At 73.6% G+C, this 57,146-nt stretch carries 41 protein-coding genes and 2 pseudogenes; 28 read left to right on the top strand and 15 right to left on the bottom strand.

Annotated elements, in window-relative coordinates:
• Positions 1-341: pseudogene (locus AC07BF_RS30270) on the bottom strand (hypothetical protein); the annotation flags it as partial.
• A 414-nt stretch (positions 342-755) separates the two neighbouring features.
• On the opposite strand from AC07BF_RS30270, the gene AC07BF_RS30265 reads away from it, so the two are divergent.
• From AC07BF_RS30265 to AC07BF_RS30255, 3 genes are all read left to right on the top strand, one after another.
• Positions 756-1,532 carry a hypothetical protein gene (locus AC07BF_RS30265; RefSeq protein ID WP_363586399.1) on the top strand — a complete coding sequence of 259 codons (777 nt, stop codon included), beginning with the start codon at positions 756-758 and terminating at the stop codon, positions 1,530-1,532.
• Between the two features lie 163 nt (positions 1,533-1,695).
• Positions 1,696-3,225 (top strand): MFS transporter, encoded by a 1,530-nt coding sequence (locus AC07BF_RS30260; RefSeq protein ID WP_478334182.1) that lies wholly within the window; start codon positions 1,696-1,698, stop codon positions 3,223-3,225.
• 356 nt (positions 3,226-3,581) lie between these two features.
• Positions 3,582-4,691, top strand: coding sequence for a Rieske 2Fe-2S domain-containing protein (locus tag AC07BF_RS30255; RefSeq protein ID WP_363586397.1), 1,110 nt, complete (start codon positions 3,582-3,584; stop codon positions 4,689-4,691).
• Positions 4,692-4,747: 56 nt separating this feature from the next.
• Here the strand turns inward: AC07BF_RS30255 and AC07BF_RS30250 are convergent, their stop codons facing one another.
• The 7 genes from AC07BF_RS30250 to AC07BF_RS30220 form a co-directional block, all read right to left on the bottom strand.
• Positions 4,748-6,301 carry an alpha/beta fold hydrolase gene (locus AC07BF_RS30250; protein WP_478334181.1) on the bottom strand — a complete coding sequence of 518 codons (1,554 nt, stop codon included), beginning with the start codon at positions 6,299-6,301 and terminating at the stop codon, positions 4,748-4,750.
• 165 nt (positions 6,302-6,466) lie between these two features.
• Positions 6,467-7,189, bottom strand: coding sequence for a ribonuclease H family protein (locus AC07BF_RS30245; protein ID WP_478318069.1), 723 nt, complete (start codon positions 7,187-7,189; stop codon positions 6,467-6,469).
• 42 nt (positions 7,190-7,231) lie between these two features.
• Positions 7,232-9,448, bottom strand: coding sequence for an MGH1-like glycoside hydrolase domain-containing protein (locus tag AC07BF_RS30240; protein ID WP_478334180.1), 2,217 nt, complete (start codon positions 9,446-9,448; stop codon positions 7,232-7,234).
• Positions 9,445-11,547 carry a beta-galactosidase gene (locus AC07BF_RS30235; protein WP_478334179.1) on the bottom strand — a complete coding sequence of 701 codons (2,103 nt, stop codon included), beginning with the start codon at positions 11,545-11,547 and terminating at the stop codon, positions 9,445-9,447. Before AC07BF_RS30235 ends, AC07BF_RS30240 begins: the two co-directional genes overlap by 4 nt.
• A gap of 8 nt (positions 11,548-11,555) precedes the next feature.
• Positions 11,556-12,446: a carbohydrate ABC transporter permease gene (locus AC07BF_RS30230; protein ID WP_478334178.1), complete on the bottom strand. Its 891-nt coding sequence runs from the start codon at positions 12,444-12,446 to the stop codon at positions 11,556-11,558.
• Positions 12,443-13,375, bottom strand: a complete 933-nt coding sequence (locus tag AC07BF_RS30225) for a carbohydrate ABC transporter permease (protein WP_350884942.1) — start codon at positions 13,373-13,375, stop codon at positions 12,443-12,445. The genes AC07BF_RS30230 and AC07BF_RS30225 overlap by 4 nt, the downstream gene beginning before the upstream one ends.
• Positions 13,376-13,386: 11 nt before the next feature.
• On the bottom strand, positions 13,387-14,793 hold the full coding sequence (locus AC07BF_RS30220) for an ABC transporter substrate-binding protein (RefSeq protein ID WP_478334177.1): 1,407 nt from the start codon (positions 14,791-14,793) through the stop codon (positions 13,387-13,389).
• Between the two features lie 96 nt (positions 14,794-14,889).
• Between AC07BF_RS30220 and gcvPA the strand changes: the two genes are divergently transcribed.
• The 5 genes from gcvPA (at position 14,890) to AC07BF_RS30195 (ending at position 20,606) form a co-directional block, all read left to right on the top strand.
• The gene (gcvPA, locus tag AC07BF_RS30215) at positions 14,890-16,248 is read left to right on the top strand and encodes an aminomethyl-transferring glycine dehydrogenase subunit GcvPA (RefSeq protein WP_478334176.1); all 1,359 of its coding nucleotides are present in this window, start codon (positions 14,890-14,892) and stop codon (positions 16,246-16,248) included.
• Positions 16,245-17,843 carry an aminomethyl-transferring glycine dehydrogenase subunit GcvPB gene (gene gcvPB / locus AC07BF_RS30210; RefSeq protein WP_363631997.1) on the top strand — a complete coding sequence of 533 codons (1,599 nt, stop codon included), beginning with the start codon at positions 16,245-16,247 and terminating at the stop codon, positions 17,841-17,843. Before gcvPA ends, gcvPB begins: the two co-directional genes overlap by 4 nt.
• A gap of 83 nt (positions 17,844-17,926) precedes the next feature.
• Complete coding sequence (locus AC07BF_RS30205) at positions 17,927-19,057, top strand: ATP-NAD kinase family protein (RefSeq protein ID WP_478334175.1); 1,131 nt, start codon at positions 17,927-17,929, stop codon at positions 19,055-19,057.
• 99 nt (positions 19,058-19,156) lie between these two features.
• On the top strand, positions 19,157-19,903 hold the full coding sequence (locus tag AC07BF_RS30200; RefSeq protein WP_363586387.1) for an SDR family NAD(P)-dependent oxidoreductase: 747 nt from the start codon (positions 19,157-19,159) through the stop codon (positions 19,901-19,903).
• A 49-nt stretch (positions 19,904-19,952) separates the two neighbouring features.
• Positions 19,953-20,606, top strand: coding sequence for a GntR family transcriptional regulator (locus AC07BF_RS30195; protein WP_363586386.1), 654 nt, complete (start codon positions 19,953-19,955; stop codon positions 20,604-20,606).
• 25 nt (positions 20,607-20,631) lie between these two features.
• On the opposite strand, the gene AC07BF_RS30190 is transcribed toward AC07BF_RS30195, so the two are convergent.
• Both AC07BF_RS30190 and AC07BF_RS30185 read right to left on the bottom strand, forming a co-directional pair.
• A complete protein-coding gene (locus tag AC07BF_RS30190; protein WP_363586385.1) occupies positions 20,632-21,369 on the bottom strand; it encodes an MgtC/SapB family protein in 738 nt (245 codons plus the stop codon).
• A gap of 113 nt (positions 21,370-21,482) precedes the next feature.
• Positions 21,483-22,142, bottom strand: coding sequence for a ScbR family autoregulator-binding transcription factor (locus AC07BF_RS30185; protein WP_363586384.1), 660 nt, complete (start codon positions 22,140-22,142; stop codon positions 21,483-21,485).
• A gap of 114 nt (positions 22,143-22,256) precedes the next feature.
• Here AC07BF_RS30185 and AC07BF_RS30180 point away from each other — a divergent pair, with 114 nt between their 5' ends.
• On the top strand, positions 22,257-23,198 hold the full coding sequence (locus AC07BF_RS30180) for a ScbA/BarX family gamma-butyrolactone biosynthesis protein (RefSeq protein WP_478318055.1): 942 nt from the start codon (positions 22,257-22,259) through the stop codon (positions 23,196-23,198).
• A 250-nt stretch (positions 23,199-23,448) separates the two neighbouring features.
• A complete protein-coding gene (locus tag AC07BF_RS30175; protein ID WP_363586382.1) occupies positions 23,449-24,141 on the top strand; it encodes an HAD family hydrolase in 693 nt (230 codons plus the stop codon).
• Positions 24,142-24,358: 217 nt separating this feature from the next.
• On the opposite strand, the pseudogene dhaL reads toward AC07BF_RS30175, so the two are convergent.
• Both dhaL and AC07BF_RS30165 read right to left on the bottom strand, forming a co-directional pair.
• Positions 24,359-25,015, bottom strand: a pseudogene (dhaL, locus tag AC07BF_RS30170) (dihydroxyacetone kinase subunit DhaL); the annotation flags it as partial.
• Positions 25,012-26,049, bottom strand: coding sequence for a dihydroxyacetone kinase subunit DhaK (locus AC07BF_RS30165; protein WP_063345848.1), 1,038 nt, complete (start codon positions 26,047-26,049; stop codon positions 25,012-25,014). The gene AC07BF_RS30165 and the pseudogene dhaL, both read right to left, overlap by 4 nt.
• Before the next feature lie 350 nt (positions 26,050-26,399).
• Between AC07BF_RS30165 and AC07BF_RS30160 the strand changes: the two genes are divergently transcribed.
• The 5 genes from AC07BF_RS30160 (at position 26,400) to AC07BF_RS30140 (ending at position 32,186) form a co-directional block, all read left to right on the top strand.
• Positions 26,400-26,492: an Ms4533A family Cys-rich leader peptide gene (locus AC07BF_RS30160; protein ID WP_317620150.1), complete on the top strand. Its 93-nt coding sequence runs from the start codon at positions 26,400-26,402 to the stop codon at positions 26,490-26,492.
• Between the two features lie 144 nt (positions 26,493-26,636).
• The gene (locus AC07BF_RS30155; RefSeq protein WP_363622946.1) at positions 26,637-28,355 is read left to right on the top strand and encodes an ABC transporter substrate-binding protein; all 1,719 of its coding nucleotides are present in this window, start codon (positions 26,637-26,639) and stop codon (positions 28,353-28,355) included.
• A 32-nt stretch (positions 28,356-28,387) separates the two neighbouring features.
• Positions 28,388-29,461 carry an ABC transporter permease gene (locus AC07BF_RS30150; RefSeq protein WP_478334174.1) on the top strand — a complete coding sequence of 358 codons (1,074 nt, stop codon included), beginning with the start codon at positions 28,388-28,390 and terminating at the stop codon, positions 29,459-29,461.
• Entirely contained in the window at positions 29,458-30,447 is a 990-nt protein-coding gene (locus AC07BF_RS30145; RefSeq protein WP_363586378.1) for an ABC transporter permease, read from the top strand. Before AC07BF_RS30150 ends, AC07BF_RS30145 begins: the two co-directional genes overlap by 4 nt.
• A gap of 11 nt (positions 30,448-30,458) precedes the next feature.
• Entirely contained in the window at positions 30,459-32,186 is a 1,728-nt protein-coding gene (locus AC07BF_RS30140) for an ABC transporter ATP-binding protein (protein WP_478334183.1), read from the top strand.
• 78 nt (positions 32,187-32,264) lie between these two features.
• Here the strand turns inward: AC07BF_RS30140 and AC07BF_RS30135 are convergent, their stop codons facing one another.
• A complete protein-coding gene (locus tag AC07BF_RS30135) occupies positions 32,265-32,792 on the bottom strand; it encodes an NUDIX hydrolase family protein (RefSeq protein ID WP_350884975.1) in 528 nt (175 codons plus the stop codon).
• Between the two features lie 286 nt (positions 32,793-33,078).
• On the opposite strand from AC07BF_RS30135, the gene AC07BF_RS30130 reads away from it, so the two are divergent.
• The 5 genes from AC07BF_RS30130 to AC07BF_RS30110 all read left to right on the top strand — a co-directional run bounded on the left by AC07BF_RS30130 (position 33,079) and on the right by AC07BF_RS30110 (position 39,223).
• Positions 33,079-33,897, top strand: a complete 819-nt coding sequence (locus tag AC07BF_RS30130) for an AfsR/SARP family transcriptional regulator (protein WP_363586377.1) — start codon at positions 33,079-33,081, stop codon at positions 33,895-33,897.
• Positions 33,898-33,988: 91 nt separating this feature from the next.
• Positions 33,989-34,777 (top strand): SDR family NAD(P)-dependent oxidoreductase, encoded by a 789-nt coding sequence (locus AC07BF_RS30125; RefSeq protein ID WP_363586376.1) that lies wholly within the window; start codon positions 33,989-33,991, stop codon positions 34,775-34,777.
• Between the two features lie 62 nt (positions 34,778-34,839).
• A complete protein-coding gene (locus AC07BF_RS30120) occupies positions 34,840-37,143 on the top strand; it encodes a condensation domain-containing protein (RefSeq protein WP_478334173.1) in 2,304 nt (767 codons plus the stop codon).
• A 97-nt stretch (positions 37,144-37,240) separates the two neighbouring features.
• Positions 37,241-38,467 carry a DUF7507 domain-containing protein gene (locus tag AC07BF_RS30115; RefSeq protein ID WP_400807920.1) on the top strand — a complete coding sequence of 409 codons (1,227 nt, stop codon included), beginning with the start codon at positions 37,241-37,243 and terminating at the stop codon, positions 38,465-38,467.
• 279 nt (positions 38,468-38,746) lie between these two features.
• Positions 38,747-39,223, top strand: coding sequence for an SRPBCC family protein (locus AC07BF_RS30110; protein ID WP_400988654.1), 477 nt, complete (start codon positions 38,747-38,749; stop codon positions 39,221-39,223).
• Positions 39,224-39,361: 138 nt separating this feature from the next.
• Here the strand turns inward: AC07BF_RS30110 and AC07BF_RS30105 are convergent, their stop codons facing one another.
• Positions 39,362-40,966: an FAD-dependent monooxygenase gene (locus AC07BF_RS30105; protein ID WP_400988652.1), complete on the bottom strand. Its 1,605-nt coding sequence runs from the start codon at positions 40,964-40,966 to the stop codon at positions 39,362-39,364.
• 76 nt (positions 40,967-41,042) lie between these two features.
• Between AC07BF_RS30105 and AC07BF_RS30100 the strand changes: the two genes are divergently transcribed.
• From AC07BF_RS30100 to AC07BF_RS30080, 5 genes are all read left to right on the top strand, one after another.
• A complete protein-coding gene (locus tag AC07BF_RS30100; protein WP_363586371.1) occupies positions 41,043-41,585 on the top strand; it encodes a CGNR zinc finger domain-containing protein in 543 nt (180 codons plus the stop codon).
• Between the two features lie 765 nt (positions 41,586-42,350).
• Entirely contained in the window at positions 42,351-42,956 is a 606-nt protein-coding gene (locus AC07BF_RS30095; RefSeq protein ID WP_478334172.1) for a CPBP family intramembrane glutamic endopeptidase, read from the top strand.
• Positions 42,957-42,977: 21 nt separating this feature from the next.
• A complete protein-coding gene (locus AC07BF_RS30090; protein ID WP_478334171.1) occupies positions 42,978-43,220 on the top strand; it encodes a hypothetical protein in 243 nt (80 codons plus the stop codon).
• Between the two features lie 324 nt (positions 43,221-43,544).
• Positions 43,545-50,996, top strand: coding sequence for a LamG-like jellyroll fold domain-containing protein (locus AC07BF_RS30085; protein ID WP_478334170.1), 7,452 nt, complete (start codon positions 43,545-43,547; stop codon positions 50,994-50,996).
• A 217-nt stretch (positions 50,997-51,213) separates the two neighbouring features.
• A complete protein-coding gene (locus AC07BF_RS30080) occupies positions 51,214-51,483 on the top strand; it encodes a hypothetical protein (RefSeq protein WP_363586368.1) in 270 nt (89 codons plus the stop codon).
• Here AC07BF_RS30080 and AC07BF_RS30075 read toward each other — a convergent pair.
• Positions 51,441-52,826: an MBL fold metallo-hydrolase gene (locus tag AC07BF_RS30075; protein WP_478334169.1), complete on the bottom strand. Its 1,386-nt coding sequence runs from the start codon at positions 52,824-52,826 to the stop codon at positions 51,441-51,443. The two genes, AC07BF_RS30080 and AC07BF_RS30075, sit on opposite strands and share 43 nt — an antisense overlap.
• A 291-nt stretch (positions 52,827-53,117) precedes the next feature.
• Between AC07BF_RS30075 and AC07BF_RS30070 the strand changes: the two genes are divergently transcribed.
• The 3 genes from AC07BF_RS30070 to AC07BF_RS30060 all read left to right on the top strand — a co-directional run bounded on the left by AC07BF_RS30070 (position 53,118) and on the right by AC07BF_RS30060 (position 56,990).
• On the top strand, positions 53,118-53,561 hold the full coding sequence (locus AC07BF_RS30070) for a rhodanese-like domain-containing protein (protein ID WP_478334168.1): 444 nt from the start codon (positions 53,118-53,120) through the stop codon (positions 53,559-53,561).
• Complete coding sequence (locus AC07BF_RS30065; RefSeq protein ID WP_363376397.1) at positions 53,558-54,307, top strand: sulfite exporter TauE/SafE family protein; 750 nt, start codon at positions 53,558-53,560, stop codon at positions 54,305-54,307. The genes AC07BF_RS30070 and AC07BF_RS30065 overlap by 4 nt, the downstream gene beginning before the upstream one ends.
• A 259-nt stretch (positions 54,308-54,566) precedes the next feature.
• Positions 54,567-56,990, top strand: a complete 2,424-nt coding sequence (locus AC07BF_RS30060) for an RICIN domain-containing protein (protein ID WP_478334167.1) — start codon at positions 54,567-54,569, stop codon at positions 56,988-56,990.
• Positions 56,991-57,146 lie beyond the last annotated feature (156 nt).

Below are 57,146 nucleotides of genomic sequence, written 5' to 3'. Positions count from 1 at the left end.
TACGCCGCACTCACCCCCTCCAGCGCCGCCTCCCACGTCCCCTCGTCATGCCAGTCGAACGCCACCGCCCCCGACCGCGACCCCACCCGCACCCCATAACCCAACCCCGCCAACCGATCCGCCACCCGCCGACCGGTCTTACCCGTCCCACCCACCACCAGCACCACACCAGCACCGACCGGAAGATCCACAACACCCTTACGAGCCATCACGAGCACCTCATTCGGAGAGACGGAGGAAACTGACGGAACCGACGTCCCGAAGGCGCCGGCGGCGATCGGGAGGTCCGACGCGATCCGCGGGCCCCTACCGCTCTGCGAGCCCGGCCGGTTCGTCGTCATGGCACCATTCAAATCCACCCCGAGTCGGCGAACCATAGCCACCGCACTCACATCCATGCGCGAGCGTCTACGCCGCCCACCAGCGGCTGTCCGGCCGGTCCGGTCCGCCACGGAGGTGCGGACCGGCTCCACCACCACCCCACCACAACACACCGCACCCCCGCCGGAAAGCCCTTTCCAGCACCTCTCGACCTCCTCTCCACCACCTCCGGAAATCGACTTCGAAAGAGCTCCGGAAAGCGGCGGGGAAGAAAATCACCGCTGGTGCGGAAATGCGGGTGGAATTCCGGCGGAACACCGGCGCGGCGACAGCGGCGGGCCCCAGGAGCGCGTCCGGACCGGGTCCGGGCGCCCGCGCCCCACCCCGGCAGCGGTAGTCTCGCGGCTGCTGTCGACCCGTGGGAGGGCATGTTCATGGCCAAGCTGATAGTCCTGCTCGCCGCAATCTCGGTGGTCTTCTCGATGATCGCGTTCAACGGCGGAAACGCCCCGATCGGCGTGCTGTTCGCCGTGGTGGCGGCGTCCCCGATCCTCTTCCTCGCCTACGCCGTGGCGACCAGGAAGCGCGCCGCCACCGGCGCCGCACGGCAGTTGACACCCGGCCGGCGCAAGGGACGGACGATCGCCGCACGGGTGGTCGCGCTGGCGATGGTCGGATTCCTCGGGTACGGCGTGTACTGGGTGATCTTCGAGCCGAAGGCGAGCGACAAGGCACTCAGCCGGATCTCCGACCTCGACGCCGGCTGCGCTTCCAACATCGCGCGCAAGTACTTCCCCAAGACCGCCGAGCACACCGGCGCCGGACCGCACCCGGTCGCGATGTTCACCGTCAGCGAGTCCGGCTCCTCGCACCCCGCCTCCCCCGCCGCCGGCTCGCCGGACTACTGGAGCGGGACCCGCCTGGACCCGTACCGCGTCCAGCTGATCGCCTGCCTGGGCTCACCCGACGAGGGCGAGTTCCTCACCGACTGCAAGTTCACCTCGGACACCCTCAAGCTCTACCGCGGCAGGTACGAGGTGACCGTGTACGAGGCCAGGACGGGGAGGAAGGTCGGCACCGAGCAGCTGCTGGGCAGCGCCAAACCCAGCTGCCCCAGCATGGTCTACCTGAAGAAGGACGTCTCCAAGCTGCACACCGAGCCAGAGTTCGCGGACTACCAGCAGGTACTGCGCAAGTACGTCGAGCAGTAGCCCGCCAGGAGCAGCGCCTCCCCGGGCGGCTCCTCCGCCCCCGGGGGATGATGACGGAGGGAGCGTCGAAGCTCACCGAGCGTAGCGAAGAGGACGCCCGCGTTCGATCCTGCGGAAAGCGGGCAGACGGGGCGTCTCGATACGGCGAGCGAAGGAGCCCCGCATGGCCGATCCGGCGAAGTCATCCGCGCGGAACCCGCACGACGGTGCGGCCCCCGGGGCCGGGTCCGGGTCCGGGTCCGCCGGAACCGGGGTCATCGAGACCAACGTGCCGGCCCGGCTGGACCGGCTGCCGTGGTCCCGCTGGCACTGGCGGATCGTGATCGGCCTGGGCACCGTCTGGATCCTGGACGGCCTCGAGGTGACGATCGTCGGCAACATGGCGGCCAGGCTCGCGCAGCCCGGCAGCGGCATCGCCATCTCGACGACCCAGGTGACGACGATCGCGGCCGCCGTGTACGTGGCGGGCGCCTGCTCCGGCGCGCTGTTCTTCGGCTGGCTGACCGACCGGCTCGGGCGCAAGAAGCTGTTCATGGTGACGCTCGCCGTCTACCTGGCGGCGACCGCCGTGACCTCGCTGTCCTGGACGGCCTGGTTCTTCTTCCTCTGCCGCTTCTTCACCGGGTTCGGCATCGGCGGCGAGTACGCGGCGATCAACTCGGCGATCGACGAGCTGATCCCGGCCCGGGTGCGCGGCCGGGTCGACCTGATCATCAACGGCAGCTTCTGGATCGGCGCCGCGCTCGGCGCCTTCGCCTCCGTCGCACTGCTGAACACCGCGCTGTTCGCCACCGACGTGGGCTGGCGGCTCGCCTTCGGGATCGGTGTCGTGCTGGGCCTGGTGATCCTGCTGGTCCGCCGGCACGTCCCGGAGAGCCCGCGCTGGCTGTTCACCCACGGGCGGGCCCCGGAGGCCGAGGAGGTGGTGGCCGAGGCCGAGCGGGTCGTGGAGCGGGAGACCGGCCGACCGCTTCCGGCCGTCACCGACCGACCGATCCTGATCCGCGAGCGTGCCCCGCTCGGGTTCGTCACGCTCGCCCGCACCGTGATCAGCCGCTACCCGCGCCGCACGGTGCTCGGCCTCGCGCTCTTCATCGGGCAGGCGTTCCTGTACAACGCCGTGACCTTCGGCTACGCGGTCATCCTGACCCTCTACTTCGACGTGCCGGAGGGCGACACCGGCTACTACTTCGCGGTCATCGCGGTCGGCAACTTCCTCGGCCCGCTGCTCCTGGGCCACCTCTTCGACTCGGTCGGGCGGGTGCCGATGATCGCCGGCACCTACATCGGCTCCGGCCTGCTGCTGTTCGGCACCGCCGCGCTGTTCCAGCAGGGCGCGCTGAGCGCGGCCGGCATGACGGCCTGCTGGACGGCCGTGCTGTTCCTGGCCTCGGCGGGGGCGAGTGCGGCCTACCTGACGGTCAGCGAGATCTTCCCGCTGGAGACCAGGGCGATGTGCATCGCCTTCTTCTACGCCGTCGGCACGGCGGTCGGCGGCATCAGCGGCCCGCTGCTCTTCAACGGCCTGGTGAGCAGCGGGAAGGTCTCCGACACCACGCTCGCGTTCTGCATCGGGGCGGCCCTGATGACGGCCGCGGGGCTGGTCGAGGCCGCGATCGGCGTACGGGCGGAACGGCGCAGCCTGGAGGACCTGGCGGCCCCGCTGAGCGCCATCGAAGCGGCGGATCGTTAGCTGGTGCCGCCGCCGATGACCAGGATCCGTGTCAACTCGCGCACCCCTCACCGCGTTTGCCGCCGTCCCGAAGTCCAGGGCGTGTCTTCGCACCCCGCCTGCGCGCCGACGCCGGGCAGGCTGCACAGCGCTGCGGTGGATCGGCCCGGCCGGGAATCGCTCAGCCGTCCGGCCGTCGAAGGTCGCATCGGAGATTTTCTGATGAATCATCAGACTTCTTTGGCATCAGCCATGTTGTTCGTGCGGGCCCCATCGGTCTGCGGTTAACATGCGGGGCGTTCCGTTCGGAGACGAATCGCCCGGGAGGGCCGGCTGAGCTGCCGAGATCGGAGCCTGGCAGGCCAGGAGGAGAGTTCATGCGCGAGTCCTTAAAGCACGTCCAGCCCATCGGTGAGGGCCCGACCGCGGGCGACGTCGCGCTGCCGCCGGGCCTGCCGTACCCGGACGGGTGGGCCTCGGTCGGCTTTTCCGACGAGCTCAAGCCCGGCACGGTGCTCACCCGGCGGCTGGCCGGGGAGGACGTCGTGCTGTACCGGCTGCGGAGCGGGCGGATCCGCGCGATCCGCCCGTACTGCCCGCACCTGGGAGCCCACCTCGGCCTCGCCGAGGTGGAGGGCGACGACCTGGTCTGCCCCTTCCACCGCTTCGCCTTCGACCCGGACGGCCGGTGCGTGCGGACCGGGTACGGCTCCGCGCCGCCGAAGGCCTCCCTGGCGCAGCTTCCGGTCCGCGAGGTGAACGACGCCGTCTTCGTCTGGCGCCACCACGACGGCCGGCAACCGGACTGGGAGATCCCGTCGTGGCACACGCTCGGGCACCAGCCGCCCCGGCACGCCGCCTGGGAGATGGCCGGCTACGCCCAGGACGTCATGGAGAACGCGGTGGACCTGGGCCACTTCGTCACCCTGCACGGCTGGCCGAGCGGCGAGTTGGCGGCCCCGATCGACTGGGACGGCACGCGCTTCCACGTCTCGATGCGGGTGCAGGAGGACTTCCCGCTGCTGGGCCGGCGCCAGGTCGAGATCGAGGTCGACGGTTACGGCCTCGCCTGCCTGCACACCGACGTGCACACCCCGGCCCTCGGCCTGAAGATGTGCTCACTGGTGATGGCCACCATGGTCGCGCCCGGCCGGATGCAGTTCCGGCAGGCGAGCCGGTTCTCCTTCGACGAGCCGTCCCGGCTGCCGCCCGCGGTCGGCAGGGCGGTCAGCCGGTCGCTGTCGAGCCTGCTGGCGGGCCCGATGTTCAAGCGGAGCTGCGAGTTCACGGCGGCCGACTTCCCGATCTGGTCCACCAAGAAGTACCTGTCACCGCCCCGGCTCGCCCCCGGCGACGGGCCGATCGGCGCCCTGCGGCACTGGGCCCGGCAGTTCTACCCGCCGGACCCCCAGGAACACCTGCCCGCGCCGACCGCCCTCACGGTCCGGACCGAGAACGGTGCCCGCAGCGGGCTCGCCAAGCCCTGAGCGGACGGACGGACGGACGGCCGGGGCCCGGGTCGGGGCCCCGGCCGGCCGTCTGCTCAGCTCGGGAGCCGGCCACCGAGCAGGAAGGCGGTGAACGGCGCGAGCACCCGGGGGTCGGTGAAGTCGACGCCGTGCGCGGTCGTGTCGAAGGTGACCATCGCCGCCCGGTGCCCGAAGGCGCGCTGGGTCTGCCGGGCGCCGTTGTAGGTGGTGTCGGGGTCGTACCGGTTCTGCAGCATCAGGATGTTGCGCGGGCCGTCCGGGTCGGCCCGGACCGGCGGTTCCTTCGAGCCGTAGTGCCAGAAGGCGCACGGCCAGACGTTGCCGCTCATGCCGTTGGTGAGCGGGTACCGGGCCCGGTCGGCGGCGGTGCGGGCGGCGTAGACGGCCGGGTCGCGGGGCCAGGCCGAGTCGCCGCAGATCACCGCGAACTGGGCCGCGAGGAAGTTGTCGGGGATGACCTGCGGCAGCGGGTTGCCACCCGATCCGCCGGTGCCCGCGCCCGTCGGCCCGGCGGCGACCGTCGCGCCCTCCGGCGTCGGGGCCTGGGCCTGGGCCGGAGTCGTCTCGCGTTCCTCGGCCAGTTGCAGGACCCGCGCGCCGAGGGGGTAGTAGCTCGGCTTGACCAGCGAGGCGTAGACGACGCTGCGCAGGCCGCCGCCGGTGAGCAGCCGGCCGCCCGACAGCGGCAGCGGGTCGCGGTCGACCTCGCCGGCCAGCCGGAGGTAGCTCGCCCGGACCGCCTCGGGGGTGGCGCCGAGGTGCAGGGTGGCGTCCTGGGCGGCGACGAAGCGGGCCAGGGCCGGGAAGGAGTCGGCGAAGCCTTCGCTGAACAGCCTGAACCCCTGCTCCAGCCCGCCCGGCGGCACCGTGCTGTCCAGCACCACGCGGTCGGTGTGCGAGGGGAAGAGGGTGGCGTAGACCTGGCCGAGGTAGGTGCCGTACGAGCTGCCCAGGTAGGAGATCCGGGGCAGGCCCAGGGCGGCCCGGATCCGGTCCAGGTCGCGGGCCGAGTTGGCGGTGGTCACGTCGGCCAGGTAGCCGCCGCTCGCGGCCGCGCAGCCGTCGGCCACCCGCCGGGCCTGGTCGAGGTTGGCGGTGATCGAGCCGTCGGGGCCGGGGAAGGGGTAGTTGAGCTGGGCGTCCCGCTCGGCGGCGGACAGGTCGCAGTGGACCGGGGCGCTGTTGCCCACCCCCCGCTCGTCGAAGCCGATCAGGTCGTACGAGCGCAGGACGTCCGGCGGCAGCAGCTTCGCCATCTCGCCCGGGTAGTCGAGTCCGGAGCCGCCCGGCCCGCCCGGCACCACGGCCAGGGTGCCGCGCCGGTGGGCGGGGTCGGCGGTGCGCAGCCGGGAGACGGTGAGGGTGATCGTGCCCTCGGCCGGGTCGTGGTAGTCCCGCGGCACCCGCAGGGTCGCGCACTGCTGGCGCGGGTCACGGGTGAACGGCACCCCGTTGGCGTTCGGGGTCGGCGCGGGGCAGGACCCCCAGGCGAGTTGCGCCGCCGGGGCCGCGACGGCGGTCGGCGCGAGTGGTGCGGCGAGCAGGAGGGCGGCGGTGAGCAGCGCGCCGCCGGCGCGGGCCGTGGTGCGGCCGGTAGGTCGGGTCATGCGTCCGACGCTAGGACTGGTGAGGTTCCGTCAGCCTCGGCGCGGGGGTGGAGAATTCACCCGGGATGCTTCTCCACCCGGCTCCACCCGGCTCCACCCCGGGGGTGAGTTCGACCAGGGCGGGCCGGACGGGCCGGTGTCGGCCCGTCCGGCGTCGGACAGGTCCTACGCGTGGGCGCCCGCGCACTCCGGGTGCCCCCAGCTGCTGCCCACCTTGGTGATGGTGTCGCCCTTGGCGTAGGGGCGGGTGCAGGGGCAGGTGCCGGGGAAGCGGGCGGCCAGGGTCCGCGAACCGCCCGAGGAGCGCTTCTTCGCCGTGGACGAGCCGGCCGACGAACCGGCCGACGAGCCCGCCGACGAGGAAGCCGGGCGGGCGGCCCGCGCCGGGGTGGTCCGGGCCGGGTCCGGCTCGGGTAGGTCGGCGGCGGTTCCGCCCGCGGCCTGCTGCCGGCGGGCGGCGTCGCTTGCGGCCTTGTCGGCGATGGCGTTCAGCGGGTCGCCGTTCACCTGGTGGGCAGGGACGTACATGAAGGTGACGTCCCGCCCGGTCAGGAGCTCGTCGATGTGCTGGATCAGCTCGCGGTTGGCGACCGGCTTGCCGGCGGCGGTCTTCCACCCGTTGCGCTTCCAGCCGACCAGCCACTTGGTCACCGCGTCGCGGGTGTACGTGCTGTCGAGCCGGACCTCCAGCGGGACGGCCGGATCCGTCGACGCCAGCAGCTGCTCCAGCGCCGTCAGCTCGCCCACGTTGTTGGTGCTGTGCCCGAGCGGACCGGCCTGCCAGCGCTGGGGCACCCCGGCGGCGTCCGCCACCACGTAGGCCCAGGCCGCCGGACCGGGGTTGCCCTTGGCTGCTCCATCACACGCTGCAATGACTCGTTCGACCATGCCCCGATCATGCCAGGACGTGGCAGGCCCGGGCCAAATCGGTCAGACGCGGAGCAGCAGCAGGAGCAGGGCCGCGGACCAGCTGAAGTTGGTCGAGTTCCGCCCCTCCCCCGTCAGCGGGTCGTAGTTCTCCCGCAGCGGACCGTCGCCGCCGAGCCCGGCTGCCGCGGCCAGCAGCCGGTCCGTCGCCCGGCGGGCGTCCTGGTTCCAGCCGTACCGGCGCAGGCCTTCGATGGCGAAGTAGGTCTGGTCGATCCAGGCCAGCCCGCGCCAGTACCCGGCCGGGTCGAAGGAGGGCGAGCTGCGGGCGACGGTCGGGAACGGCAGCGCGGTGCCGAACTCGGCCGGGTCGAGCAGGAGCCCGCGGACCGCGCGGGCCTGGGCGGGCGAGGCGGTGCCGGACCAGAGCGGGATCGCGCCCTCGATGCCGCGCCCGCGCGCGGTGAGGCGGGCGCCGGTGGCCAGGTCGGTGTCGTGGAACCAGCCCGTGGCCGGGTCGAACATGGTGTCGCGCACGGCCCGGTCGATCGCCTCGGCCCGTCCGCGCAGCCGCTGGGCGGCGGTGCGGTCGCCGAGTTCGGCGGCGATGGCGGCCAGGGCGCGGTGGTCGGCGGCCAGGTAGGCGTTCAGGTCGACGGAGCGCTGGGTGAGCGACCAGCCCAGCAGGGCGCCCTGCGCGTTGCGGTTGGCGACGACGGCGGTGCCGAGGGCGGCGTCGAAGCGCGGCGCGTTGTCCATGCCGGACTCCCAGGCCGCCGCCGCCAGGCAGTCCGCCGGGGCGGCGTTGCCCGGGTCGACGGTGGCGCCGTACTCGCACAGGCCTTCGCCGTCGTGGTCCCGGGTGCGGTACCACCAGTCCTGGTAGGCGGTCAGTTTGGGCAGCAGCTCGCGCAGGAACGCCCGGTCGCCGCCGCGCCGGTAGACCTCCCAGACCGCCCAGGAGGCCAGCGGGGGCTTGGAGTTGCGCTCGTTCCAGTTGCCGCCGCCGGTGCTCGGGTCGTTGTAGAAGACGCAGTCCGGGATCATCCCGGCGTCCTGCGGGCGGTCGGCGGAGTCGGGCCGGATCTGGTGGTCGAACATCGCCCGGATCTGGTCGGCGGCCAGGTCGGGGGCGAAGACGGCGGTGCCGGCGGCCTGCTTCCAGGTGTCCCAGGCCCAGACCCCGCTGAACCACTTGTACGAGAGCGTGGGCGTGACCGCGTCGTGCCGGATCCGCCCGGCCGGGCTGCGCCAGTTGGTGACCAGGGTCTGCACGCACTTGACGGCCGTCCGGCGGCGCGCGGCGGGGACGCCCTCGGTCGCCCGGGTGACGTACCCGGCCCAGCGGGCGGCGCCCGCCGCGGCGACCCGGTCGGGGGCGCGCAGCGCGGCGTCCGCCTCGGCGACGGCGCGGGAGTGCTCGGCGTCGGTGAAGGTGTAGCTCTCGGCCCAGTCCAGGGTGCGGGCCGCGCCCGGGGCCAGCCGGACAGGCCCGGCCAGTTCGGTGCGGTGGCCGTCGCCGCTGACGGTGGTGCGGACCGGCGCCGCGTGGCGGACCTCGAAGCGCTCGGTGCCGTCGGTGAGGTAGTCCCAGGTCTGCCGTACCCGGGCGAACCGGACGGCGACGCCGCGCTCGGCGGCGACCAGGGCGGGGGCGTCGTGCTGGGGGCCGGTGGCCGGGCGCAGCAGTGTCCCGGTCCAGGCGACCTGGAGGGTCCGTTCGACCGGGCCGCCATTGGCCAGCCGGGCCCTGACCAGGGCGGTGCGGTTGCTGGCGAAGCGCAGTTCGAGGGTGAGCGCCAGGCGGCCGCCGAGGTCGTAGGACTGGCGCAGCAGCCCGGGCAGCGAGGTGAGCCGGGGGGCGCCGCCGGCGGCGAGGTCCAGGATCCTTCCCTGCTCGGTCAGTTGGAGGCGGTTGAGGCCGTCGCTGAGCCACCACGGGTATTCCTGGGCGAGGTGGAGGGGGCCGGTGAAGCCGCCGAGCGGGTCCTGCGGGCGCGGCAGGGCGTAGGCGTGCCAGGCGCCGAGGTCGGCGAAGACGTTGATCGGGTTGTTGCCGGTGGCGTCGCCGGGGTAGGCCTGCGCGGGGGTGCCGTGCAGGTCGAGGATGTCGGCGTAGCGGTCGGACAGGTCGGACAGGGCGGACGGGTCAGCCAGGTCGGACGGGGCGGCCTGCCGGTCGTCGGCGTGGGCGGCCGGTGCGACGCCGCCCGCCACGGCGAGGGCGGTGCCGGTGGCGGCGGTGGCGGCCAGGAGTCGGCGGCGGGACAACGGCGTCATGTGCGCTCCTCGGCGGGCGTGGACGGAGACGGAGACGTGGACGGGGAGGCCGGATCGGGGCCGGCTGCGGGAACCCGGACGATGGCGGCGCCGAGCGGTGCGAGGGTGACGCCCCGGCCGGTGTCGGCGCCGGTGAGCAGGTCGGTGCCGGGCCGGTCCAGCGCCACCCGGCATGCGGCGGGGCCGTGGTTGAGCAGGAACAGGTAGTCGGTGCCGTCGGCGGCGCGGCGGCGGGTGGCCTCGACGCCGGTCGGCAGGCCGGGCAGTTCGGCGCCGACCCCGGCTTCGGCGAGCGGCAGGTCGAGCACCCGGCCGACGTCCGCGCCGAGGTGGCAGCCGAGGTACCAGGCGCTGCCGGTGCCGTGGCGGTGCCGGGTGACGGCGGGCAGGCCCGCCAGCTCGCCGGAGGCGTAGCGGGCGACGGTCTCGGCGCCCTCGGTGTCGATCCATTCGCTCCAGTGCTCGGCCCGCAGCTCCGGCCCGCCGTCATCGAGCCGGACGGTGGTGGCGGCCCCGTCGGGGATCGGCCAGTGCTCGTCCACGACGAGGCCGAACAGCGGCCGCAGCGGCCCGGGGTGGCCGCCGGGGTGGAGGTGGTCGTGCCGGTCGCTGATGCCGCTGAACGGGCCGCAGACCAGGTGGCCGCCCGCCTGGACGAAGGCGGTGAGCCGGGCGGCGGTGGCGGTGTCGAGCAGGTACAGGTTGGGGGCGAGCAGCAGCCGGTAGCCGTCGAGGTCGCCGGTGGGCGGGACGAAGTCGACGGTCACGCCGCGGTCGTGGAGGGCCGCGTACCAGGGCCGGAGCAGGTCGAGCCAGCGCATCCGCGCGGAGGGGTGGTCGTCCAGCTCCAGCGCCCACCAGCTGTCCCAGTCGAGCAGGACGGCCGCCCGCCCGCGGATCCGGCTGCCCGCGATCTCGCCGAGCCGGCGCAGCTCTGCCCCGAACCGGACGGTCTCCCGCCAGCCGCGCGAGGAGGTGCCGCGGTGCGGGAGCATCGCGCTGTGGAACTTCTCGGCCCCGGCGACGGAGGCGCGCCACTGGAAGTGCAGTGCGCCGTCCGCGCCCCGGGCCAGCGCCTGGAGCGACCAGAGCCGGTACAGGCCGGGCCGTTTGGGCAGGTTGACGGGCCGCCAGCTGACGGCCGAGGGGGCCTGTTCCATCAGCAGCCACGGCTTGCCGCCCTTGAGGGAGCGCATCAGGTCGTAGTTCATGGCCGCGTTGACGTGTGCGCGGGGGTCGGCCGGGTCGGGGTAGGCATCGTCGGAGACGAGGTCCTCGTGGCGGCTCCACTCCCAGTAGTCCAGCGACTTGAGCATCGACATGAAGTTGGTGGTGACCGGCACGCCCGGTGAGACCTCGTCGAGGACGGCCTTCTCGGTGCGGTGCAGGGCCAGCAGCGCGTCGGAGCAGAACCGGCGCCAGTCCAGCAGCTGGGTCGGGTTGACCGGCCCCGGCGCGGCGCGCGGCGGTTCGATCTCGTCGAACGAGCCGTAGCGCTGCGACCAGAACGCCGTCCCCCAGGACCGGTTGAGCTCGTCGACGTCGCCGTGCCGCTCGCGCAGCCAGCGCCGGAAGTCGGCGGCGGACGCGGGGCAGAAGCACTCCTGGACGTGGTCGCCGTACTCGTTGTGGATGTGCCACAGGGCGAGTGCGGGGTGGTCGTGGTAGCGCTCGGCGAGGGCCCGGGTGAGCCGGGCGGCGGCGGCCCGGTAGACGGCGGAGGAGGGGCAGTAGTGCTGGCGCGAGCCGAACTCCAGCCGGACGCCGTCGGCGGTGACGGGCAGCAGCTCGGGGTGGGCGCGGACCAGCCAGGCGGGTGGCGAGGCGGTGGCGGTGGCCAGGTCGACGGCGATGCCGTGGCCGTGGACGAGGTCGAGGAGGCGGTCCAGCCAGCCGAAGTCCCAGCTGTCGGCCGCTGGTTGGAGCCGCGCCCAGGAGAAGACCCCGACGGTGACCAGGTTGACCCCGGCCTCGGCCATCAGCTTCACGTCCTCGGCCCACACCTCCTCGGACCACTGCTCGGGGTTCCAGTCCCCGCCGTAGAGGAGGCCGGGCACGCGGGTCAGCGCGGCCGCGCGGGAAGGAGTACGGGAGGTCATGCGGGGGGTCATCCTTTCAGCGCTCCGCCGAGCAGGCCGGCCACGAACTGCCGCTGGAACACCAGGAAGAGCAGCACCAGCGGGAGGGTGGCCAGCAGGGAGCCGAGCATGAGGCCGGAGTAGTCGACGCGGGTCAGCCCGGTCAGCGTGTTGAGCGCCACCGGCACGGTGTACTTGTCCTCGGTGTTGAGCATCAGCAGCGGCCAGATGAAGCTGTTCCACTGGCCCATGAAGGTGAAGATCACGAGCGCGCCCAACTGCGGCCGCACGCACGGCAGGACGACCTGGTAGAAGGTGCGCAGTTCGCCGGAGCCGTCGATGCGCGCCGACTCCAGGAGTTCGTCGGGGAAGTCCAGGAAGCCCTGGCGCATCAGCAGGATGCCGAAGGAGTTGGCCAGGAAGGGCAGGATGACCGCCTGGTAGCTGTCGATCCAGCCGACGCTGGCCATCATCTGGAACAGCGGGACGAGCAGCACCTGGAGCGGGATCATCATGGTCGCCAGCACCAGCCCGAGCAGTAGCCCGCGACCCCGGAACCGGTACTTGGCCAGCCCGTAGCCGCACATGGCCGACAGCAGGGAGCTCAGCGCGGTGTAGACGACGGCCACGCCGAGGCTGTTGAGCAGCACCCGGCCGAAGCCGATGCTCTGCTGGAGGTGCGCCAGGTTGCGCAGCAGTTCCCCGCCGGGCAGGAACGGCGGCGGGGAGTGGAAGAGTTCGGAGCTGCTGTGGGTGCTGGCGATCAGCATCCAGGCGAACGGCACCAGGCTGACGACGGCGCCGAGGGCGAGCACGGCCAGGACGACGGCGCGGCCGAGCCGGGCGGCCGGCGGGCGGGCCAGCGGTGGGCGGACGGCCGCCGGTCGGGCGGGCCGGGGGCGGGCGGAGGTGGCGCTCATCGGCGGCGTTCCCTTCCGTAGAACCGGAACTGGAGGAGGGAGACGGCGGCGATGACCAGCACCACGACCCAGGCGATCGCGGCCGCGTACCCGAAGTCGAGCTGCTGGAAGCCGACCTTGTACAGGTAGACCACCGGGGTGAGGGTCGCGTCGCCGGGGCCGCCGCGCGTCAGCACGTAGTTCTCGTCGAAGAGTTGGAGCGTGCCGATGGTGGAGGTGATGACGCAGAACAGCACCACCGGCCGCAGCTGCGGCAGGATCACGCTGGTGTAGGTGCGCAGCGTGCCCGCGCCGTCGAGGGCGGCGGCCTCGTACTGGTCCCGGCCGATGGCGTGCAGGCCGGCGAGCAGGATGACGGCGTTGTAGCCGGTCCAGCGCCAGGTGACCGAGCCGATCAGGGAGATCCTGGCCCAGGTGGGCGAGTTGAGCCAGTCGACGGGGCCGGCGCCCAGGGCGTGCAGGAGCTGGTTGGCCAGGCCGCCGTCGGTGCGCAGCAGCACCTGGAAGACGACGGCGTAGGCGACCAGCGTGGTGACGGCGGGCAGGAAGAAGACGGCCCGCCAGCCGGCCCGGAAGCGCAGCCAGGACTGGTTCAGCAGGACGGCCAGCACCAGCGCCAGGCCGATCATCACGGGCACCTGGACGGCCAGGATCATCCCGGTGTTGACCAGGGAGTGCAGGAAGGCCGGGTCGTCCAGCATCCGCCGGTACTGGTCCAGGCCGACCCAGACGGTGGCGCCGTCCCGGCGGGCGGTGAAGCTCTGGTAGAGGCTGGCGCCGAGCGGATAGGCGAAGAAGAGGATGAAGAGCACGGCCGTGGGCCCGGCGAAGAGCCAGGCCGCGGAGCGTGGCAGCCGTCGTCGCCGGGTGGGCGCGGTGCGCGCGGGCGCGGCGGCCACCCGGGGGGCGGGGGCCTGGAGACTGGTCATGGCGCGTGTCCCTACGGGGCCGGCTGGCGACTGGTCGCGGTGGCGATCTGGCGGGCGGCGGAGCGCAGCGCGGTGCCGGGGTCGGCTCCGTTGTGCAGCACCTGGTTGACGGCGGTGTTGACGATGTCGCCGGCCTTGGAGTCGTCGGCGGTGCTCTCGACGGTGGGGATGGACCGGGCGAGGTCGGCGAGGAGCCGCATGGCGGGCTGGTTCGCGTAGTACGGGTCCGGCTGCTGGAAGTACGGGTCGTCCAGGGCCGGGAGGTAGGCGGGGAAGAGGCCTTCGTGCTCCATCATCGAGGCCTGGTTGGCCCGGCCGGCGAGCAGGAAGGAGAGGAATTCCCAGGCCAGTTCGGGGTTCTTGCTCTGGGCGGTGACGCAGAGGGTGGAGCCGCCGCTGTTGGAGGTGCGGCAGCCGCCGGGGTCGAACGCGGGCAGGGGGACGACGCCGAACCTGCCGTTCAGGTCGGCCATGTCGCCGGTGAGGGTGCCGTCCCACCAGGCGGCGGTGGGGGTGGTGGCGGCCTTGCCGTCGTGGGTGCCGGAGACCAGGCCGTCCCAGCCGTTCTCGAAGTCGACCAGGCCCCGGTCGACCAGTTGCTTCATCAGGGTGAGCGCCCGTTCGGCGGCGGGTGAGGCGACGGCGACCTTGCCGTCGACGAACCAGCCCTGGCCCTGCTGTTGGAGCAGCAGGGCGAACATGCTGTCCTGCTTGGCGTCCAGGATGAGCAGTTTCTTGCCGGTGCGGTCCTTGAGGGTGGTGCCGGCGGCGAGGTAGTCGTCCCAGGTGGTGAGGGTGGCGGGGTCGATTCCGGCCTGCTGGAAGTGGTCACGGCGGTAGAAGAGGGCGCACGGGCCGCTGTCCCAGGGCAGTGCGAGGACACGTCCGCCCGCGTCGGTGACGGTGCGCCAGGCGGACGGTGCGAAGTCCTTCGCGAGGCCGCCGGCCCGGCTGGTCAGGTCCACCAGCGCGTGGGGGAAGTTGCCGATGTAGGTGGGCATCCTGTGGCCCTCGACGGTCAGCACGTCGGGGAGTCCGCTGCCGGCTCCGAGCCCGACGGTGATCTTGTCGTAGGCGTTGTCGTAGCCGATGTCGACGACGTCGACGGTGGTGCCGGGGTGGGCCTGTTCGAAGGCCTTGCCGAGCCGTTGCATGGCCTTGGCGGCGACGTCCCAGGACCAGATGGTGATCTTCCCGGCGACCTTGCCGCCCGAACTCGCGTCCAGCCGTCTGGCGTCCGGGGCTCCGGCGCCGCCGGTGGCGCAGCCCGTCGCCCCGGTCAGCAGCAGCGCGCCGCCCGCGAGCCCGGCGCCGAGGACCCGGCGCCGGGTGGGGCCCGGTCCGGATCCGGCCCGGCTGCCCGCCGGAGCGTCAAGGCGTCTGTGCCGGGTGCCGGTTGAGTTCTTTCCTCCCGACATCTTGCCTCCTGAAGAGTGAATGCCGAATGCTGTATACAGAACTCAGCACACACAGTGCCGTCAAGGCCTGTGACCGAAATCGCGGAAGGTGCCAGGATGACCGCACGCGCCCCCCGGACCCACCCGTACATCCCCAACTCCGCCCCCGACGTGAAGAAGGCCATGCTGGCGGCGATCGGCGCGCACAGCGTCGAGGAGTTCTACGCCGACATCCCCGCCGAGCTCCGCCTGGACCGCCCGCTGCGACTGCCCGATCCGCTCGGCTCCGAGGCGCAACTGGTCGCCCACATGGAGGAGTTGCTCGCCCGCAACACCGCCGTCCCGCCCGGCCGCAGCTTCCTCGGCGCCGGCTGCTACCGCCACCACGTGCCCGCCGTGGTCGACGAGGTCGTCAACCGCAGCGAGTTCCTCACCGCCTACGCCGGTGAGCCGTACGAGGACCACGGCCGGTTCCAGGCCCTGTGGGAGTACCAGTCGCTGATGGCCGAACTGCTGGCCGTCGACGTCGTCAACGTGCCGACCTACGACGGCTTCCAGGCCGCCGCGACCGCGCTGCGGATGGCCGGCCGGGCCACCGGGCGGCGCCGCCTCCTGCTGGTCGGCGACCTCGACCCGGACAAGCTCTCCCGGATCCGCGACTACGTGCGCGGCGTCCACGACCTCGTGCTCGTCCCGGCCGAGCCCGGGGCCGTCCGCGCCGCCCTCGCCGCCGGCGACGCCGCCGCCGTCTTCGCCGAACTGACCGACCACTGCGGCCGGGTCGACCCCGAACTGCCGCAGTACGTCGAACTCGCCCACCAGGCAGGCGCGCTGGCCGTCATCGGCGCCAACCCGCTGAGCCTCGGCGTGCTCGCCCCGCCCGCCTCCTTCGGCGCCGACCTCACCTGCGGCGACCTCCAGCCGCTCGGCATCCACCCCAGCTTCGGCGGCGGCAACGCGGGCTTCATCGCCAGCGCCGACGACGAACGCCTGGTGGCCGAGTACCCCAGCCGCCTCTTCGGCCTCACCCCCACCGACGTGCCGGGCGAGTACGGCTTCGGCGACGTCGCCTACGAGCGCACCTCCTTCGCCCTGCGCGAGGAGGGCAAGGAGTGGGTCGGCACCGCCGCCGCCCTGCACGGCATCGCCGCCGGGGTCTACCTCTCGCTGATGGGGCCGCACGGCATGCGCGAGATCGGCGAGACCATCCTCGCCAACACCGCCTACGCCCGCCGGCACCTCGCCCAGGCCCCCGGCGTGGAACTCGCCGACCCCGAGGCCGTCCACTTCGCCGACTTCACTCTCCGCTACACCGGCGGGCGCACCGCCGCCGAGGTCGCCGCCGCGCTGCTCGCCCGCGGCCTGCACGCCGGCACCCCGGCCGGGGAACACGAGGGCCGCTACTGCGTGACCGAGCTCCACACCCAGGCCGACATCGACCGCCTCGCCACCGCCCTTGAGGAGATCGTCAAGTGACGGATCGTCAGAACAGCGGCGGGACCGACCCGCGGATCGCCCCCAAGCCCGCTCTGCGCCGCTTCCACCAGGCCCGCTGGGACGAGAAGCTGATCTTCGAACTGGGCGCGCCCGGCGAGCGCGGCGTCCTGCCGCCGACCCCCGGACCCGGCGTCACCGCCGCCGTCGGCAGCCCCGCCGACCGACTGCCCGCCGCGCTGCGCCGCGCCACCCCGGCCGCGCTGCCCGAACTCGGCCAGCAGCAGGTGCTCCGCCACTACCTGCGGCTCTCCCAGGAGAACCTCGGCGCCGACCTCAACGTCGACGTCGGCCAGGGCACCTGCACCATGAAGTACAGCCCCAAGGTCAACGACGCCTTCGTCCGCGACCCGCGCATCGCCGCCCTGCACCCGGCCCAGGACCCCTCGACCGTCCAAGGGGTGCTCGAACTCGTCCACCGGCTTGAGCAGTTGCTCAAGGAGGTCTCCGGCATGGACCGGGTCTCGCTGCAACCCGGCGCCGGCTCCGCCGCGATCTGGACCAACGTCTCCGTCATCCGCGCCCACTTCGCCGCCCGCGGCGAGGCGGAGCAGCGCGACGAGGTCATCACCACCGCCTTCTCGCACCCCTCCAACGCCGCCTGCGCCAAGACCGCCGGCTTCAAGGTGATCACCCTGCACCCGGACGCGGACGGCTACCCCGACATCGAGGCGCTGCGCGCCGCCGTCGGCCCGCGCACCGCCGCGCTGCTCATCACCAACCCCGAGGACACCGGGATCTACAACCCCCGGATCGCCGAGTTCGTCCGCATCGTGCACGCCGCCGGCGGCCTGTGCGCCTACGACCAGGCCAACGCCAACGGCGTCCTCGGCATCACCCGGGCCCGCGAGGCCGGCTTCGACCTGTGCCACTTCAACCTGCACAAGACCTTCTCCACCCCGCACGCCTGCGGCGGCCCCGCCGCCGGCGCCTGCGGCGTCACCGCCGAGCTCGCGCCCCACCTGCCCAGCCCCACCGTCGAGTTCGACGGCGAGCGGTACATCCTGGACCACGACCGGCCGGAGTCCATCGGCAAGATCCGCCCCTACCTGGGCGTCGTCCCGAACCTGGTCCGCGCCTACGCCTGGATCATGTCGATGGGCGCCGCGGGGCTGCGCGAGGCCGCCGAGACCGCCGTGCTCAACAACAACTACCTGATGCACCAGGTCCAGCGGATCCGCGGCGTCTCCGTGCCCTACGCCAAGGGGCGCCCGCGCGTCGAGCAGGTCCGCTACAGCTGGCAGCAGCTCAACGAGGACACCGGCCTGCACAGCGAGGACCTCGGGTACCGCGCCGCCGACTTCGGCACCCACTACTGGACCAGCCACCACCCGTACGTCGTCCCCGAGCCGATGACGCTGGAGCCGACCGAGTCCTACTCCCGCGCCGACCTCGACGAGTACGCCGCGATCCTCGCCGAGGTCGCCCGCGAGGCCTACGAGGACCCGGAGACCGTCCGCACGGCCCCGCACAACTCCACCGTGCACCGCATCCGGCACGAACCGCTGGACGACCCGGCGGTTTGGGCCGTCAGCTGGCGCGCCTACCGCCGCAAGGTCCTCGGCGAGCGGCCGTGACGGCGGGCCCCGGGGCCGGTCGTCCGACTCCCGCCGTCCGCCCGGCGGGCGGGAACCCGGCGACCGGCCCCACCGTCGGGCTCGTGGTCAACCCGGTCGCCGGACTCGGCGGCCGGGTCGGCCTCAAGGGCAGCGACGGCGCCGAGGTCCAGCAGCGGGCCCGCACCCTCGGCGCCCGGCCGGCCGCGACCTCCCGCACGGAGCTGATGCTCCGCCAGTTCGCCCTGCTCGCACCGCACTCGGCCTTGCTCACGGCGGCCGGGCCGATGGGTGCGGACGCGGCGCGGGCGGCCGGCCTCGACGCGACGGTGGTCCACCGGCCCACCGGCCCGGGCACCACGGCGGCGGACACCCGCGCGGCCGTCCGCGCCCTCGTCGCGGCCGGCGCCGGCCTGCTGCTGTTCTGCGGCGGCGACGGCACGGCCCGCGACGTCCTCGACGCGCTCGGATCGCTCGGCCCGCTCGGTGCGGAGCCAGGACCGCCCGTCCTCGGCATCCCGGCCGGGGTCAAGATGCACTCCGCGGTCTTCGCCGTCCACCCCCGCGCCGCCGCCGAGGTGGCCGCGGCCTGGGTGGGCGGCGGCGTCCGGCTGGCGTCCGCCGAGGTCGTGGACCGCGACGAGGCGGCGCTACGGGAGGGCCGGGTGTCCGCCCGCCTGCACGGGTGGCTGACCGTCCCGGTCCTGCCCGCCCGGGTCCAGCAGCGCAAGACCGGCAGTTCCGCCGCCGACCCCGAGGCGCTGGGCGGCATCGCCGCCGAGGTCGCCGAACGCGTCGGCCCCGGCGGGCTGCTCGCCCTCGGCCCGGGCGGCACGACGCACGCCGTCGCCACCGCGCTCGGCGCGGCGGACGCCTGTCTGACCGGCGTGGACGTGCTCCGCCTCCAACCGGGCGGCGGCGCCCGGGTCGTGATCCGCGATGCCCGGGCCGACCAGCTGCTGGCCCTGCCCGCCGCCCCGTGGATCGCGCTCTCGCCGATCGGCGGCCAGGGCTTCCTGCTCGGCCGCGGCAACCAGCAGTTCACCCCCGAACTGCTGCGCGCCACCGGCCGCGAGCGGCTGCTCGTCCTCGCCACCGAGGCGAAGCTCGCCGCCCTCGCGGGCCGCCCGCTGCTGCTGGACACCGGTGACCCGGAGCTGGACGATGCCCTGTCCGGGCACGTCCGGGTGATCACCGGCCGCCACGCCAGCGCCGTCTACCGCCTGACCGCCTGACCGCCTGACCGGCCCGACCATCTGACCAGCCGGGCCGGCCGGACCTCCTGAGACTCGCCCCCCTGAGACCTCCTGAGACCCCCTGAAGAGGAGCCCCCAGTGATCGACCTCCACGGCAAGCGCGCCATCGTCACCGGCGCCGCCTCCGGCATCGGCCGGGCCACCGCCGCGCTGCTGGCCGAACTCGGCGCGGCCGTCGTCCTCGCCGACCTCGACGCCGACCGCGGCGAACGGGCCGCCAAGGAGACCGGCGGCACCTTCGTCCGCTGCGACGTCTCCCAACGCGCCGACTGCGAACGGGCCGTACGCACCGCCGTCGACCTGCACGGCGGCGTCGACGTGCTGTTCAACAACGCCGGGATCATCCGCCGGTCCACCGTCTGCGACATCGCCGACGACGACTGGGACCTGGTGATGGCCGTCAACGTCCGCTCCGTCATGCTGCTCAGCGGGCTGGTCGTGCCGCTGATGGCCGCGAACGGTGGCGGCAGCATCATCAACACCGGCTCCGGCTGGGGCATCCGGGGCGGCGGCCGGGCCGTCTCCTACTGCGCCTCCAAGGGCGCCGTCGTCAACATGACCCGGGCCATGGCCATCGACCACGGCCCCGACAACATCCGCGTCAACTGCGTGTGCCCCGGCGACACCAACACCGGTATGCTCGCCGAGGAGGCCCGCCAGCTCGGCGAGAGCCCGGACGCCTTCTACGCCGACGCCGCCGACCGACCGCTCGGCCGCATCGGCCAGCCTCGGGACATCGCCCAGACGGTCGCCTTCCTCGCCAGTGACGCCTCCACGTTCGTCAGCGGCGCGATCATCGCCGTGGACGGCGCCGGGACCGCCTGACCAGTCACCCGGCCGGTACGCTACGGACCGAGGAAGAAGGGAAAGCCCGATGGCGATCGAGCGGCGTCCGCTGCGCGAACAGGTGAAGGACGAACTCCTGGAGCGGCTGGGCCACGGCCGGTTCACCCCCGGCGAGTCGATCAACGAGGTCCACCTCGCGGAGGAACTGGGCGTCAGCCGCACCCCGTTGCGCGAGGCGCTGATCAGTCTGGAGCGCGAAGGCATCATCACCAGCGAGCGCGGCAAGGGCTTTCGCTTCGCACCCACCGGCCGGCAGGAGTTCCTCGACCTCACGGCCATCCTGATCGCCCTGGAGTCGCTGGCGCTGCGGACCTCCGACCGCGCGTACCTCTCGGCCATCGCGCCCCGGCTGCTGGCGGAGGCCCGCGCCTTCTCCGCGCCCCAGGCCCCGCACGGCACCATAGAGCGCTACGACGACGCCTGGCACGCGCTGTTGCTCTCCGGCTGCTCCAACACCCGGCTGCGCGAGCTGATCGACTCGCTCAAACTCACCCTCCACCGCTACGAGCGGGTGGTCGTCGGCGACCACGAGATCCTCGAACGCGCCGCCGAGGAGCACGAGCGGATCGCCCAGTGCCTCCTCGACGACGACGTGGAGCAGGCCGTCGCCGCCCTGGAGGCGAACTGGACCAGCGGCATGGAACGGATCATGGAGCGCCTGCCGGCCCTCGGCGCCCGCTGACGCGCCCTCCCCCGCGGCCGGGACGTCACTCCTCGTCGGACCGGCCGCGGACGCAGGTCAGCACTCCGGCCACGGCCGCGATCTGCGCGGTGAGCCCGCCTGCGTCGCCCTGCCCCTGCACCGACAGGGCGACCTCGACGGGCTTCTCGGAGACCTCGCCGGGGAGCTCCCCGTCCGTGCCGGACAGCGTGCGCAGCTCGAAGACGGCGAAGCCGGCCCGGGTGCACTGGTCCAGCACGTCCCGCAGCACCCCCCTGCCCGGACGGTAGACGATGCGGTACGAGACCGGCGGCCGGTGCAGCGCGGGCAGGCGGTTGAGCAACGGCCTGATCGCGTAGGACGCGAGGAAGTACGCCGCGACGGTCAGCGCCGCGAGCAGCGGCAGGCCCGCGGCCGCGGCGGAGCCCACCGCCGCGGTGAGCCAGATCGTGGCCGCCGTCGTCAGGCCCTGCACCCAGCCCCGGTGCACGAAGATCACCCCGGCGCCGATGAAGCCCAGCCCCGACACGATCTGCGCGGCCATCCGGGACGGGTCCAGCTCGACGGTGCCCGCGCGCACCACGTCGGCGAAACCGTACTTGCTCACCAGGGTGAACAGCGCCGCGCCGCTGCCCACCGTCGTGTACGTCCGCAGGCCCGCGGACTTCTGGCGGATCTGCCGCTCGACCCCGATCAGGCCGGAGAGCAGGAAGGCGAACAGGAACTCCAGTACCTGGACCGACCCCTGACCGGACGGCCCGGCCGCCCATTGAACCGCTGCCATAGCCCTGACGCCTCTTCTCCGCCGCACCGCCGGCCCCGGACGTGGTGATTCATGCTAGGGCCCGGTGCCCGGCGGCGTGGCCTCCTCCCGGCAGGCCGGGGGTCGATTCCGCGTCAATTCCCGGCGAGTCCCCACCCGTCGGCGCGCACGGACGGCCTGGGCCGGACCGAGGCGAGCAGGGCGGCCGGGTCGGGATTCTTCTGGAGGCCCGGCAGCAGCAGTTCCCACAGGTCGCACAGGCGCTCCTCGATGGTGCGCCGTCCGTCGATCGCGTCGGAGACGGTGTGCAGCCCGAAGAACGCGCAGATCACGCCGTGGGCCGCGGTCGACGGGTCGACCCGGGCGGCGAGCTCGCCCTCGCTGCCCGCCCGTTCGAGCAGGACGCGGACGGTGTCGATCCACCCCACGAACGGCACCGGGAGGTCGGCGTCGATGGCCGCGCGCTCGGACCAGAGCCGGGCGCCGGCCCTGACCACGACGTCGTCGCGGAAGGCCCGCGCCACCGCGAAGCTCAGCCGGACGAGTTGCTCCAGCGCCGGCACCGGCGTGCGGGTGTGGCGCGCGACCAGCTCCGGCCAGGTGGCGAAGTGCGCTTCGATCACGGCGCGGGCCAGGTTCTCCTTGCTGGTGTAGTGGAAGTAGATGGCCCCGCTCGTCCTGCCGGAGGCCGCGCTGATGTCGCTGATGCTGGTGCCCGCGTACCCGCGTTCGTCGAACAATCGCGCAGCTGATTCGAGGACTGACCTCCGTGTCGTCTCCGCCCGATTCTGCACGCGCCTCTGCCTTTTCAAGATCACCTCGGCTTTTCGCACGCACTGTAGTGATCCGCGGGCCGGATCGCCAACTGACGACATGCGAAACCAAGGGGATTGATATTTTCTGTAAATATGAAGATGCTGGATTTCCTCCCCTCCTCGGCGGCCCGGCATCCTGCCCGACCGCTCAGCTGGTCCCGCACGGTCCCCCGTGAACTGGTCCACCGCGCCGCCGTGGCGGAGGTGCTGCTGACCGACGTCCGGGCCCGAGGCGGCGACCGCTTCGAGGCGGCGGCCCAGTGGCCCCGCTCCCACCCCACCTTCCCGCGCGGACGCGGGGAGCGGCACGACCCGCTGATCGCCGTGGAGACCGCCCGCCAGCTGGGCATCTACCTGCCGCTGCGCCACTACGGCGTACCGGCCGACACGCACCTGCTGATCACCGACGTGTCCTGCCGGGTCGACCCGGCGGCCGAGCCGCGCGGCGACGGCCCGGCGGCGGTCCTCTGCCGGGCCCTGGTGCACGACCTGCGGACCTCGGCCGGAAACCACCGGCCCACCGGCATGCGGCTGCGGGTCGACTGCTCCGCGCGGGGAGTGGTGTTCGCCCGGATCGAGGGCGGCACGCGCTTCGTCGAACGGCCCGCCTACCCGGCCCTGCGCGGCACCGCGCTGGCCGGGGACCCCGCGGACTCCGGCCCGCCCCCCGACCCCCCGTCACCGGCGGAGGTCGGCGTCGCCCTGCCCTCCGACGTGCTGGTGACGCGCGCGGCCGGTCGTTCGTGGGCGGATGGCCCCCTCCTGATCTGCCCGGCCGATCCGGCGCACCCGTTCTTCTTCGACCACCCGTCCGACCACATGCCCGGCATGGTGCTGCTGGAGGCGGCCCGGCAGGCCGCGGCACTGCGGAGCGCGGGGCGGCTGTCGCACCCCGTCGACTACCGGATGAAGGCCGTGCGGTTCACCGAGTTCGCCCCCCTCCCGGAAGTCGGCATCACCGAGTACGAGCATTTGTGTGTTTTTCATATTCGTCAGAACGGTCATATCACCGCCGTGGGGTCGTTGGGCTATTGAAGTAAAGACCCGGCAAATCTAGGGCCGCCAAGTTTGACCGCGAAACATATCGATCGTAACGTTGCGATCGTTATGTTCCGGGTCGTTTTCTCCGGCCCGGACGCCGATGCGCGTCGTTTTGCCGCGCTCCAGATTCCGGCCCCGGACAGGTCGGCAAGCGGCGACGGCCCCAGGCCGTGGCCGCCCCCCCTCGTCCCGACGCGCACCCCGGCGAATCCCACAGAGCCAATCCCACCTGAAGGGCGTAGGCATGACCGTGGAGAGAATCAACGACTGGACCCCTGCAGCCGTCGTCTTCGACTGCGACGGCACGCTGATGGACACCGAGTCGCACTGGCACGAGGCCCGTGCGGAGGTGCTGCGGGGCTACGGACTCACGGCCGGACCGGAGTTCACGGCGCGCGCGGCCGGGCTGCACTACTCGGACTGCGGGCGGCTGATGGCCGAGACCGCCGGCGACCCCTCGCTGGCGCCGGAGCTGACCGACCGGCTGCTGGCGAGCTTCCGGGCGCTCGTCGACGCCGACCCGGTCCCGATGCCGGGCGCGGCCGAACTGGTCGGCCGGCTCAGCGGGTTCGTCCCGCTGGCGGTCGCCAGCAACTGCCCGCGCGACGTGATCGAGGCCGGACTCGGCGGCGCCGGACTGCTCGAACACTTCGAGCACATCGTGGTCCCGGCCGAGGGGATCGGGCCCAAGCCGGCGCCGGACGTCTACCTGACCGCCGCCCGGCTCTGCGGCGCCGAGCCCACCGACTGCCTCGCCGTGGAGGACACCTTCTGCGGCATCCGCTCGGCCGTCCTGGCGGGGCTGCGGGTGATCGGTGTCGGACCGCACCCGTCGGCCGAGGCGCGGGACGCGGTCGACCTGTGGGTCGCCACCCTGGGCGAGCCGGGACTGCTCGACTGGGTCCGGCGCCGGAGCGCTCTCGCCCTCACCAGCTGAGCGGCCCCCGGCCGAGCAGCGCCCGGCGGAGCAGCGCCCGGCGGAGCGCAAGCCGGGTGGGGACCCGGCCAGGCGGTCACGGTCCGGCGGGGGCCGGCTCGGGGCCGCACAGCGGATCGGGCCCGCCGAACGCGGTGTCGGTGGACGTGGTGTCGGTCGGCGCGGTGTCGGTGGACACGCTGCCGGTGGACGCGCGGTCAGCAGCGCTGTCATCGCGCAGCACTCCGTCCAGCGTCCGCGGCACCGCGTGCGCCGAGGCGAACAGCAGCGCGATGCCCACGGCGCCCGGGTCGGGCACTCCCGAGGCCCGTTCGCCGAGATAGCTGGCCCGGCCGCGGCGGGCCCGCAGGGCCCTGGTCCGGCGGACGCCCGCCGCCGCGGCGGCGGCGGCCGCCGCGAGGCAGTCGTCCGGGCGGGCATCGGGAGTGCAGCCGCGCAGGGCCAGTGCGGCCGGGTGCAGGGCGTCGACGAGCGTCTTGTCACCCGGCCGCGCCTCCCCCACCCGCTGGACGGCCTCCAGCGCCGCCGTCGCTCCCCGGGCCAGGGCCGGGCCGGTCAGCGGGCCGGTGCCGACGGCCGCCGCCAGCTCCTGGAGCACCAGGCCGAACAGCGGCCCGCTCGTCCCGCCGACCTCGTCCAGGAACGCGCCCGCCGCCGCGCCCAGCGGTACCGCCGCGGCCTGGCGCCCCGGTGGCAGCCGGTCCAGCGCGGCCAGGGCGCACCGCACGCCGGTGAGCAGGTTGACGCCGAAGTCGCCGTCCCCGGCGGCCTGGTCGAGCCGGGTGAGCTCCTCCTCGGTGACCGCGACGGTCTCGGCGAACCGCCGCATCCAGCCCGCCGTGAAGAGGCCGTCGAAGGCCTTCGTGCCCGTCATCTCCTGACCTCCTGGTGACCGGGGGCCGGCGCCGATTGCGCGACCGGCCAGGCCGCCGTGTACGCGGGGGCGTCGAGCAGCGCGAGCGTCTGTTCGTCGGCGGCGAGCAGGGTGATCGAGAACCCCCGCATGTCGAGGGCGGTGACGTAGTCGCCGACCAGGCTGCGCGCCAGGCGGCGCCCGCCGGCGTCCAGGACGGCGGCCAGTTCGTACAGGACCGCGTACAGCTCCAGGCCGGTGGTCGCGCCCAGCCCGTTGACCAGCGCGACCAGGGGGGCGCGGGCCGGGCGCAGCGCCTCCAGCAGGCGCAGCGCCATCCGGCCCACCAGGACGGCCAGCGGTTCGCACTCCAGGGAGAGTTCGGCCCGTTCGCCGTGGATGCCGACGCCGAACTCGACCGTCCGGTCCGACACCTCGAAGGCCGGCCGGCCGGTGGCCGGGGAGGTGTGTGCGGCACCGGCCACCGCGATGCTGCGGCAGCGCCCGGCCAACTCTGCTCCCAGCAGGGAGAGTTCCGCCAGTCCGAGCCCGAGGTCGGCGGCCGCTCCGAGGATCTTCTGCACTAGGACGGTGGCTGCCGTCCCGCGCCGGCCGGCGGCGACGGACTCGGACTCGGAGGCGAGGTCGTCGTCCACCAGGACCCTGGCGCACGGTATGCCCTGGCGGTGCAGCCGTTCGGCCGCGATGCCGAAGTTGATCCGGTCGCCGGTGTAGTTCTTCACGATGTGCAGGACGCCGTCCTCGCCGGCGACCGCGCGCGAGGCCTCGAAGATCTGCCGGTTGTGCGGTGAGGCGAAGATCCGGCCCGGGCAGGCGGCGTCGAGCATGCCCCGGCCGACGAATCCGACGTGCAGGGGCTCGTGCCCGGAGCCGCCACCGGAGAGCAGTCCGACCCGGCGCCCGGGGGCCCGGTCACGGGCGCGGACGAATCCGAGGTCGGGGTCGTGGACGACGAGCGATGGGTGGGCCCGGGCGAATCCGGCGAGTGCGCTCGCCACCAGGGCGTCCTGATCGGTTTCGAGGTAAGGGGCCACGTCCGGCTCCGCTCGGTAGGGCGGCCGCGCTGCGCGCGATCGCCGATCACGTTCACCCATGCTTGGGCAGGCGCCCGCGCGCGGCAACCCGCAGACGGAAGTGCGCGAGGGCCCGGAACGGCCGCCCGGCGGGCGGTTCCGGGCCTTCGGGGCGCCGGCGCCCCGAAGGGTCGCGGCACCCACTCGGGTGATGTCGCGCCCGCCGCTCCGGCGGGCACGGGCCCCGGTTTCCCCCCGCTTCCGCACGATCTCCCGGTGCCCGGGCCGTAATCCGTTCCCGGCGTTCCCGTGGCGGCCGGATGCTATCCGGAGTTTTGACATTCCGCTTAAAGTCATACAGTCTTCTCGGCATGTCTGACCGTCACCCGATCGAGTGCGCCGCCATTGAGCTGGCGCTGATCGGCGTGGCCGCGCACTGCGTTTCCGACAATCTCTGTCGCTGAATCCGCCTGTCCCGATGCGTAGCGGTGATCGCCGCCCCGGGACGTCGCCCCTTCCTGCGGGCGCGGTGCCGCTCACTCTCCTCACGGCCTCACTGTCGCCCGCCTTCCTCCGTACACCATCGGTAGCGAAAGGCCCCCTTTCCGATGTCTCGAACCACCTTCACCCCCCGCCGCCTCGCCGCGGCGACCGTCACCGTCGCCCTGGCCGTCGGAGTGGCGGCGTGCGGACCGAAGGGCGACGGCGGTGGAAGCACCGGCAAGGACGCCGCGCCGCAGCAGGGCGGTACCCTCACCGTCCTCAACCAGAACCCGCAGGACCAGTTCGACCCCGCACGGCTCTACACCTCCGGCGGCGGCAACGTGCCCTCCCTGGTCTTCCGCACCCTCACCACCCGCAACCGGGCCGACGGCGCGGCCGGCACCAAGGTCGTCCCCGACCTCGCCACCGACACCGGCACCCCCTCGGAGGGCGCGACGGTGTGGACATACCACCTCAAGGACGGCCTGAAGTACGAGGACGGCTCGGCGATCACCACCGCCGATATCAAGTACGGCATCGAAAGGTCATTCGCCCCCGAACTCTCCGGCGGGGCGCCATTCCTGAGGGACTGGCTGGTCGGCGCCGCCGACTACCAGGGCCCGTACAAGGACGGCCGCGGTCTGGACGCGATCGAGACGCCGGACGAGAAGACCATCACCTTCCGTCTCAACAAGCCCGAGGGCGACTTCCCCTACCTGGCCACCCAGACGCAGTTCGCCCCCGTCCCGAAGGCCAAGGACACCGGGACGAAGTACCAGGAGCACCCCGTCTCCTCCGGCCCCTACCAGGTCGTCAAGAACGAGAACGACGGCGCACACCTCGTCCTCAAGCGCAACCCCAACTGGTCCGCGGCCAACGACGACCAGCGCAAGGCGTACCCGGACACCGTCGATGTGCAGTCCGGGCTCGACCCGGCGGTGATCAACCAGCGGCTCTCCGCCGGCACCGGCGCCGACGCGGCCGCCGTCACCACCGACACCAACCTCGGCCCCTCCGAGCTCGCCCAGGTGAAGGACGACAAGGCGCTCGCCGCCCGCGTCGGCACCGGCCACTTCGGCTACGTCAACTACCTGGCGTTCAACCCCAAGGTCAAGCCCTTCGACAACCCCAAGGTCCGGCAGGCCGTCGCCTACGCGCTCAACCGCACCTCGGTCGTCAACGCCGCCGGCGGCTCCTCGCTCGCCGAGGCCGCCACCACCTACCTGCCCGCCCAGGAGACCTTCGGGTACACGCCCTACGACCCGTTCCCGGCCGGCGCCACCGGCAACCCGGAGAAGGCCAAGGAGCTGCTGAAGGAGGCCGGCTACCCGGACGGCCTGACCATCACGCTCACCCACTCCACCGAATCGGGCAAGGGCTACGGCCCGAACCTGGCCACCGCCGTCCAGGACGGCCTGAAGGCGGCCGGGATCACCGTCCAGCTCGACGCCCTGGACTCCACCAGGTACTCCAAGACGATCCACACCGTCAGCACCGAACCCGGCCTCTTCCTCTCCGGCTGGGGCGCCGACTGGCCCTCCGGCGGCCCGTTCCTCGCGCCGATCTTCGACGGCCGGCAGATCGTCACCGACGGCTACAACTTCAACTCCGCGCAGCTGGACGACCCGTCGGTGAACGACGAGATCGACCAGATCAACAAGATCACCGACCACGCCGAGGCGGCCAAGCGCTGGGGTGCCCTGGACAAGCGGATCGGCGACCAGGCCCTGACCGTCCCGCTGTTCCACCCCGTCTACAAGCGGCTGTCGGGCAAGGACGTCCGCAACATCGTCATCAGCGACTGGACCGGCGTGCTCGACATCTCCCAGGTCGCGGTCAAGTAGCGGACGGGATCGGACGGATCGGTCGAACAACCATGGCTCCACAGGAACCCCAGGCCGGGGAGGCCCTCGCGGCCTCCCCGGCCGCCGGGGGCCGGACGGTGTGGCGGCGGCTGCTCGCGCGGCGCGCCGTCCTCGCCGCCGGCCTCGTCATCGCCCTGCTCGCCCTGATCGCGGCAGCGGCACCGCTGCTCAGCGCGATCGAGGGCCAGGACCCCACCAGCTACCACAACGACCTGCTCGACTCGGCGGCCGGCGGGGTGCCCACCGGCTCCTTCGGCGGCGTCAGCGCCGAGCACTGGCTCGGCGTCGAACCCGGCACCGGGCGCGACGTGTTCGCCCGACTGGTCCACGGCGCCCGGATCTCGCTGCTCGTCGCCGTCGGCGCCACCCTCGTCCAGGTCGCCATCGGCGTCCTGCTCGGCCTCGCCGCGGGCCTCGGCAGCCGGCTGCTCGACCAGCTGATCGGCAACACCACCGAGGTGATGCTCGCGCTGCCCTCGCTGGTCTTCGCCATCTCGCTGATGGCGGTCGTGCCCTCCGACTTCCCCCGCCCGCTCCTGCTGACCCTGGTCATCGGGCTGCTCGGCTGGGCCGGCACCGCCCGGCTGGTCCGGGCGCAGACGCTCAGCCTCCGCCAGCTCGACTACGTGGCCGCGGCCCGGCTCGCCGGCGCCACCCGCTGGCGGATCGCCCGCCGGGAGCTGCTGCCGTCCCTGGCCGCGCCGGTCATCACCTACGCCGCGGTGCTGCTGCCGTCCAACGTGATCGCCGAGGCCGGGCTGTCCTTCCTCGGCGTGGGCGTCAAGCCGCCCACCTCGTCGTGGGGCCAGATGCTCTCCGGCGCGACCACCTGGTTCCGCGCCGACCCGATGTACGTGCTGCTCCCGTCCGCGTTGCTGTTCGCCACGGTGCTCGCCTTCACCGTGCTCGGCGACGCCGTCCGCACCGAGCTCGACCCCCGCGCGGCCTCCCGGCTGCGGGTCGGAACGGCGCGCGGCGCCGGCTCGTCGGGCAGCGGACCGTCGGGCACCGCATCGCCGGGCAGCGGCACGCCGGACCCCGCCCGCCCCGGCCCGTCGGCCGCCACCGAGGAGGCCACCGCATGACCCGCTTCCTGCTCCGCAGGGCCATCGGCATGGTCGGCGTCCTGCTCGCCATCTCGCTGATCGTCTACGCGGTCTTCTACATCGCCCCCGGCGACCCCGCCCAGCTGGCCTGCGGCGAGAAGTGCAGCCCCGCCCAGGTCCTCCAGGTACGCGAACGCCTCGGCCTCGACGCACCGGTCTACCTCCAGTACGCCCACTTCCTCCAGGGCGTCGTCGTCGGCCGCGACTTCAGCGCCGGGACGGGCCTGCTGCACTGCCCGGCGCCGTGCCTGGGCGTCTCCTACCGCAGCGGCGAGCAGGTCACCGACATGATCGCCGCCCGGCTCCCGGTGACGGCCTCGCTGGCACTCGGCGCGATGGTGCTCTGGCTGGCCCTCGGGGTCGGCACCGGGCTGCTCTCCGCGCTGCGCCGGGGCCGGCTCAGCGAGCGGCTGCTGACCGCGCTGACGCTGGCCGGCAACTCCATCCCGGTCTTCGTCATCGGCCTGGTGCTGCTCATCGTCCTGTGCGCCCAGCTCCAGTGGCTGCCGTTCCCGAGCTACGTACCGCTCACCGAGGACCCGCAGCAGTGGTTCTGGGGCCTGCTGCTGCCCTGGGTCTCGCTCGCGCTCATCGAGTCCGCCAAGTACGCCCGGCTGACCCGCTCGTCCATGCTGGAGACCCTCGCCGACGACCACATCCGGACCTTCCGGGCGTACGGCGTCAGCGAGCGGCGCCTGGTGACCAGGCACGCGCTGCGCGGCGCGCTCACCCCGGTGATCGCGCTCACCGCCATGGACCTCGGGACGATGTTCGGCTCCGCCGTGCTGACGGAGTCGCTGTTCGGGCTCCCGGGGCTCGGCAAGCTGCTGGTCAGCTCGGTCAGCCTGATCGACCTGCCGACCGTCGTCGGCCTCACCCTCGTCACCGGGTTCGCCGTGGTCCTCGCCAACGTCGTCGCGGACGTGCTCTACGCGGTGACCGATCGAAGGGTGGTCCTGACGTGAGCGCCGAACCCCTGGCTCCTCCCCTGGTCGACGTCCGGGATCTCGTCGTCGACTTCCCGGTCGGCGACGGGCACGTACGCGCCGTCGACGGCGTGGGCTTCACCCTGGAGGCCGGGCAGGCGCTCGGCATCGTCGGCGAGTCCGGGTCGGGCAAGAGCACCGTCGCCTACGGACTGCTCGGCCTGCACCGCGGCACCGGCGCCCGGGTCGGCGGCTCCGTCCGGGTCGCCGGCATCGACGCCGTCACCGCCGAGGGCGACGAACTGCGGCGGCTGCGCGGCGGGTTGGCGGCCATGGTGTTCCAGGACCCGCTCTCCGCCCTCGACCCGTACTACGCCGTGGGCGACCAGATCGCCGAGGTCGTACGGGTCCACCGGGCCGTCTCCCGCCGGGCCGCCAGGGCCCGCGCCGTCGAGGTGCTCGGCCGCGTCGGCATCCCCGACCCGGGACGGCGCTCGCGGTCGCGCCCGCACGAGTTCAGCGGCGGCATGCGCCAGCGGGTGCTGATCGCGATGGCCCTGGCCTGCGAGCCGCGGCTGCTGGTCGCCGACGAGCCCACGACCGCGCTGGACGTCACCGTCCAGGCCCAGATCCTCGACCTGCTGCACGAGTTGCGGGCCGAGACCGGGGCCGGGCTGGTCCTGGTCACCCACGATCTGGGGGTGGTCGCCGGGAGCGTCGACCGGGTGCTGGTGATGAAGGACGGCCGGGCGGTGGAACACGGCCCGGTCACCGAGGTGCTGGGCGCGCCGCGCGAGCCGTACACCCGCGCGCTGCTGTCGGCGGTGCCCCGGGTCGACGCTCCGGGCGCACCGACCGGGCCCGCCGGGCCTGCCGGTTCTGCCGGGCCTGCCGGGCCTGCCGCAGGCACCGCCGCCGACGGAGCCGCCGGGCGCACCGACGGCGACGTCCTGCTCGAAGCCACCGACCTGCGCCGTGAGTTCGCCACCCGCGGCGGCCTCACCCGGCGCGCGGCCCCCGTGGCCGCCGTGGACGGCGTCTCGCTCACCGTGCGCGCGGGCGAGACGCTGGGCATCGTCGGCGAGTCCGGCTCCGGCAAGACCACGCTCGGGCGGATGCTGGTCCGGCTGCTGGAGCCGACCGGCGGCCGGCTCCACTACCGCGGCCGGGACATCGGAGCGCTCGGGGAGAAGGAACTGCGCCCGCTCCGGCGGGAGTTGCAGATGGTCTTCCAGGACCCGGTGTCCTCGCTCAACCCGCGCCGCAGCATCGGGGAGTCCATCGCCGACCCGCTGCGCATCGCCGGTGGGAGCGACGAGCGCCGCATCCGCTCCAGGGTCGGCGAGCTCCTCGAACGGGTGGGCCTCGACGCCGACTGGTACCACCGCTATCCGCACGAGTTCTCCGGCGGACAGCGCCAGCGGGTCGGCATCGCGCGGGCGCTCGCACCGCAGCCGCGACTGATCGTCTGCGACGAGCCGGTCTCCGCACTGGACGTCACCACCCAGGCCCAGGTGGTCGCGTTGCTCGGCGAGTTGCAGCGCGACCTCGGCCTCGCGCTGGTCTTCATCGCCCACGACCTCGCCGTGGTCCGGCAGGTGAGCGACCGGGTCGCGGTGATGCGGGCCGGGCGGATCGTGGAGCAGGGCGACGCCGACGCCGTGTACGACTCCCCCCAGCACGCGTACACCAAGGGCCTGCTGGCGGCCGTGCCGGTGCTGGACCCGGTCGAGGCGACCGCCCGGCGCAACGCGCGCCTGGCATCCGCCGGAGCCTGACCGGCTCCCTGACCGACGCCCTGACCAGCTCCCGGCCGGGGCCCGCACCTCACCCGGTGCGGGCCCCGGCCGGAGTGCTCAGCTCAGGCAGCCGACGTGCGCCAGGGCCCGCTTGAGCAGCGCCCCCTGACCGCCGGGCATGTCCTGCTGCACCAGCGGGGAGGCGGCCTCCTGCGGGCTGAACCAGACCAGGTCGAGCGCGTCCTGGCGCGGCCGGCAGTCGCCGGCCACCGGCACGACGTACGCCAGCGACACCGCGTGCTGACGCGGGTCGTGGAACTCGGTGATCCCCAGGGTCGGGAAGTACTCGGCGACCGTGAACGGTTGCAGCGAGGCCGGGATCCGGGGCAGCGCCACCGGGCCGAGGTCCTTCTCCAGATGGCGCAGCAGGGCGTCGCGGATCCGCTCGTGGTGCAGCACCCGGCCGGAGACCAGCGTGCGGCTGACCGTCCCGTCCGGTCCGATCCGCAGCAGGAGGCCGATCTGGGTGACCTCGCCGGCGTCGTCGACGCGGACCGGCACGGCCTCGACGTACAGGATCGGCATCTTGGCGCGGGTGGTCTCTAGTTCCTCGGGGGCGAGCCAGCCTGGCGTGGTTTCCGTCATGTCAGCCATTCGCCGATCGTACGTTCCCGGGCCCCGTCCGCGCCGGGCGCCCCGCCCGTCACACCGTCGAGCACCGACCCGCCGCACCGGCCCGCCGCACCGCTCCGCCCGGAGGCGCCCCACCAGAGCGCCCGGAACCGCGCTCGACGGGCACTTGAGGAATCCGGCCCCCACCCCCCGGCCCAACTAGGGTGCGACGCGTCCGCCCCACCATTCCGTCGACCCGAACAAGCAGCCGAATGACGCCCACCCGAGCGGACGCCCCGCGCCCGAGAGGAGAACCGCCATGCACCTCAAGGTCCTCGGCCCCCTCACCGCCGACCTCAACGGCATCTCCGTCGTCCCCACCGCCGCCAAGCAGCGCCAGATCCTGGCCCTCCTCGCGCTCTACCCGAACCGCATCCTGCCCACCGCCACCCTGATCGAGGAGATCTGGGGCGACGACCCGCCCAGACAGGCGCTCACCACCATGCAGACGTACATCCTGCAACTGCGCCGCCGGATCACCCACGGCCTCGGGCCGACCCCGCACATCACCGCCAAGGACATCCTGACCACCCGGCACGGCGGCTACCAGCTCACCACCCACCCGGACAACCTCGACGTCCACACCTACAGCCTGCTCACCACCCAGGGGCAGCACGCCTTCAACCACGGCCACGACCACCAGGCCGCCACCCACTTCCGGCAGGCCCTCGCGCTCTGGCACGGCCCGGCCCTGGTCGACGTGCGGCCCGGGCCGATCCTCGCCATCGAGATCATGCGCCTGGAGGAGAGCCGCCTGATCACCCTGGAACGCCGCATCGACACCGACCTGCGGCTCGGCCGGCACAACGAGCTCATCCCCGAACTCACCCACCTCACCCACCAGCACCCGCACCACGAGGGCCTGCACGCCCAGGCCATGGTCGCGCTCTACCGGGCCGGCCGGCAGACCACCGCCCTCGCCACCTACCACCACCTGCGGCACCGCCTCACCACCGAGCTCGGCATCCAGCCCTCCCCGCACCTGCAACACCTGCACCACGCGATCCTCACCCTCGACCCCACCCTCAACACCCCGACCACGGCCCACCCGACCACCTACAACCTCTACCCGGCCTGAGCTCCCGCCCCGACCACCCCACCGACCCCCGACCACCGACCACCCACCACCGGCCCGAGCTCCCAGCCCGCCCTCACCCCCAGGACCCGCCATGACCACCGCACCCGAGCAACCCCTCGCCCTGATCACCGGCGGCACCCGCGGGATCGGCCTCGCCATCGCCCGCGAGCTCGGCAGCCGCGGCCACCGCCTCTTCATCTGCGCCCGCACCGGCCCGCACATCACCGACGCGCTGGCCACCCTGCGCGGCGAGGGCCACCAGGCCGACGGCACCACCTGCGACGTGCGCGACCCCACCCAGGTCAGCGCGCTGATCCGGCACGTGGTGGCCGAGCACGGCCCGATCACCGTGCTGGTCAACAACGCCGGCCGCACCGGCGGCGGGCCCATCGCCACCACCACGGACGACCTCTGGTACGACGTCATCGACACCAACCTGAACGCCGTCTTCCTGGTCACCCGGGAGACCCTCAAGCACGGCCACCTCACCGGCACCGCGCACCCGCGGATCATCAACATCGCCTCCACCGCCGGGAAGCAGGCCGTCACCCTCGGCGCCCCGTACACCGCGAGCAAGCACGCCGTGATCGGCTTCACCCGGGCACTCGCCAAGGAACTGGCCCCGACCGGCACCACCGTCAACGCCATCTGCCCGGGCTACGTGCACACCCCGCACACCACCCGGATCCACCACGAGTACGCCACCGCCTACAACACCACCCCCGAGACCATCCACCAGCACTTCCAGACGCACATCCCGCTCGGCCGCTACACCACCCCGGAGGAGGTCGCCTCGCTGGCCGGCTACCTCACCTCCCCGACCGCCGCCAGCATCACCGCCCAGGCGCTGAACGTCTGCGGCGGCCTCGCCACCCAGTAACCCCGGCGCAACCCTGGCCGGCCCACGGGAAGGAACCGGGCTCCGGTGCCCGCTGATCAGCGATGACGAACCGTCACTTCTCCAGCGCACCCGTCACCCTGCTGGTGGCCGGCGCCCCGTCGCCCGAGCCCTGCCTGCCCGCCGCCCGTCCGCCGAGACGGCTCGACACCGGGGCGGTCAACGCCGCGCTGGCCCGCACCGCCACCCGCCGGTGGCGTCCGCCGCAGCCACGCGGGGCCGGCCGGCCCCCGGAGTTCCTGCTGGTCGAGCTGCAACAGGCCTACGAGGCCGACGTGCTGCGCGCCGCCCTGCGCGCCGTCGACGGGGCCAGTCCCACGCCCCAGGACCGGGCGGACGCGCTCTGGGAGCGCACGGTGGACGGCCCCGACGGGCTCGACCGGGTCCTGGCCGACCTCGGACGCGCCCTCGCCGCCGGAGCGCGGCTGCGCGCCGTCCTGGTCGAGGACCGCCGGGACGGCCTCCGGCGCCTGTTCGTCGGCATCGCCGCCGGACCGTCCGCGCGCGCCGCCGAACTCGTGGAGCGGCTGCGGGAGGCGCTGGCGCACCCGCCGGAGCCCGTCACGGTGCCGACCAGCGCGCTGCAACGGGAGATGCTGCGCCAGGTCATCGGGCGCGCCGACCACGGCGGGCGGCACGTCGAACAGCTGTCCTGGAACTGGCACGGGCCGCTGGACACCGACCGGTTCACCGCCGCCTGGCAGTCCGTGTTCGACCACGAGACGGTGCTGCGCGCCGCCTTCGACTGGGACGACACCGCCGGCGACCCCTGGATGGTGCTGCACGAACGGGCCGTCCCCGAAGTCACCCGGCACCCGCACGGCGCGGTCGGCTGGGACGACCTGCTGGAAACCGACCGGCACCGCGGCTTCGACCTGCGCCGACCCGCCCTGCTGCGCGCCACCCTGCTCGACTCCGGCCCGCAGGACCAGGACGAGGGACCGGCCACCCGGGTCCTGCTCACCTACCACCACGCGATGCTCGACGGCTGGAGCGTGCGGCTGCTCCTCCAGGCCTTCTACCGCGCCTACCTGACCGGCGGCGTCCTGCCCGGCGGCGAGCGCCGCCCCGACGTCCGCGACCACGCCCGCTGGCTCGACGCCCAGGGAAGCGACGCCGCCCGGCAGTTCTGGGCCACCCGGACCGCCGCCGGCGCCGTCCTCCCGCTCGCCCCCGACCCGACCCGGCGCGGCAGCGGACGCGCCCGGCGCCGGCTCACCCCGTACGAGGCGGTCCGGCTGCGCGGCTGGGCGGCCGCCTGGGGGGCGGGCGAGAGCAGCGCCCTCCAGGCCGCCTGGGCACTGCTGCTCTACCGCGCGGCGCAGTCCCGCGAGCACCGACCGGCCCGGGCGGTGCGGGTCGGCTTCGCGGTGACGGTCTCCGGACGGGGCATCCCGCTGGACGGCATCGACCGGCTGCCCGGCGCGCTGCGCAACCCGCTGCCGATCTCCGTCCGGGTGCACCCGGGCACGACGGTGCCGCAACTGCTCGCGGCCCTGCGCGACGGCGTGCTCGACCTCGCCGCCTACGAGTGGGTCTCGCCCGGACAGGCCCACCGCTGGAGCGCCACCCCGCGCGGGCAGCGGCCGCACAGCCTGGTCGTCCTGGAACACCAGCCGACCGCCCCGCACCACCTGCGGCTGGAGACCGACCTGGCCGCGCACGGCATCCACGTGGAGAACCCCGTACCGGCCGGCACCTTCACCTCGTACCCGATCACCCTCGCCGCCCACTACGACGCCACCGGCGGACTCGTCCTCACCACCACCCACGACCGCGCCCTGCTGGCCGACCGGGACGCCGTCGAACTCCTCAGCCAGAGCGCCCACCTGCTGCGCACCTTCCCCGACCTGCCGAGCGGCCTCAGCACCTCGGAGGTGCTGCGCTCCACCCTCGCCGGACACCCCGCTCCCCGACCCGGCGGGCCCGCCGACCACCCGCCGGCCCCGGACGCGCCGACGGACGGCCCGGCCGTCCGGCTGGAGGTGCTGCGCCGGGCCGCCCGCCCGGGCGCGGGCTGGGTGCTGCTGCTGCCCCCGCCCGACGCCCCGCACACCCGCTACCCCGGCACCGCGCGCGGCTGGCCGGGGCCGCAGGCGCTCGGCGTGCTCCGCCCGGCCGCCGGCCCGCCCTCACCGGCCGCCTACCGCCCGGTCCTCGCCCCGCTGCTGGAGTCCCCGGCCCCGGTCGCCCTGGTCGCCGCGCCCGGCAGCGGCGTCACCGCCTACGAGGTCGCCCGGCTCGGCCCGCCGGCCCGCCCCCCGCTGGTCGTCCTGCTCCCCGACGACGCCGCCCCGTCCGACCTGTTCGCCCTGGCCCCCCTCCTCGGCGGCACGCCCCCGCCGTGATCCGCGCCCGACGCCCGATCGTTCCCATCAGCCGGACGAGTGACCAGGGCGCGTGGCTCGCCCCCACGGCCGAATTGGGTCACTTAGCGTCACCAGCATGATCTGGCTCGCCCGTAGAACCGCCCTTGCCTGCCTCGGCCTGCTCATCGCAAGTCTGTGGTTGGCCGTCCCCACGACGGCGTCCGCGGCACCGACGTTGACCCAGCTGGATATCGCCGGCAACTGCTCGCTGTCCTTCTCCGACACCGACGCTTCCGGAGTCGCCTACTTCATCGTCGAGCCGATCGGGACCTCGGGCGATCCCTGCCAGTTTCAGCTCACCGGCCCGCAGGGCACCCAAGTCGCGGACGTCACCGTGACCGGTGACCCGGCAGTCGTGTACGTCGGCGCCGCAGGCACGTACAGCGAACTGCTCACGGACGTCACCCAGGGCTCGACGGCCGGGTTCTCCAACCCGACGGTGACGGGCAGCCCGGCGCTGCCCGCGCTCCCGGCGGGCGAGGCGAGCAGTGGCGGGTGTTCCAAGGCGCTGCAACAGCGCACCGTGGCCGGCGCGGTGGTGCCGCAGTACGCCACCGGGTGGAACATCGTCTCCAGCGACAGCGGCGGCGCCTGCACCAACCAGGTCGGGGCGGTCGGCACCAACCCCTCGGGAACGGTGACCGGCACCACGGTGCAGGTCGCCATCCCCGACCCGTTCGGCCTGTCGCTGGCCAAGTCGGCGACCGCCGGCGGAGCCCCGATCACCACGGCGCAGGTCGGCCAGACCGTCACCTACCAGTACACCGTCACCAACACCGGCCCCGTGCCGTGGACGGCGGTCGCGGTCGACGATCCGCTCCCGGGGCTGTCGTCGATCAGCTGCCCCGGCACACCCCTCGCAGCCGGGCAGAGTCAGACCTGCCAGGCCACCTACACCCCCTCCGCGGCGGACGGAAGCGCCGGATCGGTCACCAACACCGCCACGGCCTCCGGCGTCGACGGGACCAGGCCGTTCGCCACGGGAGCCACGGTCACCTCGGGCCCCGCCACCGCCCGACTGAACATCACCACGGCCAGCCCGTCCCCGTCCCCCTCACCGTCGGCGTCCCCCTCCTCCTCACCGTCGCCGTCGGCCTCCCCCTCGCCCTCCACGACCACCGCGCCGCCGTCGCCGTCGCCGTCGCCCTCCACGACCACGACCACCACGCCCGCGACCGGGCCTGAACTGCCCGAGACCGGAGCACACGTCGGCCCGGCAGCGTGGATTGCCGCCGCCCTCATCGCCACGGGGGCGGGTGCCGCCTGGTTCGGCAGGCCGAGGCCGCGACGCCGACGCCGCTGACGGCACGAGGACATCCGCGGACCCCTCTCACTCCGCCATCGGGCCTGCCAGGCCCTCCCAGACGGGTGAGGGGGGTTCGGCCACGCTCCGGCGGGGACGTGAACGTGGCGGGCGGGTCAGCTCCCGGAGTGCCCGGACCGGTGCACTGGTGCACTGGTGCACTGGTGCGCCGGTTCGCAAAGGCCTGGCCGCGATCTCCCTGATCGGCCGCGACCTGCTGGCGAAGGGCGCCAGGCTCCGTCTTCAGCACCTGCGGTGCGGCGGACCCTAAGGTGAGGCATGGCCTGCTTCGTCCTGACCCGCCGTTCGCCGCTGCCCCCGGCCGTCTGCTGGGAGCGGCTGACCGCCTGGCCCCGGCACGGGGACCGGGTGCCGTTCACCCGGGTCACCGTGGTGCGGGGCGGTGGCGGGCAGGCGGGGGACGCCATCCTGGCCCGGACGGTCATCGGGCCGTTCCGGTTCGACGACCCGATGGAGATCGTCGGCCTGGCCGCCCCCGCACCTGGGCGCGACGGGCTGTGCCGGCTGGAGAAGCGGGGCCGACTGGTGCTCGGCTGGGCCGAACTGCGCGTACGGGCCCCCGGCCAGGACACCGGGCAGACCGGGGAGACCGGCGGATCCGAGGTGACCTGGACGGAGGAACTCCGGGTCGCGTGCCTGCCCGCGCCGCTCGACCCGCTCGTGGCCCGCGCCGGGCGCCTGGTCTTCGGCCGGGTGCTGGACCAGCTGCTGGGGGCGGGACCCCCTACGGCCTGACGTCGCGCCAGAGCCGGTACTGCCGGCGGACGTACCCGCGCGGGTCGTCGTCGACCGTGACGCGGTCGTACTCCGCCGGCATTCGGTGACGGTCCCGGCCAGTGGCGTCGGGTCGGCCGGTGGCCTCGGGCCGGCCGCCTACGCCGACAGGATCCGCCGCAGGACTTCCCGCAACTCGCGGTCGCCGGCGGGCGGGTGTGGCGCCTGCCAGGCGATGTGGCCGTCGGGGCGGGTGAGGAGCGCGCCGGTGGCGGGGAGGCCGGAGAGGCCGGGCCAGTCGGCTGCGGGCAGTGGCCGCAGCACGACGGGCAGGCCTGCCGCTGCGGCGGTGTCGGCCTGGCGTTGCCAGGCGGGGTCGCCGGTGGGTGTGAGCAGGGTGAAGCCGGGGCCGACGAGGTCGAGCGTCGACGCCGCCCCGGGGAGTCCGGCCAGGCACAGGTGCGGGAGGCGGCCACCGGGCCCGCCGTCGGGGTGCTCGCCGTCCGGGTCCAGCGGCGGGCGAGCGGGTGCGTCGGGGTCGGCGTGGACGGCGGTGGAGCGGTAGGCCGCCGTGAGCAGCAGTTCGTCGTCGATCCGGTAGCCGGTGCGGGCGCGGGAGTTGGCGAGGGACAGGTCGATGACCTGGCTGGCGACGGGGCGGCGCTCGGCCTGGTAGGTGTCCAGCAGCGCTTCGCCGGCCGACCCGGCCACGACCGCGGCGAGCTTCCAGGCCAGGTTGTCGGCGTCGCCGATGCCGGTGTTCATGCCGTGTCCACCGGTGGGGGGCGTCACATGGGCCGCGTCGCCCGCGATCAGGACCCGTGACCGGCGGTAGGTGTCGGCGAGTTGGGCGTCCAGCCGCCAGGTCTGGGTGTCCCGGACGGTGACGTCGAGGTCGGGCAGTCCGGCGGCGTCGCGCACCAGCCGGGCCAGCTGCCGGTGGTCGCCGAGGAGGTCGGCGAGGTCGTCGCGCCCGGGGTCGTAGGGGTGCTGGTAGATCCAGTGCCGGTCGTTGTCCACGGCCAGGAAGCCGCCGCGGCCGGGCTCGGTGAGGAAGTAGGACGCGCTGGCCCGGTCGGCGACGACCTCGCCGAGCGGCGCCTCGAAGCGGATGCTGAGGAAGTGGCCGAGGCCGGTCGGCCCTGCCATGGCGATCCCGGCGCCGGTGCGGACGGTGCTCGCTGCGCCGTCGCAGCCGATCAGCCAGTCGGCGCGCACGGTGTGCCGGTCGCCGGTGGCCCGGTCCTCCAGCACCGCGTGCACGCCCTCGCCGCCGCCTGCGGATGCGCCGACGGCGGCGGGCTCGGTGAACTCGGTGAACTCGGTGAACTCGGTGAAGGAGAGCAGCCGGGTGGCGAACCGCACGCCGTCCGGCGCGAGTTCACGGGCCCGGCGCAGCAGCACGGCCTCCAGGGCGTCCTGCGAGCAGATGAGCCCCGGCGACGGGGTGCGCTCGGCGCCACCGTCCGGGGCGCCGGCCACGCCGGTGCGTACGAAGTCCGGGTCGACGAGGTCGCGGCCACGGTAGAAGAAGACGTGCGAGGCCGGGAGCCCGGCCTGCCGGATGTCGGCTTCCAGTCCGAGCCTACGGAAGATCTCCATCGAACGCGCGGACACGCCACGGGCCTTGGGGTGGCGGGAGGTGCCCTGGTGCGCCTCGACGAGCAGGTGCGGCACGCCGTGCCCGGAGAGGAGGAGCGACATGGTCAGGCCGACCGGGCCTGCGCCGACGATCAGGACGGACGTCGTTGCCGGGAATCGCATGCCACTCCTTCGTAACGCCTAATCTTTGATTTTGACGTTACCATGGGATGCGCAAACGATCGGAAGGGGCGCACCCATGACCCAGGACCACGACGGCGGCAACCCCCGCGGCCTCCACTTCGTCACCGAGCTCGCGAACACCGTCCGCGCCGACCCCGAGGCGGGCGCCGCCGATCTGCAAGCCCTCCTGGAACGCCACGGAGGCCCGCCCTTCCGCCTCACCGACGCCGACGCCCGGGAGCTGCGCGAAGCCGCCGCCCCGCTGATCGGCATCCTCGCCCTCCACGACGAGGACGAGGCGGCCGAAGCGATCAACACCCTGCTCGACCACTACCCGGCCCGCCCCCGCCTCGTCCGCCTCCCCGGCCGCCCCTGGTCGATGCACACCCAGGCGCCCCCGGCCGCCGGCCTCACCCACTGGCTGCTCTCCACCTCCGCCCTGGCCCTCGGCCTGTGGCTCAGCGAGCGCGGCACCTGCGCCTGGGGCGAGTGCGCCGCCCCCGACTGCAACCGCTTCTTCATCGACACCGGCCGCCGCACCCCGCAGCGCTTCTGCACCCCGCGCTGCGCCACCCGGGTGCGGGTCGCCGCCCACCGGGCCCAGCGCGCCACCGACTGACGGCCCGCCGGCGCGCCCCTCCCCCACCCTTCAGCCGGGTGACGTCGCGGCAGCTGCGGATGGCGACGATGTCCGGGCGATGGCTCGAACCCGGCTACGGCCGTCCCGACCGGCCACCGACTCCTCGTTGGACAGTCCGGCCAGCACCGCGTACGGCACCGTGGGCAACTCCGACAGGTCTGTGGCAGGCCAGGCCCCCCAGCACACCGGTCACCGCACGGGCGGCGGCACAGTCCACGTCACGCAAAGTACCGTGGGCCACCCTGCTTCTGACGAAGGCCGCGTCCAGACGACCCGGCACCTCGCGGGGAGTGAACGTTCATGAGCGTAGGCGTCGCCCGTGGCAGGCAACCCGCGACATCCCGGCCCGTGCGCCCTGGGGCAGGCTCCGTGCACTGCGCGGCAGGCGACTGTTTCCCCGCCAGGAGCCGCCTGGGCTCTGTGGTCCGACCACGGTCCGGCTCCCGACCCGGCTCCCGACCCGGCTCCCGATCCGGCGCCTGCAACCCGGCACACCTTCACGGCGTCGAAGGGCCCGCGTCAGCAGCCGGCATCGGTCAGCGAGCACCGCACAACCGCAGGAAGCGCCCTGCCCCGCGCCAAGGAAGGCCCCACTGGTGACAGCGGGACCTTTCCTGTTCAAGCAGGCATAGCGGAATATCCCATTAAGGTGCTTGTATACCTTATACAGTACTCCCCCTGTAACGGCATCCGGCTGACGCCGGGGGCTCAGAGTGTGTGGGCTCGGACAGGAGAAGCGGCGGCATGAGCGTGACGAGCAATGACGACGGGCACGAAGTGCCCGTGGCGGTACCGGGCACGAACGACTCCTCCGCTCCGGACCCGCCGGCCGCGGCCGACCACGGCCGACGGCTGACCTGGCTCGGCTACGCCCTGATCGTCATCGTCTACCTGGGCATCATCCAAGGGCTCGGCGCGGCCATTCACGTGGACAACGGGAACTCCCGGAGCCAGTTCCCGACGACCGAGGCGATCGTCCACAACGCGCTGATCCCGATCGGCGCCTCCATCGTGTTCGTGAGCGCGGTGATCACCTGGCTCAGGTGGTGGCCCGCTGTCTTCCGCTACCGCGCACCTGTGCGGCGGTGGGTGCACCTGGTGCCGATCTCGATGATCGTCGCTGCGGTCGCGGGGCTCAACTACGGGCATCTCGCCCAGCAGCAGGCGTCGCTGGTGGTGTGCCTGCTGGTGCTCGGGGTGTTCGTCGGGGTCGGTGAGGAGTTGATGTTCCGCGGCGTCGGTGTCCAGGTCTTCCGGCGGGCCGGCCTCAGCGAGGGCCGGACCGCGTTGTTCTCCTCGGTCGTCTTCGGACTGGTCCACGTCAGCAATGCCATCAGCACCGGCCCGTAGGCGATCGGGCAGGCGGTGATCGTGGCGACCTCCGGTTACTTCTTCTACCTGTGTCTGCGCGTCGGCGGGGTCATCCTGCTCCCGATGCTGGTCCACGGCCTGTGGGACACCAGCCTGATCTCGAACCTGGTCGGCCCCGAACCAGGTGTTTCGGTCGGCATGGTCCTGCTCATCGCGCTGCAGATCGCGCTGATCGTCGTACTCATCGTCCGGCGCAAGCGAATCGAACCCTCCGTGGCAGTCGACCAGGGACCGCTGGCGTGATGATCCCGTCGCCGCTCCCGTACGGCGTGGAGCACCCGCACGGGTGAATCGGCCGGCACTCGGCCGCGGGTGTGAACGGCGAAGGGGGACACGCCCTTGCCCGGCGGGTGAGACAGCGGATGTCAATCGGGCGTCAGACTCCGCAGTCCGGCGCTACGACGCGAAGACGCCGATCCGGGCCCCGCCTCCCGCAAAACCCGAGCCGGACCCCAGGAACAGCCAGTTCAGGCATGGCCGAAATCACTCCCTGGTTACGAGGATGTACTTTCCGTAGGGTCCCGGTTGTGCGTCATGTCCACGTGCACGGCCGAGGGAGCGGGCTTCATGAGTGTCAGTGACGGCGTGGTGAAGGTCTACAGTGACCGCACCTACAGCTCCACCACGGTGGTCCGCCATCAAGGAACGACCGTGGCGTTCGCGATGGACGACCAGCGGCGCATCGTGTACTCGGTCCTGGCGCTCGGTGCCTACGATCCCGCCCGGGGGGAGGCGGACGCCGCCTACTGGACCGAGGATCCGCTGGAGCTGTCCTTTCCCGAGGAGCTCGTCCGCGTCGGGTACGCCGCGCTCGGTACCGTGACGATGCCTCACGTCAAGAAGGGCGGGCGGGTCGAGGCGGAGCACACGCAGGTGCTCGCCCCGCAGGAGAGCGACCCGTTCCTGTCCAGCACGGCCCGGCTCACCGCCGCCGTCCCGTTCCAGGTGCTGTCGGACGGCACGTACGTGGTGGTGCTGCGCCAGTCGGTGGCCGCCGGACACCCGGACGCCGTGCGCGAGGCGGGGCCCGGCCGGGCGTCGGGGGGCGCGACGGGGGCAGCGCTGGTCGACTCGGCGCTGCTGTGCGACCGCTTCCTGCTGGTGGACGGTGTCCTCAAGCCCGTACGGGAGATCCGCTACCGGCGCAGCCGCAGCAAGGACCGGCCGGATTCGGCGAAGGACAGCCTGGGCGGCACCGACATGGAGGGCCGTCCGTTCCGCGAGCCGACGCAGGTACTCGGCTTCGTAAGGAACCTGAGCGAGGGGCGGTTCACGGCGCTGCTCGTACCCACCAGCGTCGCGGGCACCGGCCGCTGGCAGTTCTTCAGCCACAACACGGCCACCTCCCGGATCGACGCCCTGAGCGTGGAGCAGAGCACGGACGGGCTGTTCGACACCCGGGGAAGCCGGGCCTGGACCAGCCCCGACCCCGCCTACCAGGGCGCCGTGTACGAGCGGGAGCCCGGCACCTGCCCCTTCACGGGGGCGCCGCTGGTGCCGGTGGCGTCCCGCTCCGGCTCCGGGGAGACCGCGCTGCGGCTGGCCGGGCCCGACGCGGCGGCGGCGGTCGCCGGCGTGCGGGACGGGCCGGAGTTCACCGTCGAGGTGTGGCTGCGGCCCGAGCGGGCGGCGGCCACGACCGTGTACACCGACGGCTTCGTGCTGGAGCTGGCCGAGGGCGGCGTGCCCCTGCTCAGCGGGTCGGGCACCGTCACCGGGACCCGGGCCCTGGCGGCCGGCGAGTACGCCCACCTCGCCGTGGTCTGCCGGGACGGTACGGCCACGCTGCACGTGGACGGACTGCCCTGCGGGACCGGTCCGTTCACCCCGCCGCCCGGCACCGGCACCGCGGTGCTCGGCGGCGCCGGGCGGAACGTGGCGTTCGACGCCGACGAGCTGCGGATCTGGGACCGGGCCCGGGCGCAGGACGAGCTGCGGCAGGATCGCGGCCACCGGCTGGTCGGGGACGAACCCGGACTGGTCGCGTACTACCGCTTCGACGAGGCGTCAGGTTCCGTGGCGCACGACCAGACGGACCATGCGCGGCATGCCGCCCTGTCCGGGGCCGTGTCGTGGGTGACCTCGACGGCGCCGGTGGGCGAGCACGCGGGCATCCGCCGGGACAGCTTCTCCTTCGCCGCCCGCACCGTCCTCTCCGCCCCGTCGGCGATCCTCTACCACCAGCAGGAGGCCCAGGCTGCCGGGTACCACGACGTGCCCAAGCCCGCCAAGCACCAGACCCGGGTGCTGCTGTCGTGCGCCACGGGCGACGCGGCCGCGCCGGACGCCGAACCCCGCCTCGCCGTCCTCGATCTCGCCGTCGGCGCCGACGGCCGGCTCGCGCAGGTCGCCGACGTCCTGACCCTGCCGGACCTCACCACCCGGGAGCACGAGGACCTGGACCACCAGAGCGCGCTGGAACAGCGGATCAAGGGCCTCCGGACCGAGATCGCGGACCTGCGGGCCCAGTCGGTCACCCTCACCGCCACCTGCGCGGACATCCCGGCCCGCCAGGCCGCGGAGGACGCCACGCGGCACGCACTGACCGCGGCCGAGGCGCAGTGGGAACTCCAGCGCGACAACCCCGCGGACTGGGACAACGCCCAGCTGCGCTTCACCAGGCCCGACGGCCACAGCTACTGGGTCGGCCCGCAGGGCAACACCCTCCACCACAAGAACCCCCTGAACGGTTGGGACACCGTGCCCGGCATCAGCAGCTGGCGGTTCGTCTACTCCGGCTGGCGGGACGGCGTCGGCCGCAAGCTCTACTTCATCCGCCTCGTCAACGGCGGCTACCAGATGAACGTCTACGGCGGCACCAGCGCCGAGGGCAGCTACGTCCAGCTGTACAACAGCAGCAACGCCAACACCGCCAACGAACTGTTCGCCGTGATCCCCCAGTCCGAGGGCACATACCAGATCGTCGCCTACCACAGCGGCAAGACGCTCGCGATCCGCGCCGCCGGCGGCAACTACCTGGCCCAGTACACCAGCTCCACCGTCATGGCCGGCGGCGAGGGCCGGTGCCGGATCGACCGGATCTCCTGGTCCGGTGCGGACACCGCCTTCACCGCCGCGCGCAACGCCCACGACGCCGCCCAGGAACAGCTCCAGGCGCTGCTGGCCGCCCAGGAGCAGCTCAACGACGTCACCCTCCAACTCGCCGTCCGCGAAGCGGCCCTGACTTCCGCACAGGACGAACTCGGCCGGTTCACCGACGGCCTGTCCGGCACCGACGACGTGACGGTCGCCGCCGCGCACCTGGGCACCGACGCCACCGGGCTCGGCTCCACCGGCGGACTGCTGTCCTTCGCCCGCACCTCCTCACGGCCCTTCCTGATGGACAGTGCCACCGGCCACGTCGCGCTGTACTTCCGCGGCCTCAACGACCAGTTCTTCGCCGCCTACTACGACACCCAGGTGGTGCGCGGCACCAAGACCCTCGGCATCGGGGACGCCGCGCTGCTGTTCACCGCCAGGGACGCCGGAGTGGACCTGACCGGGGTGAGCGTGAGCGTCACCGCGGTCCAGGGGCAGCCGGGGTTGTGCGACCTCACCATCGACCTGCCCGGCGACCGCGAGGTCTGGCGCGCCCTGCCCCGCGACACCGGCACGCTCGTCGACGTGCTCTCGGGCGCCACGCACGTCCCGCAGACGCTCGGCACCGCCGCCGAGCCCGTCCGGACCGACGGACCGGACCCCTCAGACGCCTCGGACCCCTCCGCCGCCGAAGCCACGCTCGGCCTGGCGGCCCCACTCGGCCGGCCGCTCGCCGCCCCCGCCTACATCGCCACCGACGACGGCGTCCGGCTGCTCACCGAGTCGGCCCCGGCCGGGGCCACCGCACTGCGCGTCGACCGGCCCTGCCGCCCCGCGCCCGGCTCGCCCGTGCGCCTCGTCCCGTACGACCCCGCCCTGGCACGCGCCGAGCGGCCCGGCGCGGACCTCTCCCGCGGTTCCCGCCTCGTCACCGTCGCGGCGGCCTCCCCCGACGCCCGGGTGCAGGACGGCACCGCCGACGACGCCGTCGTCGGACAGCCCTGCCGCTGGCGCGGCTCGTCCCCCGGCCGCGCCTTCGCCTTCAACGGCACCGACCAGTACCTGGCCCTGCCCGCCGCGGCCCTCCCCACCACCACGACCGCCTCGAACGTCACGGTCGAGGCGTGGGTCAACCCCTACCGGGCCACCCGCACCGCGTGTCTGGTGCACGCCGCGAACGACGCCGACGCCCCTTACAGCCTGCTGCTCGCCGATGCCACCGCCCGTACGGCGGTGGTCTTCGACGGCGCCGACGACCAGGTGTCCGTCGACGGCCTCGCCCTGTCCGGAACCGCCCTGACCATCGAGCTGTGGGCCAGGCGGGCCGTCGCCGCCCACACCGCGAGCGAGACGATCCTGTCCTACGGCGCCGGCGCGCTGTCCCTGTCCTACGACCAGGCCGGGACGGTCTCCTTCGCCCTCGGGAGCGAGGTCCTCACCACCGCCGCGTCGTACACCGACACCGACTGGCACCACTGGGCCGCCGTCCTCGACCCCGCCACCCGCACCCAGGTCCTCTACCGCGACGGCGTCGAGGCCGCCCGCCGTTCCACGGCCCGAACCGTCACCCGCGACGGACGGCTCGTGCTCGGCGGTCTCGGCGCCGCCGCGTCCTTCCGGGGCGGCATCGACAGCCTGCGGGTGTGGAACCGCGCTCGGACGGCCGACGAGATCCGTGACCTGATGCGGCAGAACGTCGCCAGCGGACTGCCCGGCCTGCTCGGCTCGTGGACCTGCGGCGACCAGCAGTTCCTGGACACCTCCGGTCACGGCCGCCACGGCGTCCTCGGCGGAACCCCGCAGGCGGGCGAGTCCCACTCCAAGGGCTACCGGGTCGTCGCCGGCGTCGGTGAGCGCGCCGTCCGCAGCCGGGACGTCTTCCCGGCCGGCGAGTGGGCCCACGTGGCCTCCGCTTTCGAACAGTCCTGGGCCGTCCGGCTCGACGGCTCGTCCTGGCTGGACAGCGACGGGGACGACTCCCTCGGCCTCACCGGCGACCTCACCCTGGAGGTCTTCGGCACGCTGGAACGCCTCGGCACCACCCAGGGCCTGATCACCCGTGGCCGGCTCGGCGGCGAGGAGCACGTGCCCTACCAGCTGTCCGTACGCCCGGACGGCAGGCTGGAGTTCGCCTTCGAGGAGGCCGGTCCGGTCGTCCGGCGCTTCGTGTCGACGGCCACCGTCCCCTCCGGCCGCTTCACCCGGATCGCCGTCGTCAAGCGGGCCGGCCGCGAGACCACCGAACAGCGGGGCACCCGGCAGATCGCCCTCACCGGCCCGGACGGAGCCGGCACCACCCAGACCGTCGACGTCGTCCAGGGCGTCGACGTCCACGCCTGGGACGACATCACCTTCTACATCGACGGCACCCCCACCGGAACCTCCCGCTACACCGGCCCCGGCCCCGAGAGCGGCACCGGCACCCTGGAGATCGGGCGGGTCCGGGAGGGCATGCGGACGTACGGGACGCGCGGCGTCCTCGGCGAGGTCCGGATCTGGAACAAGGCCCGCGACGCCGCCGTCATCGGCACCCCGGTCTCCCCGCGCGACACCGGTCTGGTGGCCCGGTTCACCTTCGAGGAGAACACCGGCAGCACCACGACCGACACCACCGGCGCCCACACCGCCCGGCTGCGCGGCGCCACCTGGACGCGCGACCCCGACCCCCGGGCCAGCGTCTTCCGCCTCTACCGCAACGGCATCGCGCTGGCCACCGATCCGGTCGACGCGGCGGCCCCCGACAGCCCGACGCACTACGGGGAACGGCAGTTCACCCTCGGCGCCCGCCTGGCCGGCACCACCGTCACCGACGCCCTCGACGGGACCCTCGAAGAGGTCCGGGTCTGGCGCACCGCCCGCACCGCGGAACAGATCAGCGACAACCTCTTCACCCGCCTCAAGGGCGACAAGGAAGACCTGATCGGCTACTGGCCCTTCGACCGGGACTCCACCTCCGGCGGCACCGACGTGGTCCGCGACATGGGCCTGCGCGGCAACCACCTGCGGCCCGGCCCCGGCGCCGCGCCGACCGTGGTCCTGTCCACCGCTCCGGTCTCCACCGACACCGCGGCCGTGCGCTCCGCCGTCTCCGGCGTGCGCACCCCCTTCCACGAGACCGTCGCCACCGCACCGGCCGTCGGCGAGTACGCCGACATGCAGTACGCGGCCGACGGCACTGCCACCGGTGTGATGAAACGCGCCTACTCCTACCTCACCGAGGAGGGCCGCTGGCGCCTGGTCACCGGCTACAAGGTGGGTGACCTGGTCAGCGAGTGGGTCAGCCAGGTCCAGTACGACCCCCAGCTCATCGGCTACATCGAAGGCGCCCCGCCGGTCCCCTCCGAGAACCTCACCGGCCAGGGCAACGACTACCGGGGCGCCTCCAGCGTCGGATTCACCACCGCCGACTCCGTCACCGAGTCGCTGTCCTCCTCCCGCGACCGCAGCGCGGACGCCGCCTTCCACTTCGCGTTCAAGAACACCTACGACGCGGACACCCTGCTCATCATGGCCCCGCTGGGCATCGGCACCGCCAAACCGGCGGTCAAGGGCGGCGCCGTCCTCAGCCTGGACAACACCCTCGAATTCACCAACACCTGGACCGACGCGACCACCCTCACCCAGGCCACCGACACCGCGCGGGCCACCACCGTCGCCCTCACCGGCCACTGGGAGGACCCCGCCCACCTGCTCAACCCCGCGCTCGGCCGCCGCTACCAGCCCGCCAACACCGGCTTCGCTCTGGTGCAGTCGCAGACCGCCGACGTGTTCGCGCTGCGCCTCGCCCACACCGGCACGCTCGTCGCCTACCGGATGCTGCCCAACCCCGACATCCCCAGGGACTGGAACATCCTCACCTTCCCCATCAACCCCCAGTACACCAAGCAGGGCACCCTCGACGGCGGTGTCGGCTTCGACGAACACGGCAAGGTCCTCGACCCCGCCTACCCCAACGCCCAGCGGTACGGCGAGTACAGCTACTACAAGCCGCGCGAGGCCTACGCCCTCAAACGCGCCATCCAGCGCCGCCGGCAGCAGCTGCGCAGCTACTACGAGAGCGTCTCCACCGCCACCGGCACGCCCGATCCCACGCAGCAGCGGGCCGCCAGGATCGCCGAGACCTTCGTCGGGCCGATCGACGACAACCGGGGCGAGAGCACCGGGCAGACCGCTGCCGACGGGGCCGTCGTGCGCGACCTGGCCAACACGTACGTGTGGACCGCCGACGGAGGATTCTTCGCCGAGACGACCACCACCACGGACTCCGTCACCGAGACCACCGCCGGTTCCTACACCGTCAAGGACATGGCCACCGCGGGCGCCGAGTTCGGCTTCACCGTGTTCGGCGTCGGCATCGGCGCCCAGCTCGACGCGAGCCTCGGCGGCAGCCACAGCGTCACCCGCACCCGCGCCCGCGACGCCTCCCGCTCCTACTCCCTCGACGTGGACTGCCGCCCCTCCGGCGACCTCCAGGCCTACAGCGCCGACGGACAGACCCGTTTCGACCCCGACGGCAGCCCCCGCCGGGTGCCGGGGAAGGTCGACGCCTACCGGTTCATGAGCTTCTACCTCCACGAGTCCGGGGACAACTTCGACGACTTCTTCCACAAGGTCGTCGACCCGCTCTGGCTCGCCGGCTCCTCCGCACCCAGCGCCGCGGCACTGCGCCAGACCCAGCAGTCCGACCGCAAGCCGCCCTGCTGGCGCGTCCTGCACCGGGTCACCTTCGTCTCCCGCATCCTGCCGCCGGTCCCCGCCGCCGACGCGCCGCCGCTGGAGCAGGACCTGGTCCGCGCCGACATCGCGTCCAACTACGAACTCGTCCGCCGCCTGGACCCGTACGTACGCCAGGCCACCGCGACCAGGACCGCCCTCGCCGCAGCCACCCGTACGGCCCTCACCACCCACCTGCCGCACCTCCTCGCCCACGAGGAGGCCATCACCCGGTTCCTCACCGACTACTACGGCGTCACCGAGTAACCCCCGCTCACGGCGGAGACCCCACCGCCCCGCACACTCCGCAACGCACCGGCTCGAACCGACCCGCTCTCGTGTCTGCCCACCCTGCCGGGCGGCAAGAGCGGGCCGCGACGGTGCGATGTGGCGCCGCGACGTGGACGTGGCCGTCGCCCTCCGCGGCCTGGCGCCCCCCCCAGCTGCCGAAGCCCGCCGACGTCATCGAGAAGCTGGGGCTGTGGTGAGCGGTGCCGTGCCGGGCTCGGTCCTGGCCGCCCTCGCGCACCCCGACGACGCCGAACTGTGGACCGGCAGCGCCCTCGCCCTCCACGCCAGGTGCGCCGTCGTCACCGCCGGCGACGTCATCGCCGCGCCCACCATCTCATTGCCCGAGGAGACCGGCGGGCAGAACTGGGACTACCGGGCTGCCTGGCCCGAGGCAGCGCCCGCGGCCCGGGCCGGCTGGGTTCAGGCCCCGGCGGGGTGGGTGAGGGTGTGCCAGGCGTTGTAGCCACCGAGGAGGTCGGAGACGTCGGGGTGGCCGTGGTGGCGCAGCAGACTGGCGGCGATGGAGGAGCGGTGGCCGCTGGCGCAGTGGACGACGAGGGGGTGGTCGGTGGGGATCTCGTCCAGGCGGTTGGGGAGTTCGGTCAGGGTGATGTGCAGGGAGCCTTCGATGGATCCGGTTTCGCGCTCGCCGCGGGTACGCACGTCCAGGACGGTGGGGGGCTGTTCGCCGGCGAGTGCGGTGCGGAGCTGGTCGGCGGTTAGGCGGCTGGCGGGAGTGAGGTCGTCGGCGAGGGCGGGCAGGGCGTTGCCGGGGTTGCGCAGGTAGCCGGCGATGCGGTCGAAGCCGATGCGGGCGAGGCGGGTGATGACCTCGCCCTCGCGGTCCTGCGGGGCGATGATCGCGATGTTGCTGTCGGGGGTGAGGACGGTGCCGGCCTGTTCGGCGAAGCGGCCGTCGACGGGGACGTTGACGGCGCCGCGGACGTGTCCCGCGCCGAACTCCTGGGGGCTACGGGCGTCGAGGACGACGGCACCTGCGCCGCGGACCTCCTTGAAGCCTTCGGGGCACAGGGGACGGGCTGCGGTCGTGGGGTCGAGCAGCGGGTGGTCCTGGCGGTTGAGGGTGGCGTCGTGGCCGAAGTAGGCGGGGGCGGTGGACTGGCCGGCGGTGACGATGCGGACGAAGGTGTCCTGGTCCATGGGCTGGCAGGCGTAGTTGGTCAGGCGCTGGGTGCCGACGGTGGACCGGCGGTCGGTGGAGAGGTTCTTGCCGCAGGCCGAGCCGGCGCCGTGGGCGGGGAAGACCAGGGTCTCGTCGGGCAGGGCCATCAGCTTGCGGTGGACGCTGTCGTAGAGCATGGCGCCGAGTTCGGCGGCGGTGACGCCGGTGGAGGCGAGCAGGTCGGGGCGGCCGACGTCGCCGATGAACAGGGCGTCGCCGGTGAGCACGCCGTACGGGACGGCGTCGTCGGGCTGTTCGAGGACCAGGACGCTGATCGACTCGGGGGTGTGGCCGGGGGTTTCCATGATCTGGAGGGCGACGTCGCCGAGTTCGATCCGTTCGCCGTCGCTGAGCTTGCGGATCGGGTACTCGGTCTCGGCGCGGTGTCCGTAGCCGATCCAGGCGCCGGTGCGGGCGGCCAGTTCGAGGTGGCCGGCCAGGAAGTCGGCGTGGAAGTGGGTGTTGATGACGCCGACGACGGTCAGGCCGCGTGCCGTGGCGTCGGCGAGGTATTCGTCGACGTCCCGGCGCGGGTCGACGATCACGGCCTGGCCGGTGGTCTCGTCGGCGATCAGATACGAGGCCTGGGAGAGGCAGTCGAGGTAGAACTGAGCGAAGTACACGGGGAACCTCCTGGGCGGCGTCGGGCGCCTCGGCGTGATCTCAATACCCCCACTGGTATATGTGTCAGCATACGACCCCACGGTCGATACGGGGCAGGGTATCGCCGAACGAGGTCGATAATACCCCCCGGGGTACTATGGTGGACATTGCGCGGGACCGCCCGTCGCCGTCGGAGACGGGCGGAACCGAGGAGGCGCCCACGCCCCTGGGGCGCCCGCCCGGCGCGCCGCCCCGCGGCGGCCCGTCCGGCGCCGTCCGGCCCGCACCAGACCAGACCACCGGAGCACCGCATGCCCCCGCTGCCGCCCGACCCCGGGCAGACCACCCCCGCCCAGGCCCACCAGCTCGCCCGCGCCGGCACAGCCGTCCTGCTCGACGTCCGGGAGCGCGGCGAGTTCACGGCCGGCCACGCCCCCGGCGCCCTCCACCTGCCGCTGATCACCCTGGCCGCCCGCGAACCGCTGCCGCCCGAGGCGGGCGGACGGCTCGTCCTGGCGATCTGCCACTCGGGCAACCGTTCCGCGCGGGCGGCGCAGCTGCTCGCCGAACGCGGCGTCGAGGTGCTGAACGTCGTCGGCGGCATGACCGCCTGGGAGCGGGCCGGACTGCCGGTCACCACGCCGGGCGGCGGCACCGGCGGCGACGGCGGCGACGGCGACGGCGACGGCGACGGCGGCGGCAGCGGCGGCAGCGCCGGCGACGGGAGCTCCAGGGACGCCGGGGACGCGATATGACCGCGCTGCTCCTGGCGCTGGCCGCCGGGGCCGTGGTCGGCCTCGCCCTCGGCGGCCTCGGCGGGGGCGGCAGCATGCTCGCCGTCCCCGCGCTGGTCTACCTGCTCGGCTTCAGCCCGGCCCTGGCCACCACCGCCGCCCTGGTGATCGTCGCCGCGACCTCGCTGACCGGCCTGCTCGCGCACGCCCGGGCGGGCCGGGTCCGCTGGCGCACCGGCGCGCTGTTCGCCGCCGCCGGACTGCCCGCCGCCACGGCCGCCGGGGCGCTCTCGGCGCACCTGCCCGGGGCGCTGCTGACCGGCGCGTTCGCGGTGCTGGCCGGGCTGGCCGCCTGGCGGATGCTGGTGCCGCCGAAGGCCGCCCCGCAGGAACGTTCCGCCGCCGGGTGGGGCCGCTCGACGGCGACCGGCGCCGGGCTCGGCGCGGTCACCGGGCTGCTGGGTGTCGGGGGCGGGTTCCTCGCCGTCCCCGCGCTGGTCTCGGTGCTCGCCTTCACCATGGCCGAGGCGGTGGGCACCAGCCTGCTGGTGATCACCGCCAACGCGCTGGCCGCGCTGCTGCCCCGCCTCGGCGCGACCGGCGCCATCGACTGGGCCGTGGCCGCACCCTTCACCGGGGCCGCGATCCTCGGCGCCTGGGACGGAAAGCGGCTCGCCGACCGGCTCAGCGGGCGCACCCTCCAGCGGGCCTTCGCGTTCGCCCTGCTCGGCGTGGCCGCGCTGATGCTGGTCACCGCCCTGCGCTGACGCCGGTCGCCGCGCTGCGCTGATGCCGGCCACCGCCCCGCACCGACGCCGGGCGGGCCCCGGCTCCCGGCGCGCGAACCGGAGGACGAGTCCGGAGGGCGGCAGCCGACCGTGCGCCGACCGTTGACGCGACTCGGACGGGCATGTGACATTGCACATGTCACCCAGCGCCGCTCCGGGGATTTGAACGTTCAAACCCCTGTCCGCGCACGCTGCCCGCCCCCTGACGCACCGCCACCCGTCCGACAGGAGAGCCCCGATGCCCCCCACCCGCGCCCCGCGCCGCCGACCGGTCCGCGCCCTGCCCTCGGGCTTGGCGGTCCTGGCCGTCCTCGCCGTCCAAGCCGTCGGCGCGGGACCGGCCCGAGCCGACGGCCCGGCCCCGCTGGTCGACGGCGGCGGCTACGTCCTCGGCTCCGTCCTGGACGGCGGCTGCCTCGGCCCGCAGTACGCGCAGCCGGCAGCCGGCACGCCCGTCGTCGGCACGGCCTGCCAGGGACTGCTCAGCCAGCGCTGGCAGCTGCACCGCACCACCGACGGCTACCGGCTGGTCAACGCCGCGAGCGGACGCTGCCTGACCCTCGACGGCACCGGGCGGCACCCCGGCACGGCCGACTGCGGCACCGACCCCGCCGCCGAGACCTTCGCCATCTCCCCGGCACCGGGCGGGAGTCACACCCTGACCGCACACGGCGCCTGCCTCACCACGGCGGCCGACCGCGAGCAGGACGGCGCCGCCGACCACGAGCAGAGCAGCGCAGCCGACCGCCGCCGTTGCGACGCCCGGCCCGCCCACCGCTGGACCCTCACCCGCAGCGAACCGCTCACCCTCACCGACCCCGGCTTCGAACAGGGCACGGACGGCTGGACGTTCACCGAGCACACCGGCGTCGCCACCAACAACCCGCACGGCGGCACCCGCCTCGCCTACCTCGACGCCGGCTCCGGCCACCGGATCGCCCAGCAGGTCACCGCCGTCACCGCCGGCAGCTACGACCTGTCCGCCTGGATCGCCACCGGCGGCGCCGGCGGCACCTTCTCCGTCAGCGTCAACGGCACCGTGATCCGCTCGCTGACCCTGCCCGAGCAGCCCGTCTACGCGAAGTACACCCTGCCCCGGGTGCACGTCGCGGCCGGCGACCGGCTCACCCTCGGCATCGGCTCCTCCCCCACCGGCTGGGTCAACGCGGACGACGCCTCCGTCGCCCCGTCCGCCCCCGGCGACCCGAGGATCAGCTCCTCGGACCCGGAGGTCGTCGCCCTGTTCGACTGGGCCAAGACCAAGGCCAACAGCTGGGTGCAGCAGGCCGGCACCACCGGCGTGCTCAACCAGGACGAGAACAACCCCGGCGGCACCGGCACCACCACCTACGACACCACCTACTGGGCCGGCTACCCGTTCCGCTCCGACTTCTACAGCCGCGACTTCGCCCACCAGCTGGTCGGCGCCCACCTGCTCGGCCTGGACGCCGAGAACAAGACCATGCTGCGCGGCTTCGCCGGCTCCGCCACCGAGACCAACAAGCTCTACCCGGTCTGGGCACTCAACTTCGACGCCAGGACGTACGGCAGCATCGACTACCGGAGCCCCGACCGCTTCGTGCGCGAGCTGCCCGCGCCGTTCGAGCTGGTCGAGAAGGCCGGCGAGGCCTACCGGTGGACGGGGGACCGCGACTACGCCGACGACCCCGCGCTGAGCGGCTACGTCCGCAACACCCTCGGCCCCTTCATCGCCCAGCACCCCGGCCCGGTCGACAACGGCGGCCTCCCCATCCCGCAGGCCACCAGCCGCAGCATCTTCGCCGGCACCGCGAGCTACGCCGAGAACGCCACCAGCACCTACGCCGAGGCCGGCGACGCGATCGGCGCCCAGTACCAGGCGTACCTCGCCGCCGCGACCCTGGCCACCGCCAAGGGCGACACCGCCGCCGCCACCGGCTACCGGCAGGCCGCCACCGCGCTGCGCGACTACGTCAACACCACCTGGAGCGTGGACCGGCAGCAGCCCGGCGAGGTCGTGCACGGCTACGACACCACCGGCAAGCCGGTGACCGGCTGGGGCTACGAGTCCAGCGTGCTGATGCCGGTCAAGCAGTTGCTCGACCCCGGCCCGCGCCGGGACGCCCTCCTCGCCGCCATCGACGCCGCCGACTCCGGCCCGCAGCGCTCGACCAACCTGGAGGCCTACACCTACCTGCCGGACGCCTTCTTCGCCAACCACGACGGCGACACCGCCTGGAAGTGGATGCGGCAGATCTACCAGGGCGTCGACCAGCTCCACGCGAGCGGCCGGATGCTCAACGGCGACTACCCCGAGGTCCCGTTCACCCTGCTCGGCCAGACCGTGCAGGGCCTGCTCGGCGTCGAACCCGACGCCGCCGCACACACCCTCGTGACCGCCTCCCGGCTGCCCGCCTCGATGGGCTGGCTGGAGGTCGCCGACATCCCGGTCGGCGCCGGCTCGGTCACCGTCCGGCACGACGGCCACCGCAGCAGCACCGTCACCAACACCGGCGGCGCGCCGCTCACCTGGGAGGCCCGCTTCACCGGCCCGCACGGCGGGATCACCGTCGACGGCAAGGCCCGGCCCACCCGGACCAGGACCTTCGACGGCGTGACCTACACCTACGTCACCGTCACCCTCGCCCCCGGGCACACCGCGAGCGCCGCCGTCACCGACTGACCCCCACACCGCAGTACCGGGGGGGGGGGGGGGGGCGCGACCCACCCCCCCCCCCCCCCCCCCACCCCCCACCCCCCCCCCCCCCCCCCCCCCCCCCCACAACCCCCCCCCCCCCCCCCCCCCCCCCCCCCCCCCCCCCCCCCCCCCCCCCCCCCC

The sequence above is a fragment of the Kitasatospora sp. NPDC043950 genome, assembly GCF_056435345.1.
Note: the sequence above shows the minus strand (reverse complement) of the source record. Positions and strands in the feature narration are given on the sequence as shown.

Bases quoted from the DNA above. Each gene is read 5' to 3' on its own strand.
- AC07BF_RS30265 (WP_363586399.1), top strand. From the start codon at position 756: ATGGCCAAGCTGATAGTCCTGCTCGCCGCAATCTCGGTGGTCTTCTCG.
- AC07BF_RS30260 (WP_478334182.1), top strand. From the start codon at position 1,696: ATGGCCGATCCGGCGAAGTCATCCGCGCGGAACCCGCACGACGGTGCG.
- AC07BF_RS30255 (WP_363586397.1), top strand. From the start codon at position 3,582: ATGCGCGAGTCCTTAAAGCACGTCCAGCCCATCGGTGAGGGCCCGACC.
- AC07BF_RS30250 (WP_478334181.1), bottom strand. From the start codon at position 6,301: ATGACCCGACCTACCGGCCGCACCACGGCCCGCGCCGGCGGCGCGCTG.
- AC07BF_RS30245 (WP_478318069.1), bottom strand. From the start codon at position 7,189: ATGGTCGAACGAGTCATTGCAGCGTGTGATGGAGCAGCCAAGGGCAAC.
- AC07BF_RS30240 (WP_478334180.1), bottom strand. From the start codon at position 9,448: ATGACGCCGTTGTCCCGCCGCCGACTCCTGGCCGCCACCGCCGCCACC.
- AC07BF_RS30235 (WP_478334179.1), bottom strand. From the start codon at position 11,547: ATGACCTCCCGTACTCCTTCCCGCGCGGCCGCGCTGACCCGCGTGCCC.
- AC07BF_RS30230 (WP_478334178.1), bottom strand. From the start codon at position 12,446: ATGAGCGCCACCTCCGCCCGCCCCCGGCCCGCCCGACCGGCGGCCGTC.
- AC07BF_RS30225 (WP_350884942.1), bottom strand. From the start codon at position 13,375: ATGACCAGTCTCCAGGCCCCCGCCCCCCGGGTGGCCGCCGCGCCCGCG.
- AC07BF_RS30220 (WP_478334177.1), bottom strand. From the start codon at position 14,793: ATGTCGGGAGGAAAGAACTCAACCGGCACCCGGCACAGACGCCTTGAC.
- gcvPA (WP_478334176.1), top strand. From the start codon at position 14,890: ATGACCGCACGCGCCCCCCGGACCCACCCGTACATCCCCAACTCCGCC.
- AC07BF_RS30195 (WP_363586386.1), top strand. From the start codon at position 19,953: ATGGCGATCGAGCGGCGTCCGCTGCGCGAACAGGTGAAGGACGAACTC.
- AC07BF_RS30190 (WP_363586385.1), bottom strand. From the start codon at position 21,369: ATGGCAGCGGTTCAATGGGCGGCCGGGCCGTCCGGTCAGGGGTCGGTC.
- AC07BF_RS30180 (WP_478318055.1), top strand. From the start codon at position 22,257: ATGAAGATGCTGGATTTCCTCCCCTCCTCGGCGGCCCGGCATCCTGCC.
- AC07BF_RS30175 (WP_363586382.1), top strand. From the start codon at position 23,449: ATGACCGTGGAGAGAATCAACGACTGGACCCCTGCAGCCGTCGTCTTC.
- AC07BF_RS30160 (WP_317620150.1), top strand. From the start codon at position 26,400: ATGTCTGACCGTCACCCGATCGAGTGCGCCGCCATTGAGCTGGCGCTG.
- AC07BF_RS30155 (WP_363622946.1), top strand. From the start codon at position 26,637: ATGTCTCGAACCACCTTCACCCCCCGCCGCCTCGCCGCGGCGACCGTC.
- AC07BF_RS30150 (WP_478334174.1), top strand. From the start codon at position 28,388: ATGGCTCCACAGGAACCCCAGGCCGGGGAGGCCCTCGCGGCCTCCCCG.
- AC07BF_RS30145 (WP_363586378.1), top strand. From the start codon at position 29,458: ATGACCCGCTTCCTGCTCCGCAGGGCCATCGGCATGGTCGGCGTCCTG.
- AC07BF_RS30135 (WP_350884975.1), bottom strand. From the start codon at position 32,792: ATGACGGAAACCACGCCAGGCTGGCTCGCCCCCGAGGAACTAGAGACC.
- AC07BF_RS30130 (WP_363586377.1), top strand. From the start codon at position 33,079: ATGCACCTCAAGGTCCTCGGCCCCCTCACCGCCGACCTCAACGGCATC.
- AC07BF_RS30125 (WP_363586376.1), top strand. From the start codon at position 33,989: ATGACCACCGCACCCGAGCAACCCCTCGCCCTGATCACCGGCGGCACC.
- AC07BF_RS30120 (WP_478334173.1), top strand. From the start codon at position 34,840: ATGACGAACCGTCACTTCTCCAGCGCACCCGTCACCCTGCTGGTGGCC.
- AC07BF_RS30115 (WP_400807920.1), top strand. From the start codon at position 37,241: ATGATCTGGCTCGCCCGTAGAACCGCCCTTGCCTGCCTCGGCCTGCTC.
- AC07BF_RS30110 (WP_400988654.1), top strand. From the start codon at position 38,747: ATGGCCTGCTTCGTCCTGACCCGCCGTTCGCCGCTGCCCCCGGCCGTC.
- AC07BF_RS30105 (WP_400988652.1), bottom strand. From the start codon at position 40,966: ATGCGATTCCCGGCAACGACGTCCGTCCTGATCGTCGGCGCAGGCCCG.
- AC07BF_RS30100 (WP_363586371.1), top strand. From the start codon at position 41,043: ATGACCCAGGACCACGACGGCGGCAACCCCCGCGGCCTCCACTTCGTC.
- AC07BF_RS30095 (WP_478334172.1), top strand. From the start codon at position 42,351: ATGAGCGTGACGAGCAATGACGACGGGCACGAAGTGCCCGTGGCGGTA.
- AC07BF_RS30085 (WP_478334170.1), top strand. From the start codon at position 43,545: ATGAGTGTCAGTGACGGCGTGGTGAAGGTCTACAGTGACCGCACCTAC.
- AC07BF_RS30070 (WP_478334168.1), top strand. From the start codon at position 53,118: ATGCCCCCGCTGCCGCCCGACCCCGGGCAGACCACCCCCGCCCAGGCC.
- AC07BF_RS30065 (WP_363376397.1), top strand. From the start codon at position 53,558: ATGACCGCGCTGCTCCTGGCGCTGGCCGCCGGGGCCGTGGTCGGCCTC.
- AC07BF_RS30060 (WP_478334167.1), top strand. From the start codon at position 54,567: ATGCCCCCCACCCGCGCCCCGCGCCGCCGACCGGTCCGCGCCCTGCCC.